This is a genomic window from Paenibacillus sp. NPDC056579, assembly GCF_042793215.1.
In the GTDB taxonomy this organism is placed as follows: domain Bacteria; phylum Bacillota; class Bacilli; order Paenibacillales; family NBRC-103111; genus Paenibacillus_S.
Map to the genome: position 1 here is coordinate 1 of NZ_JBHTVD010000007.1, position 55,921 is coordinate 55,921.

Annotated in this window: 48 protein-coding genes, 19 tRNA genes, 1 rRNA gene and 1 pseudogene (1 of these 69 cut by a window edge); 50 read left to right on the forward strand and 19 right to left on the reverse strand. The window is 53.1% G+C overall.

Annotated features, from left to right (window positions below):
• The 20 genes from rrf to ACFQ88_RS24935 form a co-directional block, all read left to right on the forward strand.
• Positions 1-91 (forward strand): 5S ribosomal RNA (gene rrf, locus ACFQ88_RS24840); the annotation flags it as partial.
• 47 nt (positions 92-138) lie between these two features.
• A tRNA-Ile gene (locus ACFQ88_RS24845) sits at positions 139-215 on the forward strand.
• A gap of 74 nt (positions 216-289) precedes the next feature.
• Positions 290-365: transfer RNA gene (locus ACFQ88_RS24850), tRNA-Ala, on the forward strand.
• A 5-nt stretch (positions 366-370) separates the two neighbouring features.
• Positions 371-446, forward strand: a tRNA-Asn gene (locus tag ACFQ88_RS24855).
• A 28-nt stretch (positions 447-474) separates the two neighbouring features.
• Positions 475-549, forward strand: a tRNA-Glu gene (locus tag ACFQ88_RS24860).
• Positions 550-568: 19 nt separating this feature from the next.
• Positions 569-644 (forward strand) — tRNA-Val (locus ACFQ88_RS24865).
• Between the two features lie 14 nt (positions 645-658).
• A tRNA-Met gene (locus ACFQ88_RS24870) sits at positions 659-735 on the forward strand.
• A 15-nt stretch (positions 736-750) separates the two neighbouring features.
• Positions 751-827 (forward strand) — tRNA-Asp (locus tag ACFQ88_RS24875).
• 18 nt (positions 828-845) lie between these two features.
• Positions 846-918: transfer RNA gene (locus tag ACFQ88_RS24880), tRNA-Phe, on the forward strand.
• Positions 919-923: 5 nt separating this feature from the next.
• Positions 924-999, forward strand: a tRNA-Thr gene (locus ACFQ88_RS24885).
• 4 nt (positions 1,000-1,003) lie between these two features.
• Positions 1,004-1,086, forward strand: a tRNA-Tyr gene (locus tag ACFQ88_RS24890).
• Positions 1,087-1,089: 3 nt separating this feature from the next.
• Positions 1,090-1,163: transfer RNA gene (locus ACFQ88_RS24895), tRNA-Trp, on the forward strand.
• 43 nt (positions 1,164-1,206) lie between these two features.
• Positions 1,207-1,279 (forward strand) — tRNA-Lys (locus ACFQ88_RS24900).
• Between the two features lie 7 nt (positions 1,280-1,286).
• Positions 1,287-1,371: transfer RNA gene (locus tag ACFQ88_RS24905), tRNA-Leu, on the forward strand.
• Between the two features lie 7 nt (positions 1,372-1,378).
• Positions 1,379-1,450, forward strand: a tRNA-Gly gene (locus ACFQ88_RS24910).
• Between the two features lie 15 nt (positions 1,451-1,465).
• Positions 1,466-1,539, forward strand: a tRNA-Cys gene (locus ACFQ88_RS24915).
• 27 nt (positions 1,540-1,566) lie between these two features.
• A tRNA-Arg gene (locus ACFQ88_RS24920) sits at positions 1,567-1,643 on the forward strand.
• Positions 1,644-1,657: 14 nt separating this feature from the next.
• Positions 1,658-1,740, forward strand: a tRNA-Leu gene (locus ACFQ88_RS24925).
• Between the two features lie 6 nt (positions 1,741-1,746).
• A tRNA-Pro gene (locus ACFQ88_RS24930) sits at positions 1,747-1,823 on the forward strand.
• A 50-nt stretch (positions 1,824-1,873) separates the two neighbouring features.
• Positions 1,874-1,944, forward strand: a tRNA-Gly gene (locus tag ACFQ88_RS24935).
• Positions 1,945-1,995: 51 nt separating this feature from the next.
• On the opposite strand, the gene ACFQ88_RS24940 is transcribed toward ACFQ88_RS24935, so the two are convergent.
• Entirely contained in the window at positions 1,996-2,832 is an 837-nt protein-coding gene (locus ACFQ88_RS24940; RefSeq protein WP_379458007.1) for an AraC family transcriptional regulator, read from the reverse strand.
• Positions 2,833-3,003: 171 nt separating this feature from the next.
• On the opposite strand from ACFQ88_RS24940, the gene ACFQ88_RS24945 reads away from it, so the two are divergent.
• Positions 3,004-4,149, forward strand: coding sequence for a Gfo/Idh/MocA family protein (locus tag ACFQ88_RS24945; RefSeq protein WP_379458009.1), 1,146 nt, complete (start codon positions 3,004-3,006; stop codon positions 4,147-4,149).
• Positions 4,150-4,297: 148 nt separating this feature from the next.
• Here ACFQ88_RS24945 and ACFQ88_RS24950 read toward each other — a convergent pair whose 3' ends face one another.
• Together ACFQ88_RS24950 and ACFQ88_RS24955 are read right to left on the reverse strand one after the other, a co-directional pair.
• Positions 4,298-4,717 (reverse strand): DUF6526 family protein, encoded by a 420-nt coding sequence (locus ACFQ88_RS24950; protein WP_239629270.1) that lies wholly within the window; start codon positions 4,715-4,717, stop codon positions 4,298-4,300.
• A gap of 110 nt (positions 4,718-4,827) precedes the next feature.
• Entirely contained in the window at positions 4,828-6,426 is a 1,599-nt protein-coding gene (locus ACFQ88_RS24955) for an AraC family transcriptional regulator (RefSeq protein WP_379458012.1), read from the reverse strand.
• A 168-nt stretch (positions 6,427-6,594) separates the two neighbouring features.
• Between ACFQ88_RS24955 and ACFQ88_RS24960 the strand changes: the two genes are divergently transcribed.
• The 5 genes and pseudogenes from ACFQ88_RS24960 to ACFQ88_RS24980 all read left to right on the forward strand — a co-directional run bounded on the left by ACFQ88_RS24960 (position 6,595) and on the right by ACFQ88_RS24980 (position 9,579).
• Positions 6,595-7,614, forward strand: coding sequence for an ABC transporter substrate-binding protein (locus ACFQ88_RS24960; RefSeq protein WP_379458014.1), 1,020 nt, complete (start codon positions 6,595-6,597; stop codon positions 7,612-7,614).
• Between the two features lie 209 nt (positions 7,615-7,823).
• Complete coding sequence (locus tag ACFQ88_RS24965; protein ID WP_239629263.1) at positions 7,824-8,534, forward strand: AAA family ATPase; 711 nt, start codon at positions 7,824-7,826, stop codon at positions 8,532-8,534.
• A 12-nt stretch (positions 8,535-8,546) separates the two neighbouring features.
• A pseudogene (locus ACFQ88_RS24970) lies at positions 8,547-8,657 on the forward strand (hypothetical protein); the annotation flags it as partial.
• Between the two features lie 6 nt (positions 8,658-8,663).
• On the forward strand, positions 8,664-9,185 hold the full coding sequence (locus ACFQ88_RS24975; RefSeq protein ID WP_379458017.1) for a helix-turn-helix domain-containing protein: 522 nt from the start codon (positions 8,664-8,666) through the stop codon (positions 9,183-9,185).
• Between the two features lie 58 nt (positions 9,186-9,243).
• The gene (locus tag ACFQ88_RS24980; RefSeq protein ID WP_379458019.1) at positions 9,244-9,579 is read left to right on the forward strand and encodes a hypothetical protein; all 336 of its coding nucleotides are present in this window, start codon (positions 9,244-9,246) and stop codon (positions 9,577-9,579) included.
• A 57-nt stretch (positions 9,580-9,636) separates the two neighbouring features.
• Here ACFQ88_RS24980 and ACFQ88_RS24985 read toward each other — a convergent pair whose 3' ends face one another.
• On the reverse strand, positions 9,637-10,002 hold the full coding sequence (locus ACFQ88_RS24985) for a VOC family protein (protein WP_239629260.1): 366 nt from the start codon (positions 10,000-10,002) through the stop codon (positions 9,637-9,639).
• A 382-nt stretch (positions 10,003-10,384) separates the two neighbouring features.
• On the opposite strand from ACFQ88_RS24985, the gene ACFQ88_RS24990 reads away from it, so the two are divergent.
• The 4 genes from ACFQ88_RS24990 (at position 10,385) to ACFQ88_RS25005 (ending at position 14,562) form a co-directional block, all read left to right on the forward strand.
• Entirely contained in the window at positions 10,385-11,845 is a 1,461-nt protein-coding gene (locus ACFQ88_RS24990; RefSeq protein ID WP_379458021.1) for a sulfatase family protein, read from the forward strand.
• Positions 11,846-11,908: 63 nt separating this feature from the next.
• Positions 11,909-12,670, forward strand: a complete 762-nt coding sequence (locus tag ACFQ88_RS24995; protein WP_239629258.1) for an ABC transporter permease — start codon at positions 11,909-11,911, stop codon at positions 12,668-12,670.
• Complete coding sequence (locus ACFQ88_RS25000) at positions 12,646-13,473, forward strand: ABC transporter ATP-binding protein (protein ID WP_379458024.1); 828 nt, start codon at positions 12,646-12,648, stop codon at positions 13,471-13,473. The genes ACFQ88_RS24995 and ACFQ88_RS25000 overlap by 25 nt, the downstream gene beginning before the upstream one ends.
• Before the next feature lie 27 nt (positions 13,474-13,500).
• Positions 13,501-14,562 (forward strand): ABC transporter substrate-binding protein, encoded by a 1,062-nt coding sequence (locus ACFQ88_RS25005; protein WP_379458026.1) that lies wholly within the window; start codon positions 13,501-13,503, stop codon positions 14,560-14,562.
• A gap of 94 nt (positions 14,563-14,656) precedes the next feature.
• Here ACFQ88_RS25005 and ACFQ88_RS25010 read toward each other — a convergent pair whose 3' ends face one another.
• Complete coding sequence (locus ACFQ88_RS25010) at positions 14,657-15,160, reverse strand: metal-dependent hydrolase (protein WP_239629255.1); 504 nt, start codon at positions 15,158-15,160, stop codon at positions 14,657-14,659.
• A gap of 141 nt (positions 15,161-15,301) precedes the next feature.
• Positions 15,302-17,347, reverse strand: coding sequence for a helix-turn-helix transcriptional regulator (locus ACFQ88_RS25015; protein ID WP_379458029.1), 2,046 nt, complete (start codon positions 17,345-17,347; stop codon positions 15,302-15,304).
• 196 nt (positions 17,348-17,543) lie between these two features.
• Here ACFQ88_RS25015 and ACFQ88_RS25020 point away from each other — a divergent pair, with 196 nt between their 5' ends.
• The 3 genes from ACFQ88_RS25020 to ACFQ88_RS25030 are packed head-to-tail and all read left to right on the forward strand — an operon-like array spanning position 17,544 to position 26,455.
• Positions 17,544-18,029, forward strand: a complete 486-nt coding sequence (locus tag ACFQ88_RS25020; RefSeq protein ID WP_379458031.1) for a VOC family protein — start codon at positions 17,544-17,546, stop codon at positions 18,027-18,029.
• 4 nt (positions 18,030-18,033) lie between these two features.
• The gene (locus ACFQ88_RS25025; protein WP_379458033.1) at positions 18,034-18,240 is read left to right on the forward strand and encodes a hypothetical protein; all 207 of its coding nucleotides are present in this window, start codon (positions 18,034-18,036) and stop codon (positions 18,238-18,240) included.
• Positions 18,241-18,298: 58 nt separating this feature from the next.
• A complete protein-coding gene (locus ACFQ88_RS25030; protein ID WP_379458035.1) occupies positions 18,299-26,455 on the forward strand; it encodes an S-layer homology domain-containing protein in 8,157 nt (2,718 codons plus the stop codon).
• A 347-nt stretch (positions 26,456-26,802) separates the two neighbouring features.
• Here ACFQ88_RS25030 and ACFQ88_RS25035 read toward each other — a convergent pair whose 3' ends face one another.
• Both ACFQ88_RS25035 and ACFQ88_RS25040 read right to left on the reverse strand, forming a co-directional pair.
• Positions 26,803-27,495 (reverse strand): response regulator, encoded by a 693-nt coding sequence (locus tag ACFQ88_RS25035; protein ID WP_379458037.1) that lies wholly within the window; start codon positions 27,493-27,495, stop codon positions 26,803-26,805.
• A complete protein-coding gene (locus tag ACFQ88_RS25040) occupies positions 27,492-29,015 on the reverse strand; it encodes a sensor histidine kinase (protein ID WP_379458039.1) in 1,524 nt (507 codons plus the stop codon). The genes ACFQ88_RS25035 and ACFQ88_RS25040 overlap by 4 nt, the downstream gene beginning before the upstream one ends.
• Positions 29,016-29,295: 280 nt before the next feature.
• Here ACFQ88_RS25040 and sdaAB point away from each other — a divergent pair, with 280 nt between their 5' ends.
• A complete protein-coding gene (gene sdaAB, locus ACFQ88_RS25045; RefSeq protein ID WP_379458041.1) occupies positions 29,296-30,036 on the forward strand; it encodes an L-serine ammonia-lyase, iron-sulfur-dependent subunit beta in 741 nt (246 codons plus the stop codon).
• 82 nt (positions 30,037-30,118) lie between these two features.
• On the forward strand, positions 30,119-30,994 hold the full coding sequence (sdaAA, locus tag ACFQ88_RS25050) for an L-serine ammonia-lyase, iron-sulfur-dependent, subunit alpha (RefSeq protein ID WP_379458043.1): 876 nt from the start codon (positions 30,119-30,121) through the stop codon (positions 30,992-30,994).
• 364 nt (positions 30,995-31,358) lie between these two features.
• On the opposite strand, the gene ACFQ88_RS25055 is transcribed toward sdaAA, so the two are convergent.
• Together ACFQ88_RS25055 and ACFQ88_RS25060 are read right to left on the reverse strand one after the other, a co-directional pair.
• A complete protein-coding gene (locus ACFQ88_RS25055) occupies positions 31,359-31,946 on the reverse strand; it encodes a GerMN domain-containing protein (protein WP_239629235.1) in 588 nt (195 codons plus the stop codon).
• 24 nt (positions 31,947-31,970) lie between these two features.
• A complete protein-coding gene (locus tag ACFQ88_RS25060) occupies positions 31,971-33,371 on the reverse strand; it encodes an N-acetylmuramoyl-L-alanine amidase family protein (RefSeq protein ID WP_379458046.1) in 1,401 nt (466 codons plus the stop codon).
• Between the two features lie 398 nt (positions 33,372-33,769).
• Here ACFQ88_RS25060 and ACFQ88_RS25065 point away from each other — a divergent pair, with 398 nt between their 5' ends.
• The 5 genes from ACFQ88_RS25065 to ACFQ88_RS25085 all read left to right on the forward strand — a co-directional run bounded on the left by ACFQ88_RS25065 (position 33,770) and on the right by ACFQ88_RS25085 (position 38,524).
• Entirely contained in the window at positions 33,770-34,702 is a 933-nt protein-coding gene (locus ACFQ88_RS25065; protein WP_379458048.1) for a hypothetical protein, read from the forward strand.
• Positions 34,703-34,825: 123 nt separating this feature from the next.
• Positions 34,826-35,566 (forward strand): ABC transporter ATP-binding protein, encoded by a 741-nt coding sequence (locus tag ACFQ88_RS25070; protein ID WP_379458116.1) that lies wholly within the window; start codon positions 34,826-34,828, stop codon positions 35,564-35,566.
• Complete coding sequence (locus tag ACFQ88_RS25075) at positions 35,559-36,311, forward strand: ABC transporter permease (RefSeq protein WP_379458118.1); 753 nt, start codon at positions 35,559-35,561, stop codon at positions 36,309-36,311. The genes ACFQ88_RS25070 and ACFQ88_RS25075 overlap by 8 nt, the downstream gene beginning before the upstream one ends.
• A gap of 12 nt (positions 36,312-36,323) precedes the next feature.
• Positions 36,324-37,838, forward strand: coding sequence for a sensor histidine kinase (locus ACFQ88_RS25080; protein WP_379458120.1), 1,515 nt, complete (start codon positions 36,324-36,326; stop codon positions 37,836-37,838).
• The gene (locus tag ACFQ88_RS25085) at positions 37,835-38,524 is read left to right on the forward strand and encodes a response regulator transcription factor (RefSeq protein ID WP_379458122.1); all 690 of its coding nucleotides are present in this window, start codon (positions 37,835-37,837) and stop codon (positions 38,522-38,524) included. The genes ACFQ88_RS25080 and ACFQ88_RS25085 overlap by 4 nt, the downstream gene beginning before the upstream one ends.
• A 93-nt stretch (positions 38,525-38,617) precedes the next feature.
• On the opposite strand, the gene ACFQ88_RS25090 is transcribed toward ACFQ88_RS25085, so the two are convergent.
• Positions 38,618-40,093 carry a discoidin domain-containing protein gene (locus ACFQ88_RS25090; RefSeq protein ID WP_239629220.1) on the reverse strand — a complete coding sequence of 492 codons (1,476 nt, stop codon included), beginning with the start codon at positions 40,091-40,093 and terminating at the stop codon, positions 38,618-38,620.
• 305 nt (positions 40,094-40,398) lie between these two features.
• Here ACFQ88_RS25090 and ACFQ88_RS25095 point away from each other — a divergent pair, with 305 nt between their 5' ends.
• A complete protein-coding gene (locus tag ACFQ88_RS25095) occupies positions 40,399-40,845 on the forward strand; it encodes a MarR family winged helix-turn-helix transcriptional regulator (protein WP_239629219.1) in 447 nt (148 codons plus the stop codon).
• Positions 40,846-40,930: 85 nt separating this feature from the next.
• Positions 40,931-42,175, forward strand: a complete 1,245-nt coding sequence (locus tag ACFQ88_RS25100) for a multidrug effflux MFS transporter (RefSeq protein WP_379458125.1) — start codon at positions 40,931-40,933, stop codon at positions 42,173-42,175.
• 207 nt (positions 42,176-42,382) lie between these two features.
• On the opposite strand, the gene ACFQ88_RS25105 is transcribed toward ACFQ88_RS25100, so the two are convergent.
• From ACFQ88_RS25105 to ACFQ88_RS25115, 3 genes are all read right to left on the reverse strand, one after another.
• Complete coding sequence (locus tag ACFQ88_RS25105; protein WP_239629217.1) at positions 42,383-42,571, reverse strand: YqaE/Pmp3 family membrane protein; 189 nt, start codon at positions 42,569-42,571, stop codon at positions 42,383-42,385.
• Positions 42,572-43,024: 453 nt separating this feature from the next.
• Positions 43,025-43,363: an ArsR/SmtB family transcription factor gene (locus ACFQ88_RS25110; RefSeq protein ID WP_239629214.1), complete on the reverse strand. Its 339-nt coding sequence runs from the start codon at positions 43,361-43,363 to the stop codon at positions 43,025-43,027.
• A 148-nt stretch (positions 43,364-43,511) separates the two neighbouring features.
• Positions 43,512-44,405: an NAD(P)-dependent oxidoreductase gene (locus tag ACFQ88_RS25115; RefSeq protein WP_379458127.1), complete on the reverse strand. Its 894-nt coding sequence runs from the start codon at positions 44,403-44,405 to the stop codon at positions 43,512-43,514.
• Positions 44,406-45,041: 636 nt separating this feature from the next.
• On the opposite strand from ACFQ88_RS25115, the gene ACFQ88_RS25120 reads away from it, so the two are divergent.
• From ACFQ88_RS25120 to ACFQ88_RS25135, 4 genes are all read left to right on the forward strand, one after another.
• Complete coding sequence (locus tag ACFQ88_RS25120) at positions 45,042-46,325, forward strand: histidine--tRNA ligase (protein ID WP_379458129.1); 1,284 nt, start codon at positions 45,042-45,044, stop codon at positions 46,323-46,325.
• 82 nt (positions 46,326-46,407) lie between these two features.
• Positions 46,408-46,863 carry a hypothetical protein gene (locus tag ACFQ88_RS25125; RefSeq protein WP_379458131.1) on the forward strand — a complete coding sequence of 152 codons (456 nt, stop codon included), beginning with the start codon at positions 46,408-46,410 and terminating at the stop codon, positions 46,861-46,863.
• Between the two features lie 640 nt (positions 46,864-47,503).
• A complete protein-coding gene (locus tag ACFQ88_RS25130; RefSeq protein WP_239629200.1) occupies positions 47,504-47,983 on the forward strand; it encodes a YbaK/EbsC family protein in 480 nt (159 codons plus the stop codon).
• Between the two features lie 111 nt (positions 47,984-48,094).
• Complete coding sequence (locus ACFQ88_RS25135; RefSeq protein ID WP_379458133.1) at positions 48,095-48,583, forward strand: GNAT family N-acetyltransferase; 489 nt, start codon at positions 48,095-48,097, stop codon at positions 48,581-48,583.
• Positions 48,584-48,655: 72 nt separating this feature from the next.
• Here the strand turns inward: ACFQ88_RS25135 and ACFQ88_RS25140 are convergent, their stop codons facing one another.
• The 3 genes from ACFQ88_RS25140 to ACFQ88_RS25150 form a co-directional block, all read right to left on the reverse strand.
• Positions 48,656-49,858, reverse strand: a complete 1,203-nt coding sequence (locus ACFQ88_RS25140) for an MFS transporter (protein WP_379458135.1) — start codon at positions 49,856-49,858, stop codon at positions 48,656-48,658.
• A 79-nt stretch (positions 49,859-49,937) separates the two neighbouring features.
• Entirely contained in the window at positions 49,938-50,219 is a 282-nt protein-coding gene (locus ACFQ88_RS25145; protein WP_379458137.1) for an ArsR/SmtB family transcription factor, read from the reverse strand.
• A 158-nt stretch (positions 50,220-50,377) separates the two neighbouring features.
• The gene (locus ACFQ88_RS25150; protein ID WP_379458139.1) at positions 50,378-51,553 is read right to left on the reverse strand and encodes a ParB/RepB/Spo0J family partition protein; all 1,176 of its coding nucleotides are present in this window, start codon (positions 51,551-51,553) and stop codon (positions 50,378-50,380) included.
• Between the two features lie 338 nt (positions 51,554-51,891).
• On the opposite strand from ACFQ88_RS25150, the gene ACFQ88_RS25155 reads away from it, so the two are divergent.
• The 4 genes from ACFQ88_RS25155 to ACFQ88_RS25170 all read left to right on the forward strand — a co-directional run bounded on the left by ACFQ88_RS25155 (position 51,892) and on the right by ACFQ88_RS25170 (position 55,056).
• Entirely contained in the window at positions 51,892-52,035 is a 144-nt protein-coding gene (locus tag ACFQ88_RS25155; RefSeq protein WP_239629187.1) for a hypothetical protein, read from the forward strand.
• A 214-nt stretch (positions 52,036-52,249) separates the two neighbouring features.
• On the forward strand, positions 52,250-52,828 hold the full coding sequence (locus ACFQ88_RS25160) for a non-canonical purine NTP pyrophosphatase (RefSeq protein ID WP_379458141.1): 579 nt from the start codon (positions 52,250-52,252) through the stop codon (positions 52,826-52,828).
• Positions 52,829-52,864: 36 nt separating this feature from the next.
• Entirely contained in the window at positions 52,865-54,049 is a 1,185-nt protein-coding gene (locus tag ACFQ88_RS25165; RefSeq protein ID WP_379458143.1) for an FAD-dependent monooxygenase, read from the forward strand.
• A gap of 131 nt (positions 54,050-54,180) precedes the next feature.
• The gene (locus tag ACFQ88_RS25170; RefSeq protein ID WP_379458145.1) at positions 54,181-55,056 is read left to right on the forward strand and encodes a metal-dependent hydrolase; all 876 of its coding nucleotides are present in this window, start codon (positions 54,181-54,183) and stop codon (positions 55,054-55,056) included.
• 59 nt (positions 55,057-55,115) lie between these two features.
• Here ACFQ88_RS25170 and ACFQ88_RS25175 read toward each other — a convergent pair whose 3' ends face one another.
• A complete protein-coding gene (locus tag ACFQ88_RS25175) occupies positions 55,116-55,328 on the reverse strand; it encodes a hypothetical protein (RefSeq protein WP_379458147.1) in 213 nt (70 codons plus the stop codon).
• On the reverse strand, positions 55,325-55,921 hold the 3' portion of the coding sequence (locus ACFQ88_RS25180) for a GerAB/ArcD/ProY family transporter (protein WP_379458149.1). Its footprint extends 507 nt past the window's final position; 597 of the gene's 1,104 nt are visible here — the last part of the coding sequence; its start codon lies off the right edge, out of view; its stop codon occupies positions 55,325-55,327. The genes ACFQ88_RS25175 and ACFQ88_RS25180 overlap by 4 nt, the downstream gene beginning before the upstream one ends.

Sequence of the window (55,921 nt, forward strand, 5' to 3'; positions counted from 1 at the left end):
ACGCGTACCCATACCGAACACGACCGTTAAGCCTTCCAGCGTCGATGGTACTTGGACCGAAGGGTCCTGGGAGAGTAGAACGTCGCCAAGCGGACCATTTCCACTTGATGTGGTTTTTTTGTCGCTATGAAAGCTCAAGGGCCTTTAGCTCAGCTGGTTAGAGCGCACCCCTGATAAGGGTGAGGTCGGTGGTTCGAGTCCACTAAGGCCCACCATGTTTCCTACAAGATGAAGTCGGTTGACTTAGACTTGATACATAGGGGCTTGAACGATTTTCACAGTAACGTCTGGGGCCATAGCTCAGCTGGGAGAGCGCCTGCCTTGCAAGCAGGAGGTCAGCGGTTCGATCCCGCTTGGCTCCACCATTCGTTCCCTGATAGCTCAGTTGGTAGAGCACTCGACTGTTAATCGAGTTGTCACAGGTTCGAGTCCTGTTCGGGGAGCCATCTTTCTTCTCGATAGTATATGCAGCACGGCCCGTTGGTCAAGGGGTTAAGACACCTCCCTTTCACGGAGGTAACAGGGGTTCGAATCCCCTACGGGTCACCACTATTTCCCATAATATTACGGAGGCTTAGCTCAGCTGGGAGAGCATCTGCCTTACAAGCAGAGGGTCGGCGGTTCGATCCCGTCAGCCTCCACCATATAAGTACAACGACGCGGGGTGGAGCAGCCCGGTAGCTCGTCGGGCTCATAACCCGAAGGCCGCAGGTTCAAATCCTGCCCCCGCAACCAATTTTCTTCTAGTGTGGAGCCGTGGTGTAGAGGCCTAACATGCCTGCCTGTCACGCAGGAGACCGCGGGTTCGAATCCCGTCGGCTCCGCCATTTTTTACAATTTCATAAGGCTCGGTAGCTCAGTCGGTAGAGCAGAGGACTGAAAATCCTCGTGTCGGCGGTTCGATTCCGTCCCGAGCCATGTTTGCCGCTGTAGCTCAATTGGTAGAGCAACTGACTTGTAATCAGTAGGTTGGGGGTTCAAGTCCTCTCGGCGGCACCATCATGGAGGCTTAGCGAAGTGGCCAAACGCAGCAGACTGTAAATCTGTTCTCTGACGAGTTCGGTGGTTCGAATCCATCAGCCTCCATATAGGGGCATAGTTTAAAGGTAGAACAAAGGTCTCCAAAACCTTTGGTGTGGGTTCGATTCCTGCTGCCCCTGCCAGATCATGGCGATCAAAATCAGATCGTCTTGAATATATTAGTGTGAGCCATTAGCTCAGTTGGTAGAGCACCTGACTTTTAATCAGGGTGTCGTAGGTTCGAGTCCTACATGGCTCAGATGCATGCGTTCGTGGCGGAATTGGCAGACGCGCACGGTTCAGGTCCGTGTGGGCTAACCCCCCGTGGAGGTTCGAGTCCTCTCGAGCGCATCAGTTTGCGGAAGTGGCTCAGCGGTAGAGCATCGCCTTGCCAAGGCGAGGGTCGCGGGTTCGATTCCCGTCTTCCGCTTTCATTACATGATTTGGCGCCATAGCCAAGTGGTAAGGCAGAGCTCTGCAAAAGCTTTACCCCCAGTTCGAGTCTGGGTGGCGCCTCCAATGTAATGCATTCAAGTTAATCCATATGTGCCCTTAGCTCAGCCGGATAGAGCGTTTGACTACGAATCAAAAGGTCGGGAGTTCGAATCTCTCAGGGCACGCCATTTTTTAAAAGCAAGCCGGTATGGCGGAATTGGCAGACGCGCGCGACTCAAAATCGTGAGGGAAACCGTGGGGGTTCAAGTCCCTCTACCGGCACCATATCTTCGGGACGTAGCTCAGCTTGGTAGAGCACCTGGTTTGGGACCAGGGGGTCGCATGTTCAAATCGTGTCGTCCCGACCATGTATTGCTTGTACGGCAACTGTTTTGCCGAGAAGCATTTTCGCATTTATGCGGGTGTAGTTCAATGGTAGAACTCCAGCCTTCCAAGCTGGTAGCGTGGGTTCGATTCCCATCACCCGCTTAGGATGTATTGCAAAAGAGGTTGCAGACTTTCAAAGTCCGCAGCCTCTTTTTAGTTTTTCTGTATGTTCAGCCGGTATTGATGCGGGGTAATGCCCATGGTCTCGCGGAACACTTTGCAGAAGTGTGACGGATTCGGAATGCCGACCCTTGCGCCAATCTCGGGTACCGTCAAAGCGGATTTGCTCTTGGTCAGCCAGACGCACGCATGCCGGATTCTCGTTGCCTGAACGTAGGCCAATATCGTCGTGCCTGTTGCTTCCTTGAACAAGTGGGCCAAGTGATAGCGGGAAAGGTGCAGCTCCGCGGCCATTTGCTCCAGCCGAAACGGCTCGTGGTAATGCAGCTCGATCCATTTCATAATTTCTTCGGCGTGATGATGGTATCTGGATGTGCCGGTGCTCTCGGCTTCAGGCTGTTGGTCCTGCCAAATTCTCCGCAGCTGACGTAAATAACCAAGAAGAAAGAAATGAAATTCTTCGCCGATTTCGTTCGGAGACATAGCTGCGCGGCTCTCATGGAAATGGCCCATTAAAGAAACGAGCGGGTCGGATTCGCTAATCGGCATGACGGGCTTCAATGCTTTTTGCTGCTTCAGAAGCTGAAAAAAACCTTTTAATCCGGGAAACGGATCCCAATACGGCTGCAAAGTGGCCGGATCGAACATCATCATGCTTCGGACGAACGGCTGCCCGGGTTTTACCTCCATTTGAACCCGATGAAGCTGGAACGGATGGAATACCATCAGCATGCCCGGGCCGATCGGATAGGTCGTACCCTCGATGATTAAGTTGCCGCAGCCTTCGTGAACGTAAGTAAATTCCATTTCCAGATGCGCATGAAAAACTTCTTTGAAAACCACTTCGGAAGTACGCCGGTAATGAAACAAAAAAGGCTCCATCCCAATCACCACGATTCAAAAGGTGTATGCAGTCCGGTGTCCGCATTTTCTCTTCATTATAGCAAGATTAGAACATATTAGCACAAGATCATTTTACAAAGTGGTAATGAAATCGCTTAATATGAGAGGAAATAAGAGGATGAAATGGAGGAGCTGTTCATGTTACGTGTTGCCGTTATTGGGGCAGGAGCTATTTCCGCAGCGCACATACAGGCTTATTTATCGTTTCCGGAGCGATGCCGCATTGTTGCGGTTGCCGACGTATTTCCAGAGAAGGCGGAGGAGAGCATTCGCCGGTTTGGATTGCAAGCGAAGGCTGTAGCCGACTATAAAGAGCTGCTCGACGAGGGAATCGACCTTGTATCGGTTTGTACGCCTCCATATACGCACGCTCCGATTACCATCGATTTTTTACTTGCAGGCACGAATGTGGTGGTAGAAAAGCCTATGGCTTCGTCGCTGCAGGAATGCGATGAAATGCTGGCGGCTGCGGCAAAAAGCGGGAAGAGGCTGTCGGTCATTGCCCAGAACCGGTTTCGTACGCCGATGATGAAGCTCAAACAAATCGTCGATGAGGGCGTAGCAGGCAAAATATTGCATGCCCAGGTCGATTCCTTCTGGTGGCGGGGACACTGCTATTACGATCTGTGGTGGCGCGGGACATGGGAGAAGGAAGGCGGAGGCTGCACGATCAATCACGCCGTACATCATATCGATGCGCTGCAATGGATGATGGGGATGCCTGAGGAAGTGCATGCTTTTATGAGCAATACGGCACACGATAATGCGGAGGTAGAGGATCTGTCGGTTGCGGTGCTGAGGTTCAAGGGCGGAGCGCTCGGGCAAGTAACCAGCTCTGTCGTCCATCACGGCGAGGAACAGCAGATCATCCTGCAAGGGGCCGACGCCCGAATCTCCATGCCTTGGAAAATCAAAGCATCGGTATCCAAAGAAAACGGCTTCCCTGCACCTAACCCTTCGCTGGAGCAGCAAATTCAAGCATTGTACGAGCAGCTCCCCGACGTCGAATATGAAGGACATAAAGGACAGATCGATAATGTGCTTCAGGCGATAGAGAACGGGTCGGACTTGTTGATCGACGGGACGAGCGGAAGAAATACGTTGGAGTTTATTACCGCAATCTATAAGTCGGCCAGCACCGGGCATTCCGTGAAGCTGCCGCTGTCTAGGAATGACGAGTTTTACACGAGGGAAGGCATTCAGGCGAAAGCCACTCATTTCTACGAAAAAACACGATCGGTCACGGCTTTTGCCAAAAACGATATTACGATTTCGGGGCAGTAAACGATTCGTAGAACGGTTTGCGAGCACTGATAATTTTGTTATCTAAAATCTAGGCATGGTGCAGTATTTGAAAAAAAGCTTGGTTGGAGGTCTTCGCGACCCCCGACCAAGCTTTTTTGTTGATACATTTGCCGTAAATAATGCCGAGCTAGACCCGATGCTCATCCGCGCGCCACTGTTTGATCGCCTTTTTGATGTCGGCGGGCTGCAGGTTCTCCTTGGCGGCTTTTTTGCATAAGGCAGGGAATTCCGCATCACCGGCAAATCGCAAGGCGACCACTTGAGAGGCCGTAAGCCGCGGGTCCAATGTATCTCCTGTGAGCATGTAATGGCGGAAATTTTCCTCGTTTCGTATGATGCGGTCCTGAAGCTTCGTTGCGTAGAGCCGTGTGAGAAAAAAAGTGATGATCAGGCTTGTCGCCGCGATGACGGCAAAGAAGGATACCCACGAGATCGTCATGATGAAATAGACAATAGATGCTATCCAAGTAATGAGAGCCAATGGAAAGCCGATGAAATGGAAAAGCGGATGAAGCCTTTTATGATTTCCATAGTTCTGTTCCTGCATGTTTAGGATCCTCCTCTTTGATAGCAGAAGCTGCTGCTCCCCGCATCGAATGTTATTTATGTATTCCATCCGAACGCTGAATTTTCCTTCTATTTATTGTATAGCTGTTGTTAATTTCTAGCCGGCTGAGGGGCTGCCAGCGCCTCCACAACCTGTTCAATAATGCGTCTGCGTCCCCCCGGGGTCCAGCTCATAATAAGCCAGTTCGGAACGAACAAGGGCTCCGGCTGCCGGGATGCAGGAGACAAAGGAGTCTCGGGGATCAGCTGAAGCTTGGATACCAACGCTTCCGCTTCATTGCGGTTCCCGAATGTGATAGTGAACAGCTGATCCGTTTCCACGGCGGTAAGCTCCTCCGGCTGCCATTCATCCCGCATTTTATTGCGCGGAACCGACCGGCCGGGCAGAAGCCCCAATTCCTTATAAATCAGCTCGTTCAGCGGATGATGGATCGTGCCTTGGATACGCAATAAGCCCGGTATGACCTGCATGATGGTGACGGTCTTCGTACCGTTAGCGCGATTCAATCGGTTGCGAGCTTCATCTATGCTCTCGTCGAGCTGATGAAACGTTTGTATCGCTTCGCGTTCACGCCCTACGAGCTCGGCAATTTTCAAGTGGGTGGCGCGCCAGTCGAGATTGTGCTCCAAAATGACGGTTGGAGCTATTTGCTTGAACTCATCGTAATACGCGAGATGAGCGTAATCGCCGATAATCAGATCCGGTGCGGCCAGCCTCAGCTGCTCGAGCTGGGCCAGTATTCGCAGACCGTGCTCGGCTTCGCCTGCACCGGGATATTTGTAGCAATCAACGGCGGAGACCGCCTCCTGGCCCATCGACGACAGGTTATCTTGCAAGCCCCAGCGTGAGGCAATCGCGACTTTCAATCGCTCTCTTTTGATAAACAGCGTTGGGGGGAGACCGACGAACTCCTTGAATATCCGGCTGAAATAATATTCGCTGCTGTAGCCGACAGCGGAAGCGACGTCCTTCACTGTGCTTCCGGGTGACAGCAGAAGCTTGGCATGATCAATGCGGATCCGGTTTAGAAAATCGGTCGGAGACAGCCCTGTTTTTCGCTTGAAGCTGCGGCAAAAAGCATTGGGAGTCAGCTTGGCGATGTCGGCCAGCGTGTTTCTCGTTATTTTCTCATGAAAATAATGCCTCATGTAGGCAATGCAACGATCGATTCCGGCATCATCGGCACGGCTTGCTTCCTGCTTGGCCGCCAGATCGCGGATTATGAAATCTATCAACGACTGGAGCTGTCTGTCCGGATCAGCGGGCCATGTACCAGACCGTAAGGTAAGCGAGTCGTAAAGCTCCTCGATTCTCCGGTGAGCTTGTTTGCCGTCGCCAATAGGCACGTGGCCTCGGGACAGTAACGGGGGAAGCTCTGAGGAACCGGCAAGCTGCCAATGCCCTTTTCGTTTAATGGCGGTCCGGGCGTCGATCACAATAAGATAATACTCCAGGCTGCCGCTTTTTGCCGCAGCTTCGACGAATGTGCCGGGCGGCAGGTAAAAGAGCTGCAATGGCCCAATGGAATGGACCGATTCATTTAGGGTAAGCACTCCGGTGCCTTGGACAACAAAACAAAGCATAGGAACGGGGATTCTCCGGCGTACGGTTACCGGTTTTCTGCTGCGGTATTTCCGAATGGATGACAGCAGATACAGGGTATGGGGGATGGTTCTTGTACGGTTCATAGCCACTTCCTTCAACTCCGCTCTTGGAATACCTCCGGATATAATGGGGTTCAGGTAGTATCGTTTAACAAAACGGATACTCCAGAGCATGGACGATCGATCTGCCATGCCATACACTATTTAAATGATAACAATTATCATTATCAAAAAAAAGGGGAGAGAAGCAAGATGTTTAGAAAAACAACATTTCCAGTGATGGCTATCCTGCTGTCGCTGGCATTGATTTTATCCGCATGCGGATCGGGAGGAGCATCGAACACAGCACCGGCGGCAGGCAATGAGAAAACGGGCGGAGCGGCCGCTGCCGGGGCTCAAAATCAGCAGGCGAAGCAGCCGGAAGCGAGCAAGCCGTACACGGTAAAGCATGCCATGGGAGAAACAACGGTTAAGGGCGACCCCAAGCGGGTTGTCGTTCTGGGCAACGATGCGGTTGAAGCCGCGCTGGCGCTTGGTATCAAACCGGTCGGTATGGTTAAAGCATGGGGTGTCCAGCCTATGTATGATCATTTGAAAGACAAACTGGACGGAGTGCAGATCGTCGGTGATGAGAACCAGCCGAACATGGAGGCAATCGTTGCTTTGAAGCCCGATTTGATCATCGGAATCAAGCTGCGTCAGGAGAAAATATATGACCAATTATCTGCTATTGCTCCGACGATTTTCTCGGAAAGAACGAACTCGGACTCATTAATCAATTTTAAACTGTATGCGGAAGCTTTGAACAAGAAGGAAGAAGGGGACAAGAAGCTTGCCGAGTTTGACAAGCATGTAAAAGAGCTGCAGCAAAAGCTGGGAGACAAGATCAATACGAAGGTTTCCCTCGTCCGGTTCTACGTGGCAGACAAGGTTCGCGTCTACTATCAAGATACGTTTGCCGGAGGCATTTTGAAGAAAGTCGGCTTGAAGCGACCTGCTGCACAGGATAAAGAGACGTTCGCCGATATCATCAGCAGGGAACGGATGCCGGAGCTGGATGGCGATATTATGTTCTATTTCACGCTGGAGGACGAAAAGGGAGAAACGACGAAGAACGAGAAGCTGTGGCAGGAAGATCCGTTGTGGAAAAACCTGGACGTCGTAAAAAGAGGCAAGACGATCAAGGTCAACGACGGCATTTGGAATTCATCCGGCGGTATTTTGTCGGCCCATTTGCTGCTTGACGATTTGGAAAAGTATTTGCTCAAATAGTCTAATCCTGCTGACCAGCGGCCCGTATCCCGAATCAATGATTCCGGATGCGGGCTTTTTGGTATAGAAGGCAGCAGCGCTTCGGGAAGGAGGGAGAAAGGTGCAGGCTTGGCTCTTACCCTCATTCAATGTATAATATAAGGAAACATATGTTCTTAAACCGTTGTTATTGAAGTCGATCTATGCTTACCTAAAGAGGTGAATGAACCATGTTTCTGCGCAGTGTTTCCATTCTAAGAGATCAATTCCCTGACGTTAGAAAATATCCTTTCTCGATACCAGCATTGCGCGATGCGGAGAAGATTGCGTTTAACGGCAACGTCACTTTTTTCGTTGGCGAGAACGGATCTGGAAAATCGACCATTTTGGAAGCGATCGCCTACCAATGCGGATTCAATACGGCGGGGGGAGGAAGGAACAATAGCTACGAGGTGGACGCTTCCCGATCCTCGTTAGGGGATTATATCAGGCTGTCGTGGATGCCAAAAATCACGAACGGATTTTTCCTGCGTGCCGAAACGTTTTATCATTTTGCCTCCCACCTGGACGAAATTCCGGATAGCTTGCAATATTACGGCGGTAAATCTCTGCATAAGCAGTCTCATGGAGAAGCATTTTTATCTTTATTTCAGCACCGGTTCGGCAAAAAGGCGATTTACTTGTTGGACGAGCCGGAGGCCGCGCTCTCTCCCGCACGCCAGTTGGCGCTTATGCGCATTATGAAGGATCTGGAGAAGGAAGCGCAATTTATTGTCGCGACGCATTCTCCCCTATTGCTTGGCTATCCGAATGCCCAAATCGTCAACTTCGATACCGCCCCGATCGGTGAAATTGCTTATGAAGATACACTGCATTATATTGTGACGCGTCGGTTTTTGGAGAACAGGAAAGCGGTTTTGGAGGAATTGTTCCGGGATTAATACGGCCCTTTATCCCGCTATTACAGGCTTGCCGCACATGGGAAGCTCCGATTATTCGGTATACGCTTACTGCCTTGGGGGCTTTCGGCTTTTACAGAGATTCCCGTCAAACCGCTCGTTGACCGGATCGTGCCGTTATCGCACTTGCTCGGGGCAGAGCAGGTACAGCTTCTGGAGGAGCGGCTGGCGCACGCAAATCTGGATGAAGCGGTGGACGTGCTCCAGACTTACTTTCATTCCATCCTTCGGCCTTCGGCTATCGGTAACCCCATGATCCCCATCTTATCGAAGCTGTATTACGAGCCTATGCAATATAGCATACATAAAGCGATTGAGGAAAGCGGTTATTCCCAAAGGCAATTCGAACGAATATGCTCTGAGCTCATCGGGATGTCCGGCAAAAGACTTCACAAAATTACCCGGTTCAATAAGGCGCGGCTGCGGATTTTGTTCCATCCGGACGTCGGCCTTCACGAATGCATGCTTGATTTAGGCTATTACGATTATGCTCATTTCTCCAAAGAGTTCAAGCTTTGCCTGGGAGTTACTCCTTCGGAATTCCAGAAATGGATGCTCAAGCAGCACGATGTGCTGAAGCATCGGGGCCGATTATCCTTTTGGACGACGGATACCATGTATAATCCTCGTTGAGATAGGGACAATAGTACAGGTTCACAAATTCCGCAGGATTTCAAGGAGGCACTTATCCATGCACCAGGTTATTCAACAGCTTCAGCATTGCCAGCAAACGATTGGGCAGCTGATTCAGCAAACACAGCAGGCAAGTCAGAATTATGAGCAAATGCTTCGCCAAGAGCAGCAAAATGCTCAACAGCTTGAGATTCTGGCTCAGCGTGAGCGTCAAGCGTCCCAGATGATCCAAATGACGCTCCAAGGCCATCAGACGGCCATTCAGCGCATGCAGGAATGTTTGCAAATGTGCGCGCAAATGGAGCAATCGGTCCGTCAGCAGCAAGCAAACATGGTATTCCAGAACCAGAACCAAGCCTACTCCGCATATAACCGCGGCACTATGTACCAGTAGAATGCGAAGCCCTCTTCTTGATGAAGAGGGCTTTTTGTCGAAAGGGCTGTTGGCGATTTATTTATGCTGACGGAGGCCGAATACATTGCCGTCGTTATCTTTGAATTGAGCGAAAATACCGAAGCCGAGTTCCTTAGGCTCCTCGATCTCTACACCTTTCGCTTTCAGCTTGGCGTAAGCCGCCTGAATGTCGTCGGTTTGAAAGACGATGCCCAAGGTTTGCGCTCCTGCTTCAGGCATCATGGATTTCGGATAAATCGTGATGCAGCTTTCCGCGCCCGGAGGAGACAGCTCCATCCAGAACGCATGGGGTCCCATTGGAATTTTCTTTTGGATTTCGAAGCCTACTTGCTCGACCCAGAATGCTTCGGCTTTTTCCTGGTCGTCTACATATACGGATACGGTCGCTATTTTGTTGAACATATCGATTCCTCCTTTTGTTTTGCTGCAGCAATCTATTTATAGCATAAGGCGATTCGGTCCTGCATGTAAAAAAACGACATCCTTAATAAGCATGTCACGAATTTAATGTTTCTATAAGGTTTCGTTCATGTCGCTTTAAGAAACGGGCGTTATTATAATACTCGACCCCCTTAATATAGATTGCGGTACGCGAACCGAATAGGCGCGCATCGCAGCGCTGCATGGCAGGCCGACTGGAGACCAAGCTCCGGTCGGCCTGTTCGCGTTGACAAGGGCGGTGCCAAAAGGTTTGAAAATAGTTCAACCTTTTGAGCGGCTCATTTCTCTCCTATAATAGCAATAAATCCAACAACGATAGAGTGAGCAGGAGGTCAACGACACTATGAGAATCATTTATTTGGATATCGATTCGCTTCGTCCCGATCATATGGGCTGCTACGGATATAACCGGAATACGACGCCCAACATTGATTCCATCGCAAGCAAAGGCGTGCGCTTCAACAGCTGCTACTGCGCATCGTCACCGTGCGTTCCGTCCCGGGCCAGCTTCGTATCCGGACGCTTCGGCATCAACCATGGAGCCTTGACCCATTGGGGACCCGGCGGCGAATTTCAATATCCCGAGGGAGACGGCCACAGCAGAGAGGTTCCTTTTTTCACAAGGTATTTACGTGAAGCCGGAATGAAGACGGTTACATTCTCGTCGTTCGGTGATAGGCATCATGCCTGGTGGTATTTTGCCGGCTGGAACGAAGTGCATACCCATTCGCTGAAGGAGGGCAACGAGAACGCCGACGAGGTGAACGATGCCGTCATCCCTTGGCTGAAGCAGCACGGCAAGGAAGACAATTACTTTTTGCATATTCAATACTGGGATCCTCACACGTTCTATACGTATCCGATCGAATATATGGAGCAGTGGAAGGACACTCCGGTCAAACCGTTCCCGGATGAAGCGGCGATTGCTTCGCAGCAGAAGGACAGCTTCCCGCGGTCGGCGACGTTCCTGCATTGGGGAGACAGCTATCCGGCCACGATGCCGGGACGCATTTCCAACAGGGATGATTTCAAGCACGCGGTGGACGGCTACGACGGCGGCATCAGCTATATGGACCGGCACGTCGGCCAGCTGCTCGACACGCTGCGCGAGCTGGGCATCGAAGACGAGGTAAGCTTCGTCATTAGCGCGGATCACGGGGAATCGATGGGCGAGCAGGGCATCTACATCGAGCATGCCAGCGCTACCGAAGCGGTCCATCATCTTCCGCTGATCATGACCGTACCCGGTATGACACAGCAGGGGCAAGCCATCGACGGATTCGTCTACAATGTCGACGTCATCGCAACGATCGCCGAGCTCGCAGGCCTTGAAGTACCGTCCGGCTGGGATGGCAAGTCGTTCCTGCCGGCGCTGAGAGGAGAGCATTGGGAAGGCCGCGACTACCTCGTCATGGATCATGCTTTGTACGTATGCCAGCGCGCGGTCCGGGATGCCCGGTGGTATTTTATCCGCACCTATCACCCGGGTCTATACCTGCACTTTGACGAAGTGACCTTGTACGACATGGAGAACGATCCGAATCAGACGGTCAATGTGGCGGACCAATACCCTGACATCGTGAAGGAAATGGACCACCGTCTCACCCAATGGCAGCATGAGCAAGCGCGCAAGCCGGGCTATAAGGTAGACCCGATGCAAAAGGTGATCGAAACGGGGCCTTGGAAATATTTGAGTGCCGAGGATTGGATTCGCCGATTGGACCGCAAAGGGTGGAGCGAAGCCGCCGATCAGCTGCGCCGTACTTATGTCAAAGAAGCTTTACAGCCCGCTTATGACGGATAAGATCGGCAGCAAGTAAGCAAACCCCATACAAGTCATAATCCGTAAAGAAGGAGGCTGTTCCCTTTGAAAAAAATTCCGAATGGATTACTAACTGTCATTTCCATCATCGTCGGGATTGCACTATGGTATGTGTTGTCGGCCATACCGGCCGTAGGAGCGATAATTACGAATCCGACCATCGTAGTCGGCACGCTGATCGAAGAAGTGTCCAGCGGCCGCATGTGGACGAATATCGGGGCCAGCTTGTTCCGCGTGCTCGGAGGCTTTTCGCTTGGCCTGATCGTAGCGATCCCCGTAGCCTTTCTTATGGGCTGGTACAGCGTCATCCGATCCGTGGTCGAGCCTTGGATCCAATTTTTCCGTACGATTCCTCCTATTGCGCTTATTCCGCTTGTTATCGTAGCGCAGGGCGTAGGGGAATCCGCCAAGGTGACGGTCATTTTCGTATCGACGTTTCTCGTTATGGTTATCTCGATTTTTCAGGGCGTACGCAATGTCGACCCGACGCTGATCCGCGCCTCCCGCGTTCTTGGAGCAAGAGACAGAGACATCTTCTTCGAGGTTATCGTACCGGCTTCGTTTCCGTACATTCTGGTCGGCGTTCGGCTCGGTTTGGCCGCGGCGTGGACGACATTGGTAGCTGCAGAGCTGACGGGAGCGAGCAAAGGACTCGGCAACATGATCATGGAGGCAAGTCTATATTTCCGGATGGAAGTCGTTATTCTTGGTATTATCGTGATCGGAATTATCGGTTTAGCGATGGATAAATTCGTTCTCTTCTTGGAAAGGAGGCTGACGGGATGGCAGGAAGTACGCAACGCCTAGAAGCAGCACAAGTCATGGAAGCCGTGAAACAGCCCAAAATCGAAATCGCCGGCTTGTCCAAAATTTATAAAGGCCGCAATGGGGACGTCACCGCGCTGCAAAACACGGATTTGACCATTAATCAAAACGAATTCGTCTGCGTCGTAGGCCCGAGCGGCTGCGGCAAAACGACACTGCTCAACATTATTGCGGGCCTGGAGGATAAGACCTCCGGATCGGTGAAGGTGGACGGCGTCGAGGTGAAGGGTCCGGGGAAGGAACGCGGAGTCGTATTCCAGCAGTATGCGCTGTTTCCATGGAAAACGGTATTGAAAAACGTCGAGTTCGGCTTGAAGCTGCGCGGCTTAAGCAAGCAGGAGCGCAAGGAGACGGCCGAGCGGTATTTGGAAATCGTCGGGCTTAAGGATTTCGCGAACGCTTACCCGAAGGAGCTGTCGGGCGGGATGAAGCAGCGCGTGGCGATTGCCCGTGCCTACGCGGTGCAGCCTGCGGTGCTTCTGATGGATGAGCCGTTCGGAGCGCTGGATGCCCAAACCCGCGCCCAGCTGCAGGAGGAGCTGCTCAAAACCTGGCAGACCGAGAAAAAGACCTGCTTTTTCATCACGCACGATGTGGAAGAAGCGGTGATCCTGGCGCAGAGGGTGATCATTATGAGCGCCCGGCCCGGCCGGATCAAGGAAATTATCGACGTCGACATTCCGTATCCGAGAGATCAGGCGACGAAGCTGGATGAGCGGTTCGTCCGTATCAAGAACGAAATCTGGTCGAAGGTGTATCGGGAATACCTGGAAGTGGCAAAATAATCGCACGTATAAAAGGAGAGGGTCTTTATGTTGTTGAAACGCAAATCAACATTCCGGTTGTCCGTTCTTGCCGCCGTACTTGGTACGGTCATGGCGGTTTCAGCGTGCTCCCCGGGAGGCGGAGGCAATGCTTCGTCCCCGGCTCAAGCTCCCGAGCCGAATAAGCCGGCGGGCAAGACGCCAACGATTAACGTCGCCTACATGCCTGATATGAACGGAGCGACGCCGATCGTTATCGGCGAGGAGAAGGGCTTCTTCAAGGAAGCCGGCATCAACGTCAATGCGGTCAAATTTTTGAGCGGCCCTCCGGAATTCCAGGCCATGGCTTCAGGCGACATCGATATTGCCTACATCGGTCCTGGCGCTACATTCCTCGCGGCGCAAGGCAAAGGGCACATCATTAACATTGTCAGCCTGGGCAAAAGCGACATGGTGTTCGCAACGAAAAAATCGGGAATCAAGACATGGGCCGACTTGAAAGGAAAAACCGTAGGCGTGCCTAAAGGGACGTCCGGGGAGATGGTGCTCAACCTAGGCTTGGAGAAAGGCGGCCTGAAGCCGAGCGATGTGAACATCGTCAACATGGACGTAGCCGGCGCGGTTTCCGCTTATGTAGCCAATAAAGTCGACGCGGTGGCGATCTGGTCTCCGTATACGCTCGAGATCGAGAAGCAGGTCGGCAAAGAAAATATGGTGAAGCTGGGCGATAACAGCGATTTTTTCCCGGAATATATATTCCCGGCGAGCTGGGTAGTCAATCCGAAGTTTTTGCAGGAGAAGCCGGATTTGGTGGAGAAATTTCTGAAAGCGATTGCCAAGACGACCGACTATAAGCTGCAAAATAAAGAGGAAGCGATTAAAATGACAGCTGCCTATACGCAGGTGCCGGAGGAATCGTTGAAGCTGCAGCTAGATTCGCTCGAATGGCTCGACAATAAAAAAATCGCCGATGCGTTCAAGGACGGCACGGCGAAGAAATGGTACGAGAATTTGGAAAAGCTGTTCGTACAAAACGGCAATCTGAAGGAAGTTATTCCGGCGGACAAATTTCTGATGACCGATCCTTTTATTAAAGCGACAGCGAATTAATTTTGGCCGAAGCCAGCCATGCACGGAAAATGAATAAGCCTAGCCAACAGGACCTCGGGCTCTTGTCGGTTAGGCTTATTTTTCGTTACAAGCTTCAAAACCAGTCCATCCACAAGCTGCGCACCGGAAGCCAGATGCAAACGCAGAGGAGCACGAAGCAGAACAAAGCTTCCGTCTTCGATCCGGTATCGATGGCTACAAATTTGGGGAGCAGGCGGACTTTTTTGCGAATGGGCCAGAAGAGCGCTACTCCTTGCTCGTTGAGCAGGTCGATGAGCGGATGGGAGGCGTATGCCAGCACAAAGGTCCAATAATACAGCTCTGGTATCGGCGAGGCTGCCATCGCGATCAATGCCATGAAAATAATGGAATGAGTCAGCGTGCGGTGATGAATTTTCAATAGTTTGAGCAAAGCGGACAGCGGGAAAAACAATTTGGCCATGACGGAGCCGGGCTTATCGATATCCGCAAGCGGTCCGGCAAAGCAGCCGAGCAGCAGCGCTCCCGCCGTCTCCCACGACCATAAAGGGACGTCGTAATACAGAAGGACGCATTCGGCCGCCAGTACGCCCGCAGTGCTGTGTGTTCGTTGAAGCATGATGAGAAACCTCCGGTTCTTCTAAGATGCCATTACGACATAAGTACATATGTTCGCGTAAGGAATAACTTTCTTAGAATACCACAAACCGGCTGCTTATGCATCCCTCTGAAGCCTTAAGTTTCGGCGGTGTCCCGGCTGTCAATCCAGCAGCTTCTTGAGCAGCTGGGTACGATTCGTCGCCTGCAGCTTGCCGAGCATCGATTTCATATGCTTTTTCACGGTCACTTCGCTAATGTAGAGAGAGGCCGCAATTTCCACATTCGTATATCCCTTTTCCAAAAGCTTGGCGACCTCCTTCTCGCGAACGGTCAGATCGTTCCGTTTCAGAATCGGATCTTCATCCGGCTCCGGGGCAGGCGGCACGTCGTGGAGCAGATCGCTCTGCCGTATAATGCTTTGCTGGCCGGTTAGCTTCAGCATTCTATGAATATAGCTGACGATCCGCTCGTCCTGCATATCGATTACGAACGTATTGGTTTCCGTCACGCCGTCATAATTTCGGTGGCTGCCGTGATGTGCCGTTTCAAAGCCAAGGCTTTTATGAGCTTCTATGAAATAAGGAAACGGAGCGGGAGATTCTACAATAAATTCGCCTGTAAAAATCAACGAGTGCAGCAAATGGCCGATGGCTGTCTGCTGAGCTGCATCCCCGAAATCGACGGTGTCTATCGTTTCGATAAACCAGCCAGCCCGTGTATACGCAGGAACGGACAGCCGCTTGTGCAGGTCCGGCGGCAAGCTGCCGAAATAGGCCGACGACCTGGGAGCCTGCTGCAAATAAGGCAAGGTCCTGCTGTTGATCGGAATGATGACAGCGAGCCCGATCATCTCGCCCGCCGCATCCCTCATCGTCCGTACAACGTCATATCCCAAGCCGAACAGCGCGTCAAAATCGAGTGATTGAACGGTAAAGCGCGATTCCGCTGCCGATATGAAAAATTCAAAAACCCGGCTCGTATAAGGATCGAATAGCTCGATCCGGGTATCCTTGGCTGTTTCTTGCCGCCTGCGGACATAAGCCTCCAGCTCCTCTTTATATCCAACGCCTGCCGTTTCAAAATGTCTCGGAGACAGCTCGAACCAGTTCATGAACGCCCGGATCAGAGCATCGCCGATGTAATACATCAATTCAACGGCTTCTCGCGCATTCGGAGACTGGCTGCCCGTGTCGACAAGCCTATCATAATAATATTGCAAGGCCTTGCTTTTAATTGCCTCATATACCGAAGGGGTTCTGGAAAGAAGCTCTCTTTGGATCGCATCCCTCATTAATGCATGCACGGTCCATCCCCGGTCTGCTTTGCGGATAAAGGAGAATCGGATTAATTGATAAAACTCCGAAGCAGTGATCTCCCGTCCCATGACGAACGACAAGCTTTCCTGATTAAAATGCCGGAGAACGGAAGCGGCCTCGACAAAAGGGCGCATATAGTCTCCCGGTACCTCCCGGAGCCATTGATTCACAAGATAAGGCAGCGTACTCTCGTCACCCGGAATCGCTTCCTTGGAACCGGACTGGCTCAGAATGAAGGTAACCAGCGACATGGTCAAAGGATGGCCGCTCGAGTAGCGCCAAATGCGCTCGACGCTATCGCGGTCACTCACGTGGCTGTATTCCGCATAACGCTCCACCGACGGGTAGTCGAGATCGGTCAACGGCATGCGCAGGATGAGCTGCCTCCAGGCAGGGGACAAATACCATGGTTCGGTAAGCGGGTATCTGCCGGCTATGACGATCAGAATATGGGGATCCAGCTGCTTGAGAAAAAAGTCGCGCAGCCATTGGTCCATACTTTCCATCCGCTCGTATACATCGATCTGCAAAAGAATCCGCTGCGACGAAGCCAGCTTGTTAAGAAACTGTACGCATGCGTTGGGGAGCTGCGATTCGTCCGTACGGTCGCTGCCGTCATACCTTAGCGCATCGAGAATATGCCCGCAAAACGCTTGCGGAGTTTTGACGAAGCCGTCGCTGTCTATCGTTACACATTGGCCTTCCCTTGCGCGAGCCTGTCTTTGAAATTCGTCAAGAAGAAAGCTTTTGCCGATCCCTGCCGTTCCGTATAGGTTCACTATTTTTGTAGAGCGGGCGGAATCGTTCCATACCTCAAGAAAGGCCGTCAGCTCCTGCTTACGCCCCACCAGCAATCGGCTCTCCAGCTCATCGAGCCTTGTGTCTTCCATAGTTATCACCCGCCTGGATTATTTTCGATGGAAAAATCCGTTATTTTCCTATTTTAACTTGTTTCCGTGCGGGATGATATACCGATTATTGGCCGAGGGGTATCCCTTCGTATACCACATTTGTATCTGTTGGGATACTTATACGCCAATTGGCGAAATGGTACTCTTAGATGGAAATTAAAGGAGGCAGGAACGGATGAACGATGACCGACATTTTCGCTTGGGCAGCGCTGCACTATACGCCCGAGACAGAGAGAGGCTGATAACTTTTTATCAAACGATGTTCGATATGAAGCTCGTAGGGGCGGATGAGTCTTGGGAAATATCGCTGCTGGCATTCGAACGGAACGCGGTACATTATGACTTAAGCGTTGTCGGCGATCCCCGTTCTGTCCAAATGGGGGTCTACGCGAGCTCGCTTGCTGTGCTGAAGGAGCTCTGGCACAAGGTGAATGAGCGGGGCATTCCGATACGCGGTCCTTATAGGGGCTCCCACGGAGTATCGATTCAGTTCAACGACCCGGAAGGAAACCGGATCGAGGTTACCTGGCCGGATGAATTCCCGGACCAGGCGGTTGGCCCGTACGCGCCGGAACCTGCTGTGGAATGGTCATGGCTAGGAGAAGGAAGACCGAATAACAGCTATGAATTGCAGCAGCGGCGTTTTGAAGGAGGACGTTAAATCCATGAAGGAGCTCATCGAGGTCAGTAAGAGCATCAAGCTTTCGATTGCATGTTTCTTGGCGGTTTGCGTGATCGCAGTCTTACCATCCGTTTTTGCAGCATATCATAGAGACGGCGATCAAGCCCATCATTGCCGTTGTGTGGATAAAGAGCTCGACCGTGCGCCATGGTTCGTGCTTATCCGTTCGCATCGGCTGTATTCATCGTAAGAGCCGGATAAGAGCAGCGAAGCGGAAATCAATTTTTGGTAGAAAGAGTGATATCGTCGTGAAACGAGCAACCCTTTTTGTAGTCATTATGAGTTTATTATGGGGATTGATTACACCGGCCTTGGCTGCGAACGGAACGGCAGCTTCTGCAGATACGATGCCGAGGTCTATTCAAGACGGCATGGAAGGAGTTGGACGAACGGTTACAAGACAAGTGGCGCAGCTGAGCACGGACGGTGCTGCGGTCAGCCAATCGGTATACAATCCGAAGCAGCTAGCAGCACCTGTCTTATCACTGGACCCTCCTGTATTGGAGCCGCTGCCGGAGCTGACCAAGCAGCCTTTTGTTGAAGTGAAGGGCTCGGCCAAGCTGAATGCTGCGGTGACCGTACAGCTTAGCTTCAACGGAGGACCTTATTTCGATGCCGGCTCCACGGTCGTTACCGGTGTATATGGGGCGGCAACAGGTCCGTTCACTGTACCGGTCTCGCTTGCCTCGGAAGGAACCTATTCGATTGCTGCGACAGCCAAGCTGGACGGTGTGAGCAGCGACAAATCCAATATAATGCGGGTAGAGGTAGACCGTACCGCTCCGGCTTACCCATACGAGCTCTCTTGGACGAATCCGTCGTACGATCGAATCGAGCTGGAATGGAAGCCGCCTACCGTATTGAATCCGGACGGATCAGGCACCTATATCCCGGACCCGGATCTGGATCATTACCTGGTGGTCAAGGACGGTAAATCCGTTAAAGAAACAAAGCTTCCTTATCATTTGGAGACGGATGTTCCGGAAATGACTTATGTCGACTACGAAATATATTCCGTCGATAAAGCGGGAAACCAGTCGGAAGGCTACTATCATCAGCTTACGGCGAGCTTTCAAAAAAATACATCCTTAATCGCAAGCTCAACGGACACAGCGGAAGGCAGAGAATGGTTCTGGGATTCGGTCATCAGCCGTGACGGCCTATCCGCAGCGTTCAGATCGGCTAAGCGGGATTTGGAAACGCCGGGCTCGCCGCCGCCGGATGCAGCCGATTACAGTCTTTACTTCCACCGGATGGATACCGGCAAGACGATCCGGATCGGTGATGCCCCGGACATGTATGATGCATACGGAGTCATTAACCTGAGTGCGGACGGCCGTTATGCTGTTTATTCATCTCGCAGGGACGACAGCGGGAACAGCGAGCTGGTCTTGTACGATACGGCCTCGCGAATCCGCGTGCCGCTGGTTCACATGAACGGCTCAGCCAATGAGATAGCGTTGAGCGACGATGCGAATTGGGTCGCCTTTTCCTCTGATTCGGCAGACATTGTGAGCGGTGACACCAACGGGCAGTCGGATGTGTTCGTATACAACCGGGCGACGAAAGAGACGAAGCGGATCAGCGCCGGACCGGGAGAGCAGCAGGCGAATGCCGCCAGCGGTCAGCCTGCCTTGAGCGGGGACGGGAAGTACGTCGCCTTCACGTCGGATGCGACGAATTTGATTCCGGGCGGACACGACCGGACGCTTAGCCGCTTATTCCTGTACAACATAGAGACCGGCGTATTGGAGCACATTCCGGTAGTGGACGGAGACAATACGGAGAGACGGGCGTGGCTGCCGAATTTGTCTCGAGACGGAAGCTTACTGGCTTATACCGCCAACTATGAGTCCGAAGAAAGCCGCGTGACCGTCTTGGACCGCCGCTCCGGGACTCACCGCATTGCAGCCGACTTTCCTTCCAGCTTGAGCATATCGCTGGAGAAGCCTAGACTAAGCGCGGACGGACGGTACGTCGTTGTAGATTACAACAATTACGATCCGTTCGGAAGCTCCTCTTCACCGCCGTTTAACTCTCATGCCGGGGTTGTGCGCATCGATCTGAAAACAGGCGAGTTCAAGCCGATAGGCAACAGAGCCCGAAAGTCGGCCTCCTCGGATATTGGTGCGAACGGCAACCAGGCTTTATACATTCAGGACGGCGCGGCTGTGTATTCCGTATGCTTCGAGTCGTGCGGTCAGACGGCGCCTGGAGGCGACATCCAGAAAGCGGCTTGGCATACGGAGCAGACCGTTCACGGCCAGCCGTTTCCAGGCAGCGACATCATGCTGTATGCCTACGGAACCGCCGGTCAGCAATTAAGGGCCGTTGTCGGCTACAAGGACCGGTCCGGTGGCGCACAAACGGCGACGGTCGATTTAACCGCAGATACCGGGTCGGGTACGGTATATAGCGGCTCCTTCGTCATACCGGCTGAGGCGACGGAACTCACATCGGTCAGAGCCGTCAGCAAGACGGATCCTTCGGTGTATAAAGATGCCGCCTCATTGCCTGTGCCCGTGGCAGGAAAGCTGAACGTGAAGGTTCAGGCTCGGCCGGAATACGAACCGTTTCTTCGCGGCGCCAACATCGTCTTATGGAGCGAAGCCGCCCGGCAAGGCAACAGCGTCAAGCTCAAGGACGGAATGGACGTCGGCATTGGGCTCGGAGCGGCCTCCGATTATACGCTCCGCGTCATTGATACGAAAGGAAATCTGCTGCTTCAGCAAAACGGAATTGTCATAGAAAGAGGGAAGGAAAGCGCCCTTACGGTGGATGCCCTGCCTTCGGCTGAGCTGGCTGTAACCGTGAAGAGCGAAGACGACGGTGCAGTCATCGGCCAGGCGAAGGTACAATTGCTTGACCGCAACGGCTCCATACTGAGCGCGGTCCAGACGAATTTTAATGGCGAAGCCAAGTTTACGGGAAGCTTTCTGACCGGTGACGAGGTTAAGCTTCGCGTAACCGCCTATTCGCCGTACTTGAATCCTCCGGAAGCTGCGCTGCAGCTGCAGCCCGGCCTTAATACGAAGCCTTTTTCCCTGGAAAAAGAAACATTCGGCAATGTGGAAGGAACCGTGACCGATCCGGATGGAAAGCCGGTTGCAGGAGTACGTGTTGCGCTCACGGAGCCTATGGGCGGACGCAGGGTGAAAGATACGGTAACCGACGGTCAGGGACGGTACAGCTTGCGAACGAATGCAAGCACGTATTGGCTCCAAGCCGAGAAGATACTTCCACCTCTGCTATCGACAGAAAAGCCGGTTACTGTCAAAATGCTGCCGGGACAGACGGTTACGGCGGATTTGCAGGTAATCCCCCAAGGGCCCGGCAGGATCGAGCTGGTCACTTTAATGAAGCCCGTGGACGGGGATTGGCAAAAGATCGAAATGCCGGACTGGAGATCGGCTGTTCATTATGGGCTTACTGTCAAGGGGGGCTCACCAAGCTTTCGCTATAATACAAACGGAGTGACGGATAATCTGCTTCCTGTTGTCGGTGCTCCAGGTGAGCAAGTGACCGTATGCATGGACGGTACGGAGGCAGGCCTCCAATCCGCATGCACGGAGGTTACGCTGGACGAATACCGCAGCGGCACTGCCGAGCTTAGGCTGGAGGAGAAAGGAAGAATTACAGGGAGAATCGCAGGCGAAACGAATTACTCCGGATTCTACGCCTATGCCAATACCATTAACGGGCAGCGGGTCGGTTACTTCCGCGGGTCCACAGTCGATAGCAGCGGCCGCTTCTCCATCTCCCTTCCGCAAAGCGGGAAGGTGGAGCTGCTGATCAACTTGGAAACTTGGCCGACCAATAGAGGCCGCAGCAGCTACTCGAAATTCGTAGACGTGGCGGAAGGCCAGTTGCTGGATCTCGGCGATATCCTGATGCCTTCAGGTGAGCTGTTCTACGGCAAGCCGGATAACGGGCTGAACGTGCTGGAAATGACGGCGGTGCCGGGGAGCACCGTAACATTAAGGGGCAGCTACAAGCTTCCTTATACGAATCGCGTGTCTTTGGCAGGAGGATACCTCGGCATTGAAGTGCCGGCGGGAACGGAGCTGGTGCCGGGCAGCGTGATGCTGAAAGGCGTTCCGGTGGAGCCGGTACCCGGGAGTGAAGGCTCCGGTACGTGGAAGGTGCCAATCGGCACAATCACCGCCAGAGAATTGGTGGCGTTCAGCTACAGGCTGAAGCTGGATCCGAATGCTTCTAACGATGTGATGGCTCGTGTCCATATCGGCTATGACGACGCTCAAGGAACGAAGGAGGAGCTTCTAGGCATCTCGTGGATTCGGCTGGAGCAGCTTACCCTCGAGGCGCCCAAGCGGACTACGGAGCATACGATCAAAGTAAGCGGCCGCGCTCCCGCAGGGCAGACGGTGTCTGTATACGCCGATGACCAGCTGGTCGGCCAAACGCAATCGACGCCGGGCGGTCTCTGGTATTCGAGCGTTACGCTGCCACCCAAGCCGGAAAAGGGCGTATGGAGCAAAGGATCGTCGACCTATGTGCTTAGAGCTCAGGCTCAAGCTGAAGCGGGTACCGCAGGAAACACTGCACCTTCGAAGACGGCTGCTGTGACGGTGGACTCCGGTTATACAGCGATCAAAAACATCGTCATGCGCCAGCCGGAAGGCAGCCGGGTATCTATCAATCCTGCGGAAGGCGTAGCCCGCTTTCCATTCGTTATCGTACCTTCCATGCCGATCTTTTTCGAACTGGAGTCTAACGCTCCCGAGCTCATAACAAACGTAAAAGTTCGATTGGGCGATGTGGAGATACCGGCCTTCTACAATAAAGAGGACGGCAAATTCCATGCCATGATGCAGCCTGTTTCTTATATGGGCTCGGGGCTTTACGTAACGTATGACGAGAAGCCGAAAGCGTTTGAGAAAGGACCCGTTCCTACGGAAGAGGATTGGAAGGCCGAGCAAGCCAGAATGACGGATGTTTGGCGGAATGCCACGTATGAGCTGCTGGATGAGCAATCGGGTGAACAGCCGTTCACGGATGAAGTGACGCCGGCAGACGACGGTTTCGTTCATTCTCCGACCCTGAAAATCAAATATAATATGGATGGAAAAGAAGAGCTTGGGTATTTCCGTTTGTCGGCCAAGGCGGCATCAGGCAACTTCGGCGGCGGGAAAAAGTACCGGGATGTGAAAACGCGGGTTAATGAAGAAGCAGGCATTATCGAGATGGAAGCTACGATAGACGCATCCCTGCTGATGGGAGACGCAGCGGCTCCCATCCGGGCGCTTCTTGGACCGGCGGCTGCCGCGGAAGCCGGAGGCATTACGGTCAAAAGCACGTTTAGGGTCGGCGGCGCCTTATTCAATTTGAGCAAGTATGTGACGGACGGCTTGGATTTTGCCGAATATGCCGATCAGCTGATCGAATTTCAGGATTATGTTATTGCTACGGAATGCCATTCGCCGACCGTCAATCATTATCTTCGCCAAACCGAAAGACTGTTTAACCAGGCTAAACGCAATCTTATCGTCAAAAACGCAACGACCGGTCTGGCTCTGGTGGCGGGTACATTAACGTTGGTTATTCCGCCCGTAGGCGGAGTGATTATTGGCGGAGTGTTAGGCGTGATGGGCTATATAGCGAAAAGCAGCTGGCAGGATGAGCTGGATAAGCTGAAGGCCGATTTCGAGAAGGAGAAGCAATGGCGTGACGATATGGCCGAAGCGGGCGCGATCGATCGCTGCGACAAGAAGGATGACGATGATGACGATGATAACGACGATCATGACGATAACCGTCCCGACGACGATGATAAAGTCGCAGATCCTGCGTGGATCTATGATCCGAGCGGCTACGTGTATGAGACCTTGCCCGAGAACCGGTTGGAGGGCGTAACGGCCACCATTCTGAAGAAGAACGAAGAGAACGGCGCGTGGGAGCTGTGGGATTCCGATTGGTACGGCCAATCGAACCCGCTCGTTACCGACGGGCAAGGGAAGTACGGCTGGGATGTGCCCGAAGGCAAATGGCAGGTGCTGTATGAAAAAGACGGCTACCTTCCGGCTCGAAGTCCCGAATTGACTGTGCTGCCCCCTCATCTGGATGTGAATATTCCGATGAAGTCGCTGGAGCCGCCGCGCGTGACTGTCGCCGATGCCGTATATGGCACCGGGGTTCGAGTAAGGTTCAGCAAATATATGCTGGCCGACTCTCTGACCATCATCGTAGAAACAACGGATGGAGAACGTATCGAAGGAACCGTCGAGCCTGCAGGGGCCGTCAAGGATGCGGAAAATCAGCTTGTTTCCCGGCAATTCCGGTGGATCCCTTCCGGTGTGGTTACCGCAGGCAAGGAATATAAAGTGACGGTAGCCGGATGGGTAAACAGCTACGCCAAAGTATCCATGGAGCAGGATTACTCCGCTACGGTGACTATGAAGCCGAGCGGTACTCCTCCGGCTGAAGCAGCCGAGCAGCTTAAGACGACGGCGGGCCGCAAGCAGCTCGGTGTTCATTGGAAAGGCATGGAGAGTCTCGATGCCGGCAAACTGAAGCTGTATTGGCGTGTGAAAGGCAGCAGCGCTGCCTACGCCGGACCGGTAGAGCTGGACAGCGGACAAAACGAATACTTGCTAGGCGGGCTGCTGCCCGGCACCACGTATGAATTGAAGCTGGCTGCTGCGTCAGCAGACGGTACAGCGGAATCGGCTGGTATTACTGCCGAGGGTACAACGATTCAGGAGGACCCGCTCATCGTGGATACGACCCCGGCGGCCGAGGTTGCCCAAGCGGCGATTCAGCCGGGAACATCCGCACTTACTGTGAGCTGGACCGACCCGGGAGACGCCGATTTGCGCAATGTCCTCGTCTCGTGGAAAAAGCGGACGGATGCGCGCTTCGGCAAGCCTGTCGATGTAGATCCGGGCGTCGGCACGCTGCGCATCGATGGACTGGAGTCATCGACAGAGTATCAAGTGCGCATCATGACGTCGGACCGAATCTCGAACCTGTCGCAAGGAATTACGCTGGATGCGAGAACCAAGGGGACGGAACCCGAGCCCGATCGAACGCCGCCGCAAGAGGTGAGCTCACTTTCTGTGAATTATGCGACTAGCGAAGGCTTTACCGTAAAATGGACCGATCCGGCGGACGCCGATTTGAAGGAAATTCGTATCTCCGTGAAAAAACAGGGAGAGGGAGAAGCGTTCGGAACGGACATCGCGATACCGAAAGGAACGTCTCAGTATAGCTTTACAGGACTTCAAGCCGATACAGGCTACCAGGTTCGATTGGTGACCGCGGACTTGAGCGGCAACGTTTCGGCTGGCGTTACGGTAGACGCTCGTACTGCCGCCAAGAGCAGGGGCCGTGGCGGTGGCGGCGGAGGAGGAACGACAGTCCCTCCAGTGGAACAACCGGCTGCAAACGTGGTGGAGCTTAGTCCGAAGGCCGGGGAATGGAGCGGATACGAGCAGCGGATCCGTTTCCGGTACGAAGAGGGAACATTCCCGGCAGGCAGCCGGATGAATGTGCACAAGGTCGAGACCGGCCCAGTGCCGGCCGGCTATGAAGCTTACAGCGAAGCGTTCCGACTTCAGCTTGAGTCGGGAACAATGGGCAAACCGCTGCAGCTTTCCTTGCACTATGATCCGGTGAAGCATGCGGATTTCGATGTACGCAAGCTGGGTATCTACCGGAAGGATGAGTCAGGTATCTCCGGCGGCTGGACGTACATCGGCGGCATAGCCAATTCCGCTGAAGGCATGATCACAGCAAGAGTGGCGCAGCCCGGAACGTACGCTGTCATGGCCTACGGGCGGCCCTTCGCGGACCTGAGAGAGCACTGGTCCCGCAGGGACGTGCAGGTGCTGATCTCAAGGCATCTGATCGACGGCATGACGGAGCAAACGTTCGAACCGGAGCAGCCTATGACGAGAGCGCAGTTTACGAAGCTGCTGGTGGAGATGACGGCGAGCCGTGAAGCCGTTGCCGGAAATGGAACGGGCGTCAAGCTCGCGCCATTGACGGAAGCGCCGTTTAGCGATGTCGATGCGCAGGCTTGGTATGCGCCGTACATCGCATGGGCGAAGCAGAAGGGACTGGTGGAAGGCTCGGACGGCTTGTTCCGTCCCGACGATGTGCTGACGCGGCAGGAGCTCGCAGCGCTTATCGTCAGGGCGCTCGGACTAGAAGCGCAAGCCCAGTCCGAAGCAAAGGAGCTTGCCGAGGCCGGCGCCGTCCCGGGCTTTGCGGACGGTGCAGCCATCGCCACATGGGCTGCAGGCTATGTAGAGACCGCCCGCAAACAGGGGCTGATGGACGGCGTGGATGAAGGAAGGTTCGCACCGGAGCTTACCGCAAGCAGAGCTCAGGGAGCTGTATTGATTCTCCGCGCCATGGAACGGCTTGGGTTAGTAGGCAAGTAGAAGTAGTGAAACCGTCGGGGATATGATGTCCCTGACGGTTTTTTTATTTGGAGAGGAGCAGGGGAGGGTAGCCACTAACCGGGCGGATAGGCTGCATAGTACACAGTTCTAGGGAGCGGGTTAGCTTTTGATGGGACTAGGCCCTTAACTTTGATCGACTAGCCAACCGGTTAGGAGCAGAAATAAGTGGCAGGGGCGCGCAGAGTTGAACCGGAAGAGGAGATGGGTAATGGGTTGGAAAAGCGGAGCGCCCGCCTTTAAAATCGCGTCTTCCCCTCTAGATATAATAAAGTGAGACGCGATATTAACAACGGTTGGACCCCTACACCCATCCCTCTAGTGTCAGCTCAGTCCCCGCCTCTTACCTTATGAATCAGCTGGTGAATATTCAGATCCCGCAGCATCTGTGTAACTTCCTTCGATCTTTTTTTGTTGAACTTTTTCAAAATCAGGTTGATTTGCGATTTGATCGTCGACTGCTCGACCTGCCGGAACCGGGCGATTTCCGCCACCTTCATGTCTTTGAGCAGCAGCTCCATAATTTCCAGCTCCGTCGGCGTCATCTGCGACAAAATAATCGTTGCCTTAAGCAGGCTCTCCTCGTTGCGGCGGATCCGGGAAAACTCGTTTTTGATTTTATACGAAAACTCGGGGCGAATTTGCACAATCCCGTCATAAGAGCTGCGGATGCTGCGGATTATTTCCTCCGGAGGGCTCGTCTTCAGAACATAGTCGACGGCTCCGGTTTCGAAGGCATTGAACACCGTTTCGTCGTCCTCGTGCACCGTCAGGAAAATAATTTTCAAATGCGGGTAGCTGAGCAGCACCTTCTGCGCCGTTATGATGCCATCGTGCTTCATATCCATCTCGATGTCCATAACAATGATGTCGGCCTCATGCTCCTTGAGCAGCTGCAGCACCTGCTTGCCGCTTGCGGCTTGCCCTACGACGTTCATATCCTCCTCGCGGCCGATCAACTGGCAGAAATGGTTTCTCAGCACATCCAAATCCTCCGCAACGATAATACGGATCGGTCTCATGGCTCTCGACTCTCCTTAAGCTCGGATTTTACTACATACACCGGCATGATGATCTGAAACGTGCTTCCCTCCTGCGGGCTGCTCTCGACATGAATGCGTCCGTAATGGCCCATCACGACATGCTTGCTGAACGATAAACCGACGCCCCAGTTTCTCGTCGTGTTCTTGCTTGTAAAGAAAGGATCGAAAATCGTCTCCAGCTGACCTGCTTCAATGCCGGAGCCGTTGTCGATGATTTGCACGATGACCCAGTTTTCCTCTACATAACAGTTCATGACGATGAGTCCTTTACGATCCTCATCTATCGCTTCAACGGCATTGACAAGCAAGTTATAAAGCGCTTCCGTCAAAGGCTCCAAATCGGCCAGCACCATCAAGGATTCATCGGGCAGCTGGCAATCGATATGAATATGATCGGGGACAACCGTTACCCGTTCCACCGTCAGGCGCATGAGCTCCCGGATCGAAACCGCTCTCAAATGAAGCTGGTTCGTTTTAAACGAATTGTACAGCTGATCCAGCCGGCTGAGCGTGTGAGAGACGATATCCTCCGCCTTGGAAAGCGTTTGCATCGATTCCATAGCTGCTGCCTGCTGCTGCGCCCCGGACTGATCTTTGGCTTGCCGGATGAGCAATTGAATCATGATGAGCTGATTTTTGATCGCATGGGTGAATACCCTCGCTCCCATATTGGCCGTGTTCAGCTTGCGCTGCAGCTGGAGGTCGCGTTTGCCCATCGTTTTCTCCACTTCCGTATACCGCCAAATGGACAAAATGCTGATCAGTGATAAAATGCCGGTAAATCCGATGCTTGCATACCAGCCGAACAGCGTTAAAGGCGGATTGAAATTGGAAAAATCCGAATAGAGCACATAATAAGTACGAACGTCGAATACTTGCAGCGGGCCCATAAAACCTAGGTAAAAGTAAAACAGCACCAGCGAAAAGACGCCGTACAAAATATGCTTGCTTTGCGTTTTGACCCAAGGCACGGTCATTTTCCGGTATTTCTGGATCATGAGCAGCAGCGAGAGCAGCAAGGATACGACGAGCCAGCCCCGTGTCACCCAGCCGATCACATAGGTGAAATTTCGGTCCAATACCGTCAGAGCCCATTTGTAGATGACCGGATCGTAAAAAATGATATTGGCGATCGGGAATAGCGTATTGACCGCGTAGATTTTCCACAGCTGCTGGAACGGCCTGTAGTAGAAGAGAGAGACGGAGAGCCCGATCAAGCTGAACACAAACAGCGATCTTCCTATGGTGATCATCCGGCTGATGCCCTCGATCTTGATTGGCAGCTCAAGCAGGAAGTTGCGGATGCTGTCGTTGAAAAACAGCACGATATTCACCTTATAGTAGAATCCGCCGTATTTAGCTATGAATAAGATCAGTCCGGCCATGCTGAGAAACCAGCCTACGAGTACGAAGCCCATCCAATAAGCGGACGGATTGCGCGATTTGGTAATGAACAGGACGATGGCGGCCAGCATTAGAAAAATAAGCAGTAATGTCATAGGGATTCTCCTGCGCGCATGTCATCTATGAATCTATTTTAACATAAAACCGCAGGGCATTCGCCTTTTTTCGACAAAGCCGTTTTTTCACCGTGCAGATTGACTAATCAACAGCCTGTTCTCCGATTGAAAAGCTGCCCTCTTCACAGTAGATAGCTGATGTACTCCGCAAATAGAAAAGTTTAAGTTCGGGGCAAGGCGGCATGAGTATCAAATTCATAAAATCAGACAAAATCGGGCATATCTATGAAATTGAAACCAATGCCCGGGGAGTGTCGGAATGAGGTTCAAAGATGTGTTTTCCATTATAGGTCCGGCGATGGTCGGACCTTCCAGCTCGCATACCGCCGGCGCTGCGAGAATAGGCAGGGCGGCGAGGCAGCTGTTCGGGGAGCAGCCCGAGCAGGCGCTTATTCTATTCTACGGCTCGTTCGCCGCAACGTATCGGGGGCATGGAACCGACCGTGCCATAGTCGGAGGACTGCTCGACCTGCAGACGGACGATCCGCACATTCCGGATGCTCTGGAGATTGCGGAGCAGAGCGGGCTGCACGTTACGTTCGATGAAGGCAAAGGCTTGTTCCCGCATCCGAATACGGCCAAAATCGTGCTGGCCTCGTCCTCCAAGCCGAAGCAGCTGTCCATGGTCGGAACTTCAATCGGCGGAGGCAATATCGAGATCGTCGAGATTAACGGCTTCAGCGTGAAAATGAGCGGCGTATACCCGACCCTGGTCTTATGGCATCATGATTGGCCGGGTGCCGTCGCCGATATGACACAGCTGCTCAAGCAGCGCAGCGTTAACATCGGTTACATGTCCGTGGACCGAAAAAGCCGCAGCGGCGATGCGCTGACGGTTCTGGAGCTGGATGCCGCTCCAACGCCGGAGCTCGTTGCGGATCTGAACGGCGTGCAGGCGATTCAATCCGTGCATATAGTCGATCTGAACCTGGAGAGCGACATAGTCGGGGACAGTACGGCAGCCAAACAGAAGCTAAGCAGAGAAGACGATCGGACATAAAGGCAGGAAAGCACACGGAGGGGGAGCCTTCCCTTATATAAAGGAACGCCATTAAGAAAAAAGAAGGAAGGTCGGCAAAAGGATGAAATTCAGAACGCTGCAGCAGCTGGCGGCATTGTGCGAAGCGAACAACATGACGATCGGCAGGCTGATGCTGGAGGAGCAGTCCGCCGAGTCGGGACGAAGCGCGGAGCAGGAATTCGCGAAGATGACGGAGTACTACTCCGTCATGAAGGAAGCGGTCGAGCGCGGCCTGCGCGACAACACAACCTCACGCAGCGGCCTGACCGGGCTCGACGCGCAGCGGGTCATGGCTTACCGCGAGCGCGAGGAACCAAGCCTCGGCGACGCGGCGAGCGAGGCAATGGCCTACGCGCTCGCGGTGTCCGAGGTGAACGCCTCGATGGGCCGCGTCATCGCCACGCCGACCGCAGGCTCGTGCGGCATCATCCCCGGCGTGTTCGTCAGCTGCCAGCGGCGGTTCGGCTGGGACGACGAGCGCATGACGTACGGCTTGTTCGCGGCGGGGGCCATAGGCTACGTCATCGCGAACAATTCGTTCGTCTCCGGCGCCGAGGGCGGCTGCCAAGCCGAAGTCGGGTCCGCCATCGGCATGGCGGCGGGCGCGCTCGCGGAGCTTCGCGACGGAACGGCGGCGCAGGCCGTCCATGCAGTCGGCCTCGCGCTGAAAAACACGCTCGGCCTCATCTGCGATCCCGTCGGCGGCCTCGTGGAAGTGCCCTGCATCGTGCGCAACGGCTTCGGTGCAGTGACGGCTCTGGCGGCGGCGGATATGGCGCTCGCCGGCGTCAGAAGCGTCATCCCCTCGGACGAGGTCATCCAGGTGATGCTGGAGGTCGGCTCCGCGATGCCTGCGAAGCACCGCGAAACGGCGGGCGGCGGGCTCGCCCAGACGCCGACGGGACGCAAATTAATGGAGGAGCTGAGAAAGAAATAATGCTTTTCAAACAGGGGGAAATTGGTTTATAATGATTTCCTTCGCTCTTGGAAGAGAATACGGTTATACACAGTGTTATCAACAATATCAACAGTCTATAAACCTAGACTGTGCATAAATCGGCATGAGGTTATAAACATATCCACAGAACGAGTTATCCCCAAGATATTCATCCACAGATTTCCATCCTGTGAGAAGGATGTTACTCCGCTGTCCACAGCACAGCCAGCGCAGCCGTCTATGAACAACACAAAAAAGCAGCTTGCCGAAGCAAGCCGCTTTTTTGTGGCGACACGTAAGAAATTAGGCTGCGCCAAATTTCTTATGAAAGCTGACGCTCCCAAGTAAGGAGCTGTCCGTCAACTCATTCGCCTCTTTTGATCGGATGAGGCAGGTCCATGTGACCCATCAGCGATTCCGCCGCTTTGCCGTCCACCAGAATATCGATCGAGTCGATTTCCTTAAACTGGAACAGCGTCTTCTTAATCGCTTCCAGAAGCATCGCTTCGCCCGGAGCCCCGAGACGGCCCTCGCCTGAGACGGTCAAGTCGAGCGTCAGCTTCTTCTCCTTCAGCACGGCCGATTTGAAGCCAAGCGCTTCCGCCAGCGGCACCAGATTGCTGTTTTGCGGAGCTTTTTTCAACGTCCAGAGCGCGGCCGTATATTTGTCCTTGTCTTCCTTGAAATTGATCGTAACTTCCTTCTCCACGAGCTTGGTAGCAAGCTCATCTCCATAATAAGACTTGATGTGAAGCTGGTTCTGCTCCTTCTTCGTGTCCTGCGGAACCTCCTTCTGTGCGGGAGGCGGAGTCGTCTGGGGGCTATTTGCCGTATTCCCGGACGGCTCGGAGCCTTGTGCTCCATTGCTGCCGAGCGGCTTTTGACCGCACCCCGACAAGGCTAATGCGAGCGCTCCGATCAGGAGCACACTGCGAACTGTAAATTTTTGCATCGAAACCACCACCTTATTTTCTGCCTATCGAAGGTTAAGCTGCTCTTTGATGCCTGCAACGATTGCTTCAGCCACCTTGTTCTGGAAAGCTTCGTCGAACATCAGTGAGGTATCGCGCTCATTGGACAGATAGCCTACTTCCAGCAGCACAGCGGGCATATCAGTAGTTTTTACCACGCGAAACGGTTGTTGACGCACTCCGCGATCAGGCAGTCCGGTTGCCGCTGCCAGATGTTTATGCATAATGTCGGCAAATGCAACACTATCGGCTTTATAGTAATACGTTTCGGTGCCAGTCGACGTTTTCAGGTAGCTGTTGCCGTGAATGGACACAAATACGTTGGCGTTGCGGTCATTGGCGAACTTGGAACGGTTATCCAATGGAATGAACGTATCGTCGCTTCGCGTAAGAAACGGCTGTATTTGCGGTACCTCCTGCAGCAGCTTGTACACTTTGAGGCCCATCGTCAGATTGAATTCTTTCTCCGTCCGGCCGTTGACTGCTTTGGCGCCGGGATCCTGATCTCCGTGGCCCGGGTCGATAACCACCTTATATTGAGCTTGGCGGAAAGCGCCGGTCAAGGCGGCCGTGCCCACACCCGAATCCCAGGATAAATCCACCGATTGCTTCATGTCAAGCACCACGCGGACGGAATGCGGGCTGACGTTGTATTGCGAGTAGCGGACTTTGGACACGTATACGCTGTCGGATACGGTTTCTCCGCTTTTTGATGCCTTATTTGTATATAACGACGGGTCCAATACGGCATTGGGAATGTCAATGACAATCCGTGAAGGATCGTTCAAAGAGAACGTAACCGGCTTCAGCTCGCCCGTATCCGCCTTAATAAGCAGTTGGGAAGAGGACAGGTCGATCTTCTGGATGACAGGCAACGGTTTGCCGTTCGCGTCCACAGCCGGCTTGTCCGCTGGAGCATCAGGTTGTCCGGCAGGAGGCTGTACGGTCCCCGGGTTCGCAGCCGGCTTCTCCGTTAAATAAACGGCGCGGCTCACAGCATTCCAGTTCACTTCAATCCCCATATTCTCGGCTACAAACCGGACAGGCAGCAGCGTATTGCCGGCAATCAGCAAAGGCGCAGCGTCCAGCGGAGTCTTGACTCCATTCACCACAGCCGAAGGCCGATCGATAACCATTTCGATTTTGGTTTCATTTTTTACAATCGTAACCATTTGGGCGTCCTGGTCCCATTGCACCTTGGAGCCCAGCTCCTCCGCAATGATACGAACGGGAACCATTGTTACGTCCTTAATTATTCGCGGCGCGACCTCCGGCTTCAACTGTTTCCCGTTAAAAAACAACGGAACGCCGGAAATGGAATCGTTAGCCGCAGCCGAAGCGAAAGCCGGGATCAGAAGTGCGATAAGCAGCAGCGATAACAGTGTAGTAATAAATCTTACCTTCATCATTCACCTCTAAACAATATTCGTAAGTCATTGGATGTTGCGAACCGCAATGGACGGTTGTCAAAAAACAGCTTCAGTCTCCTTTTTTTCTTATGTATTTGCGACAGCATGACCTCCTTTTCGACAGGTTACAGATTATTAGACTCCGCGAAGCCCCATTTGTTGCATTTTTCCAAGGCCTATTTTCCCTGCTTGGGTCTTATGGAGCAATTTTCAACCCATTGGATGGAAGGAAAGGAAGCGATTATGCGGAATGGGGCATCTGCGCCCAGTTTAGAAATATTTAAGAATGTTTTAATCTCCGGTTTAGAGCCTGTTTAACGGGAGTTTATAACGGCGGGGTAAGCTGGTAATCAGAAAGCGGAGATGCTTTCAAACCAATCAAAGGAGGAATCACATTGAATAAGAAATGGGTAGTAGTGGGAACGGGATTGACTTTGGGAAGCGCGTTGTTCGTCACATCCGCCTTTGCGGGGATAGGGGATGCGGCAGGATATGACGCCTATAAAGCGGCGATCAAGCAAACGGCTTCGATTTCCAATGTAACGAAAAATGTCCATGTGTCCGTTCAGGATAATGGAACGAAGCTGCTGGACGTGACTTCCACAATCAAATCCGATTCGTCGTTCAAGAACGTTAGTGCCGATGTAGCCGTTAAAGCCGGCGATGCCAGCAATACGGCTGCTTTCTACAAGCAGGACAGCAAAGGCGTAGTCAAGCCGGGAGATAGCGACGTGTACGGCGTCATCGATATGTCGGGACACGATTGGCATCACGGCAAGGACGGTGGCAACAATGGCAATGAGACATGGGATGACAGCACCTTTGCCAAAGAGCGGGAGAACGTCATTGACGCGCTGGTAGGCGGGCTGAAGGACCAGGTGACATTGACGCCGCAAGCCGACGGCACGAAGCAGATCGATCTGCAGCTGAACGGCAGCCAAATTCCGGCCGTAGCGAATGCCATCAGCTCCTTGGTCATTAAGGGTGCGGTGAATGGCCATCATCCGGGCAAAGCCGGGGATATGCAGCAAAATCCGTTTGCCGACGAGCTGAAGCAATTTACGGGAAGTCTGCCTAAGCTGTCCCAAGACATTCAAATTAAGCAAGTCAGCCTTCACGCGGCGGTTGACGCCCAGAACCGGATTACCGGGCAGACGTTGAAGGTTACGGTAACCGGCAAAGACGACAAAGGCGCAGCTCATGAAGTTGTCATCGATGCGGCGGCTGACTTGTCCGGCTTCGACGCGACGACACCGGAGCAGGTGGATTTAACCGGCAAGCAAGTACAAAACATAGAGAAAACATTCGGCCCGCACAAAGGCCGCTAAGGAATGAACCAAGGGCGAAGGCGGACGCAGGACCGCTTTTCGCCTCCTTCATAGAGGAATTGCAATTGCAAGCACAACCCCTTGAGAGAGTCAGGGGCGTTGTCAGTAGAGGGGGCATGGAAAATGGACGTAGTTTTGGAGGCGGAGGGCCTGACGAAAAAGTACGCTAACGGACGGGGCGTAACCGATATTCATCTGCAGGTTCGCCGCGGCGATATATACGGATTTTTCGGGCCGAACGGAGCGGGAAAGACGACCGTAATGAAAATGATGGTGAATTTGTGCAGGGCCGATCGCGGCACGGTCCGCATGTTCGGTCTCGATACGGCGTCCCATTACGTACAGGCAATGAAACGGGTCGGCGTGCTGATCGAGCGTCCGGAGGCTTACGATTATTTCAGCGGATACACGAACTTGCGGATGAGCTTGCGCTATTATCCGGAGCTGAAAGCATCCCGGATCGACGAGGTGCTGGAGCTGGTCGGACTCGCACCCTACAAGAACGAGAAGGTCGGAGGCTACTCGCTTGGCATGAAGCAGCGTCTCGGTATCGCCTCGGCGATATTATCCAAGCCGGAGCTGCTCATTCTCGACGAGCCGACGAACGGGCTCGATATCGAAGGGATGGTCGACATTCGCGAGCTGATGGTGAAGCTGGCGAAGGAGGAGAATATCACCTTGTTCGTATCGAGCCACTTGATCCACGAAATGGAGCTGATGTGCAACCGGGTGGGCATCTTATACGACGGCAAGCTGATAAGGGAAGGGTATATGGAGGATTTGCTGGCAGGTCCGCACAGGACGCTTGAAGATTATTTTGTTGCTCAAGTAAGGGAGGAAAGGGGAGCTGCGCTGCATGAATAGCATTCAAGCCAGTATGACGAACGAAATCACGAAGCTGCTGTTCCGGAGGAAAACGGTCTTTTTCCTGAGTCTGACGGCCATTCTTCCGTTTGCCGGAATCTGGATGGTATCGCGGCTGCAAACCGGCTTCGGTATCACAGCCGTGTCCGTAGCGGATTTTCCCGTGCTCATGTTAAACTTGTTCAGTGCGCTCTTGCTCCCGCTGCTGATTTTTATGGCTGCAGCCGATATGTTTGCAGGCGAACAGCAGGACGGAACGGCCAAGATTACGCTGACCCGTCCGATTTCACGGTTCGATATTTATGTATCCAAGCATCTGGCTTTGCTGCTGTATATCGGTGTCTACGCGGCGGTGGGCCTCGTCTGCTCCGTCATTGCCTCATGGTTCCTTCCTTTTGAAGGAAGCAGCCTGACGCGGCTTCTGCAATCCGTATTGGCTTACGTCGCAGCGGTAGTTCCTATGGCGGCCATTGGCTTCCTGGCGGTCTTTGTGGGACAATGGTTTAAAAACGGAAGCGGCGCGCTCACGGTGACCATTCTTTTATACGGTCTGGCCAAACTGGCATCGTTCCTGTTTCCGCAGCAGATGACCTATTCTCCGACGGCTTATACCGACTGGCATATGCTGTGGATCGGAGACATCGTATCGTGGGGGAAAATCGGAGGCATCTTTTCGTTGCTGCTGAGCTTCTGCGTGTTGAGCTTTACGGCGGGCTTTTATTTATTCGACAAAAAACAATGGTAGGGGTAATGACGTATGTCCATCCGGATTCGTTTGCTGCTGTCTTATATCGCCATGCTGCTTGTGCCGGTCATCTTGTTCGGCATTGCCGTTATGATCATCAGCGTGGCCCTGCTGGGCGATGTAAAATCGATCTACAAGCCCGACGGCAGCGAGCGGAATACGATAGCCGCCGTTATAGAGCAGGAAGCCGACGTATCCGCGGAAATCCGCGTGCGCAGTCTCAATTCGCCGGATTCGCTGCTTGAATCCAAAGTACAGGAGCTGCTGGATACTCAGCTGACGGCGATCCGTATGGCGCTGATCGTGCGCAAGGAAGGGCAGATCGTGTATGCGTCACCGTCTATTGATGAGCCGGAGCTGTTAGAGGCTCTGCCTGCTTTTGGCTCGGGTGGAGATTTTCATGAGGAGAAGATGAAAAATCGCGGACCATGGAACGACAGGCAGGCGCATTGGTTCATTACGAAGCAGAACGATATGCTGTTTACGGACGGCAGCAAGGGAAGCGCCTTTATCGCGATGGACATGAATCCGCTCGGCCGGTTCGCCCACCGGTATTTCAGCGTATTCCTGATCACGCTGCTCGCTATTCTTGTACTGACGAACGGGCTGCTGACGTACTTCGTATCACGCAGCATCATCCGTCCGCTTCGCTCCTTGCAAAAGGCGGCGGATCAGATTAAGGAAGGAAATCTCGATTTCGTCGTAAAGCCGGAGTCCAAGGATGAGATCGGGGAGCTGGCTTCGTCGTTCGAGCAAATGCGGAGCCGGTTGAAGCAATCGGTTCAGCTGCAGCTGCAGTATGAAGAAAACCGCAAGGAGCTCATTTCGAACATATCGCACGATTTGAAAACTCCGGTTACCGCGATCAAAGGATATGTAGAGGGGATAATAGACGGAGTGACGAATACTCCGGAGAAGCTGGATAAATATGTAAAGACGATCTACAATAAGTCGGTGCAAATGGACCGTTTGATCGACGAGCTGTTCTTATTTTCCAAGCTTGACCTGAACAGCCAGCCGTTTCATTTTGAACAAGTGGACCTGATAGCGTTTCTGCAGGATTGTACGGATGAGCTTCATATGGATATCGAAAAACAGGGCGTTTCCTTTCAATTCGAGCCGCAGCCGGGAGTGACCGAGGCTTGGGTCGCCGCCGATCGCGACAAGCTGAAGCGGGTGCTGGTCAATATTATGGAAAACGCCATGAAATATATGGATAAGGAGCAAGGCTTCATCCGGATGAGGATGAAGGATGAAGGAGCGGCATACGCCATCGAAATTGAAGACAACGGTCAAGGGATCGATGCGGAGGCGCTGCCGCATATATTCGACCGCTTTTACCGGGCCGACCGTTCGCGCAACCGGAACACCGGGGGCAGCGGTCTCGGGCTTGCCATAGCCAAGCAAATCATCGAAGAGCATGAAGGCGGGATCACGGCCGCAAGCGAGCCGGGTGGGGGGACGGTCATCACGATCCGTCTCAAGAAGCTTACGCAAGGATCGCAGGGAGGGGGAGTTCAGGCATGACCAGCATATTGATTATTGAAGACGAAGCGAGCATTGCCGAGCTGGAGAGAGACTATTTGGAGATCAACGGCTATACCGTTCATATGGAGCACAGCGGTGACACGGGACTCCGGGAAGCGTTGAGCGGCGCTTATGACCTGATTATTCTCGATCTCATGCTGCCTAAGGTGGACGGCTTCGAAATATGCCGCAAAATCCGCGACGAGCACAACATCCCTATCCTGATGGTTTCCGCAAAAAAGGAAGACATCGATAAAATACGCGGACTCGGGCTCGGAGCGGACGATTATATCATTAAGCCGTTCAGTCCCGGCGAGCTTGTCGCCAGAGTGAAGGCCCATTTATCCCGATACGAGAGGCTGCTCGGCCAGCGGGAAGCCAAAAGCGAGGAGGTCCGGGTCCGCGGTCTGCTGATCGACAAAGCTTCACGGCGTGTCTATGTAAACGGGAACGAGGTCGTCTTTACGACGAAGGAGTTCGATCTGCTCACCTTTTTGGCTACGAACCCGAACCGGGTGTTCAGCAAGGAGCAGCTGTTCGAGCATATATGGGGGCTGGATTCGATGGGAGACAACGCAACGGTAACCGTTCATATCCGCAAAATCCGGGAAAAGATCGAGCTGCATCCCTCCAAGCCGCAATATATCGATACGGTATGGGGAGCGGGCTACCGGTTCATTTTATAGCACGAAGCAGCGGGATATGGAAAAAAGGGTCCGCCCCGGCAGGTTCGAAAGCCTTACGGAGCGGGCCCTTTCATGCGCTTTATTTATATGTGATTAATTTGCGTATACCTCGAATTCATTCACGTTCGCTTCGTCCGTTGCGGTAACGACCAGCAGCCGGATATAACGGGACGTTACAGGAGTGAATGTGATCGTTTTGGAGGCTCCGATGGTCGTGCCGGTCGTAATATCGGTAAAGTTAGTGCCGTCAGAGGACGATTGCAGCTTGAAAGAAGTTATATTGGCGTAGTTCGTTTCCTTGATGACCACTTTGCCGTACGTTTGGCTGGAGCCGAAATCGACCCGCAGCCATTGGCCGTTGTTCGTACCGCTTGCCGATGCCCAGCGCGTGCTTGTTGAGCCGTCGACCGCCTTGGCAGCGGAGTAAGTGGCGCTCCATTCCGTAGATGCGGTTGCGGTTTTGTTCAAAGCGAGATTCGTAGCGGTGCCGGTGCTGTAGGTGTCTCCACCTTCGCCGGTCCATGTCATTTCCGTGAAGGAAGACGGGGCAAGGGAGGTAGCGGTTGCCGAGCCGGAAGCGTACAGCCCGCCCGTAACGCCGGTCATCGTATAGTCGGTATACAGTTTGTTCGAGGTGAAGTTAGTATGAATGAGAGCACCGGCAAGGTTCACGCCGGATACGGCTTTCAGCTCCAGGTTGCTGCCGTAGGAAATGCCGTCGGAGGCGGTTGTTTTATTAGCGCGGTAGGCTTGCCCTGTGCCTGCGTTATTTTTCACCGTCGTATCGATGACCTGCACGTTATTCGCGCGAATATACATTCCGTTATTGCCTACAGTCGATTCGGGAACGGTGTTCTGGAAATCGATATCGGCGCCGATGACTTTAATATGGTGTGTGCCTTCTTTAAAATCGAAGCCGTCGTTTTTGGTCTCCACCGTGCTGCAGTTCAGGAACGTAATATAGCCGCTTTGGTCGGCGTTCGGAGCCGTTGTCCAGTTCTGGTCGGCGTCTCCGACATAGAAGCCTTCCCCGAATTTGCCGCTCTGCCCCGTATACTGCGCGGAGCTGCTGCTGATCAGCCAGTATTGGCTGTTTTTGCGGATTTTGAACCCTTCGGCCAGCGTGTTTTTCACCGTCACATTCGTAACGAAGCCGTGGGAGGCTTCAATCAAAAGCCCCTTGTTGGAGTTCGAGTTGGAGTTGATCGTCACATTCTCAAGCTTGTAATAGCCATGCTTAATATGAAATGCTGCGTTGCCTGCGGAAGCTGTATAATTGAGCGTAGCTCCGCTGCCGGTGCCGCGGATCGTAATATAATTGTTACTGGAACCGCTTACAGAAGTGGCGATAGTGCCGTCTGAAATGTTGTAGGTCCCGGATAATTCAATGATATCGCCGGGCTGGGCGCTGGCCAAATAGCTGCGCAGTGCGGCTACATCCCCCGCAGGAACGGTCTTGGTCGCGGCGAAAGCGGTGGATACGGTAAAGACGGGTACAAGCGTGAAGCATAATAAAAACAGCAAGGACATCGATAAAGACTTTTTGTTCAGCCAGCGCAGGCTCCTCATTAATGCATCCTCCTCGAATATGGAATTTCAGGAACAAAAAAAGAGCTGTGATTCTGGTACGCGATAACGCTGGAACCATTCACCTCCCTTACGATCTCCGTCAGACGCTTCGGCCTCCTTAATCCACGGCCTGATTGCACGTCCTCCCTTTCAGCTTATAAGGATTTCCAGCTTCGGAATATAGCTAAAATTCACAATTCTTTTACTTAAATTAACATTTCTCAAGATAAAATATATTGACTCCAGCTAGGCAATCCTTTACACTTGCATTTGATTAGTTAGCTAACTAAATAGGGGGGCGGACGATGGAATACAACCATTCGAATGCTTTAACGCATCTAATGAAGCATGTTTTGAAGCTTTACCGGCATAATGTCGATCGGCTTATTCAGGAGTACGATGTATTTCCGGGCCAGCCTCCGCTGCTGTTAAGACTCTCCGATAAGGATGGTCAAATGCAGAAGGAGCTCGCCAACAGCATGCATATTCAGCCTGCAACCTTGACGGTCATGATCACCCGGATGGAGAAAGCCGGACTTGTCGAGCGCAAGCCTGATGCGGAAGATCAGCGAGTATCCCGGGTGTATTTGACGGAGAAGGGCCGCTTTGCAGCAGGAAAGGTGAAGGAGGCGCTCCGTACTATTGAGGAGCAATGCTTCCGGAATTTCAGTCCGGAGGAGAAGCTGCTGTTCCGGAGGCTCTTGCTGCAGATGCATCAGGATCTTGAAGCAGGACAGCGCGATAATAATTAGTTGTCTAAATAGATTAGCGAATAATAAGCGCAATATCTCGAAATTCGAGACTCAGAGCGCGAATCTCGAATCTCTAAAGGAAGGAATGATCTCTAACTCTATGAGTCTCCCCAATGAAGCAACCCCCCGTACCCGAAGGCTGTGGATGGCGCTGATTCTCGGAGCACTGGCTTCGTTCGGACCTTTGTCGATCGATATGTATTTGCCGGCGCTGCCAACGCTTGCCGATGATTTGCAAACGACGCCGTCATTGGCCCAGCTGAGCTTGACCTTCTGCTTGCTCGGACTGTCGCTCGGGCAATTGCTCGCCGGTCCTCTCAGCGACGTGCGAGGACGCAGAAAGCCGCTGATGGTCGGGCTGTTCGTCTATATGATCGCGTCGCTCTTATGCGCGTTCAGCCCGTCGATCTGGGCCCTTATTGCCCTGCGGTTCATTCAAGGCGTCGCCGGAGCCGCAGGGATCGTGATTTCTCGGGCGATCGTCCGAGATATGTATTCGGGCACGGAGCTGACGAAGTTTTTTACGCTGCTCATGCTCGTCAACGGAGTCGCTCCGATCTTCGCTCCGATCGCCGGTGGGCAGCTCCTGCGGATAACGGCCTGGCCGGGCGTGTTCGTCGTGCTGTGCCTGTTCGGCGTCCTTATGCTGGCGGCGGTATGGCTCGCCCTGCCTGAAACGCTGCCGTTGGAGCGCCGCTCCAAGGGCGGCATCGGCAACACGCTGTCGACGTTTCGCAATCTGCTCGGCGACCGGACTTTTATGGGCTACGCGCTGTCGCAAGGCTTCGTCATTGCCGCGATGTTCGCGTATATATCCGGCTCCCCGTTCGTCATTCAAAATATTTTCGGAGCTTCGCCGCAAATGTACAGCGTATTTTTTGCCATTAACGGTCTCGGCATCATTATTGCCGGCCAAATTACAGGCCGACTGGCAGGCAAAGTAGGCGAGGCCCGGCTGCTCGTCAGCGGACTCGTAATCGCTGCTGTCGGCGGCGTGACGCTGCTCGCGATGATTTTGGCCGGCGCGGGGCTGTACGCGATATTGCTGCCGCTGTTCTTCGTCGTCTCCAGCGTCGGCATCGTCAGCTCGACCTCGTTCGCCTTGGCCATGCAAAACCAGGCTCAAGCCGCAGGAAGCGCCTCGGCGCTGCTCGGGCTTCTGTCGTTCATCTCGGGCGGCGTTGTCGCTCCGCTCGTTGGTCTCGGCGGCGGCGAGACGGCCGTGCCGATGGGCATTGTTATAGCCGCGGCGGATGTTGCAGCCGTGCTGTGCTACGTTGTCATGATCCGGCAGAAGAAACCTGCGGCTTCGTACACGATGAACGCATAAATTTGGTTCCATGCGCGTTTTATGACACAAAACTCCTTCTCGATTGTCATCACGATCAACGCATAGGACCGGATCGCTACCACAATCCGATTAATGCCATAATAAAATCAAACCGCCCTTTTGTGACGACGTTATCGTCATAAAAAGGGCGGTTTTTGGGCTTCGCGGACATGTTTTCTGCTACGCATAGTCACGGTGGTCACCGGGTTAACGATGCATGTAGCGGGCCATTTTTTCCATACGCTTATCCTGCTTTCTCTCGTGAACGACCATACAAGCGTGAATGGCTCCCGGAAGCCAGAAGCACAGTGTCAGTATCAGATTGAGAAAAGCCTGGAACGGCTTGCCGCTAAACAGAACCGCTACGGGAGGAAGCAATATCGCGAGCAAATACATATGCAGTCACCTCTTTTTCTTTTACATACCATACGCTTCAGCTTCGGCAACGTTTCAGACGGATATACCTTGGTGGAGCCCGTTTATAAAGAATGGGCGGAGTCGCCTGCATAATTTATCCCGGTTTTAGTCGAGAGTGAGTCCGGACGGAGAAGCCATGCAGACGAAATAAGACCGCCGTTGCAGCAGCGGCAGCCTAGTTCACTCGGCGAACGTCCGATGTTCAGCAGGGCTTTGCTGTACTTGCTACAAGTACGCGGCCGGACATCCCGAATTGCGGTAATGTTGGAAGCAATCCCGAGTCGATGCTGATTGATCGGTTTCCCTGATCTGCGCTAAAGCGCGCTGTTCATTCACTTCGTCTTGCCATGTGCCCCCGAATCCATTGGCGTGCCGCATTGTGCAGAAGACAGCCGATCATCTTCAAGCTCGCAAGCTTAGGCTTGCTGCAGGTTATTCCTTCTTCTTGTCATTATCAGCCTGAAGCTGCTGCAAATAAGCGTCCAAACGATCGAATCTGTCTTCCCAGATGGACCGATAGGACTCGATCCACTCGTCAAGCTCTTTGAAGGGCTCCGGTCGAAGCTTGTAAATACGCCGGTTGGCGCTTGGCTGCACCTCGACGATGCCCGAGTCGCTTAGCACCCGAAGGTGCTTGGAGACCTGCGGCTGGCGAACCTCAAGCTGTTCGGCGATTTCACCAACGGTTAGAGGACCGTCACGCAATAGCTCGACAATGTGATACCGGTTGGGCTCGGCAAGCGCAAGCAAAGTTGTCATATTCATGCCCATATCATGTATCCCCTTTATGAACAATATATACCAAATGGAATATTCCAGTAAAGGAATGCTTAGGGGGTTTTCGTTTATTTTATGCAGAAAATAAAAAAAGAGGCTCCCGCCCGGCATAAAGGGAGCCCCTCTTACGGCATCGTGCTGCTTATTTTAAATTGGCGCTTTGCTCGTAATATTTAAAAATCGCGCTCATATCCTCTTCGCCCAATCCGTTGTTGCATGCCGTTTGATACAGCTGCTTGACGACGGCGGCGACGGGAACCGGCAGGCTGAGCGAATCCGAAAGCTTGGCGGCCAATCCCAGGTCCTTATGCATCAAAGCCGTCATAAATTGCGGCGAGTAGTCGTTTTCCAGTATTTTGGGCCCTTTCATTTCGGCCATTCCGCTGCGCGCTCCGCCTCCGGCTACGACATCCAGGAAGGCAGCGGGATCCAGACCGGCTTTGCGCAGCATGGCAAGGCTCTCGGACAGCGCAACCAGATGCGTAGCGACCATCATGTTATTGGCCAGCTTCGCAATGGAGCCTGCACCATGGCCTCCCATATAGACGGCTTTTTTGCCCATCAGCAGCAGGATCGGCTCGGTTCGCTCGAATACTTCGCGTTTACCGCCGACGATAAACGTGAGAATGCCTTGCTCCGCTTGCGGCTTGCTGCCGGTGACCGGAGCGTCCAGCTTGTCGATGCCGAGCTTCTCCAGCGCTTCGGCCGTGCGTATGCTGACGTTCGGGTCAATCGTGCTGCAGTCGACGACGAGGCGGAGCGGCAGCTCGCCGCTAGTTTGGCAGCCGGACAAGATGCCGTTGTCTCCGAAGTAGACCTGCTCCACCGCGCGGTCGTCCGACAGCATGGTGAACAGCAGTTCCGATTTGGCGGCTGCTTCAGCCGGCGAGGAGACAACGACGACGGAGGATGGGTCATTCCAGTCGTTCGTTTTGCCAGGCGTCCGATTGTAAATATACAAGGTGTGCCCTGCTTTGGCGAGATGGCCCGCCATAGGTTTACCCATCGTTCCGAGTCCGATAAATCCGATGTTCACGATCGTATCCCTCCAATACCTATGTAAGAAAAATAAATTGCCTTGGAAAAAGACGGTTCGATCCGTCTTGTCTATTTTACCACATTGGATAGTTTAAGTCCGGTAAAGCGGTTAAGCGTATCGAAGATCTTAACAATTGGCGGGCGATAAAAACTATCATGCTTACGAAGCGAGTTTTGCTAAAAGCAAAACTTTAAGGCCGCTCATCCCTGAAGTAATCCGATGGTTTGCTCACCACGAGGCTTGTAGCCATTTACCGAAAAAAATTGCGGACGCCGTTCTTATGAAAACAGCTTGCAAGTTTCGGGCCGATTTGTTACTATGATGAAACCAAAATGATTGAAGGAGCCCGAGACCCATGAATACGGCGAATACATTCAGGTTCAAACAACTTCATCATTACAAGCAGCGTTAGCACACACCTGTATCGATTAACAGGGTGGGCTAACGCTTCTCGCGTTGGCCTCCCTGCGGCATAGTAAAACGCGCAGGACCAAGAGGTCCGGCGCGTTTTTTATTTTCCTGGAAGTTCACAAAAAGCATTCAAGCAAAGCGATGAGGCTGGAGAGGTCCAGTCGGAGGTAGCAATGGCCTTGCTTCGATTATCACACCGAACTAAAGAAAGGGATGCTGACGATGCAAAATGTGAAAGGAACGTACGATTTTTTCGGAAAAGAACAGGCGCTTAGAAAAAAAGTGCAGTCCACACTTCAAGAAGTATTTGAGCTGTATGATTTTGACGGGATGGAGTCTACGGTGTTGAACGAGCTGGAGCTGCTGACATCCAAATATGCAGGCGGCGATGAAATATTGAAGGAAATGTACCAGCTAAGCGATCAAGGAAAACGCAGCCTGGGTCTGCGGTACGACCTTACGATTCCTTTTGCCAAGGTCATCGCTTTGAATCCGGGCATCGAGTTTCCTTACAAACGGTATGAAATAGGAAAAGTGTTCCGGGACGGGCCGGTGAAGCGCGGCAGGCTGAGGGAATTTCTGCAGTGCGATGCGGATATTGTCGGCACCAAAGGCCCGGAAGCGGAAGCCGAGCTGATGCAGCTGGCGGTTCAGGTATTCCGCAGGCTCGGTATTTCTGTATTGATCCGGTGGAATAACCGGCGTTTTTTGGGAGAGGTGCTCGAAGCCGTCGGGGTACGGCCGGAAGATACGCAGTCCGTCATGCTGACGCTTGATAAGATAGCGAAAATAGGCAAGGAGGAGGTCGTCAAGGAACTCAGCGGCAAAGGGCTGCAAGATGAAGCCATCAGAGGAATCGGCGAGCTGATCACGATGGCTGACCCGACCTTCGAGCAAATAGCCGACCGATATGGCATCGGGGATTCTCAAGGCGCGTTGGAGGTTTCGGATCTCCAGAAGCTGATGGAAAGGCTGGGGCTGGATGCTGTATGCCGGTTTGACCCGTATTTGTCGCGGGGACTGTCTTTCTACACTGGAACCGTGTACGAAATCTTCGATGCAAGCGGGTCCTTCGGCTCCAGCTTGGGCGCAGGCGGGCGGTATGACGCAATCATTGGGCAGTTGGTTGGCAGGGAGGACGTCGACTATCCGACGGTTGGCATCTCCTTCGGTATGGAATCGATAATGGAAATGCTGCAGACTCGACCCATTGAAGCTTCAGGCGCTTGCGTCACGGTCATTCCTATCGGAGATACGATCCCGGATGCCCTGAAAGCCGCCGCCGAGCTGCGTGCCAGCGGTATCCGTACAAGCTTGGATACGAGTAAGCGGAAGCTGAAAAAATCGCTCGCCGCCGCGGCGTCCAACCGCATTCGTTACGTCGTTCTGATTGGCGAAGACGAAGCAGCGGCAGGCAAGGTTCGGCTGAAAGATATGGACGAAATGACGGAAGCGGTCGTCGCTCTGGAGGAAGCTATTCATCAAGTGTTCCGCAGGCTTTGCTAGGCTGTGAAGTTGCTTCACATTAATGTAAAATGATGGGATGCTGTATGGGGTGGAGTAGTACCGTATACAGGAGGGATTGTATATGAAGCAGCTGAGCATAATCGTAGGCATTGCTGGAGGATTGTGGCTTGCACTTGTTTTAGTCTATCAAGCTGTTGCGATAGGGGACGTAGTATCCGCAAGGCAAAAGACGGAGGCGTTCTTCAAGGCGATACAGGCGCAAAAGTATGACGAAGCCGAAAAGCTGTTTGCAGGCGCTGTGGATGTGTCACAGAAAATATCGTTGGAGGAGAGCTTCAAGCTGCTCTCCTACGATAATGTGAGGGCAGACTTTGACGACGGCTGCGTCTGCACAGGGAACGCAGCGCTTACCTTCGAGGTGGACGAGAAGCCGCTGGAGGTACACGCGATTGTCACCTTTAGCTCTGAAGGGATGCCCCAGCAGGTATGCGCTGTTCACCCTCCCGGAGCGGAACGAGGGTTCATTGCGGAATTAAGAGCATGGAACCGGATGTTTTGCGGAGGCGGTTCTTTTTGAGAAGGGGAGGAGCGGCTACGCCTGCAGCTGTAAGGCGGAAAAACCGTCTTACAGCACGCGAAGGAGCGAAATCATCAGCTGTAAGTCTGAAAAACCGAGTCACACCGCGGGGAAATAGGATAAAGCGGCCACGCCGGCAGCTGTAGCGCGGAAAAACCGTCTTACAGCGCGTGAAGGAGCGGAAGCGCCAGCTGTAAGGCGTAAAAACCGCGTTACAGCGCGGGCATAGCGGGATAAAGCGGCCACGCCGGTGCCTGTAGCGCGGAAAAACCGTCTTACAGCGCGCGAAGGAACGAAATCATCAGCTGTAAGCCTGAAAAACCGCGTTACAGCGTGGGGAAAGGAGATAAAGTGGCCACGCCGGTACCTGTAACGCGGAAAAACCGTCTTACAGCACGCGAAGGAACGAAATCATCAGCTGTAGGGCGTAAAAACCGCGTTACAGCAGGGCAAAACGGGATGAAGCCGTCACAGCGGTATCTGTAAGCCTGAAAAACCGCATTACAGCCCGAGCGGTGGAGTTTTTTTATGTAAGCAATTTATCCCTTGAGACCACAGGGGACTTCGATTAAACTACACAGATAGACGCAGAAGCAGCTTAGATAATGCAGCATGCGAAGCTTGAAGGAGCTAAAAGAACATGACAAACCAATTCAACGAGGGTACTTTACGGGTACAAACGATACTGCAGCAAAAAGGCTACGACAATCAAATCGTGCAGCTGCCGGACAGCGCGCGCACGGCTCAGGAAGCGGCGGACGCGATCGGGTGTGAGGTCGCCCAGATTGCCAAGTCGATTATTTTCCGGCTGGAGCAAGCGGATCAACCTTTGCTGGTGGTTGCGAGCGGGGTCAATCGCGTAAATGAGAAGCGCATTTCCGAACTGCTCCAGGACAAGCTGGGAAAAGCAGACGCCGATTTTGTACGGGATCGGAGTGGATTTGTTATTGGCGGCGTGGCTCCGATCGGGCACCGGCAGAAGCCGGTCACATTGATCGACGAAGATTTGTTTCGCTACAAGACATTGTGGGCGGCGGCGGGACATCCGAAAACGGTATTTCAGCTGACGCCAGACGAGCTGAGGGAAATGACGGACGGTCAAGTGGTATGTGTCCGCTAGCGGAACGATAGGTCAGCACGGACTTGAGACTAATCTCATCAGTTACGGGGGCAATGATGTGAATATTAGGTCACTTTAACTAGGGAAGATGAAGCTTACATCATCAAAAATTTGTACCCGCTCTATTTGTACGACCTCTCCGAGCATTACGGGCTCGTTCCCGGCCATACACCGAATGGGCATGGCATTTATGAGAGCAGTGACGAATATCGAACGCTGCAGGATCAGTATGAGGTTCAAAGCATATGGTGGGAGAAGCCGAACTGCTTATATCCGTTCCTTATAAGGGTTGACGGCATTCCTGCCGGATTTGCTTTGATTGCGACTCCGCCGTATTGCAGTAAAGGAATCGATTATTTTGTGAATGAGTTTTTTCTGCTTCGGCCTTTTAGAGGAAAGGGGATCGCGGAGAAGGCGGCTGCACAAATATTCACGCAATTCAAGGGCTCCTGGGAGCTGTTTACCAATCCTGCGGGGGCTAACGGGAGAGGGCAAGCTTTTTGGCGCAAAGCCTTATCCAGCTATACGAATGGAAAATACGAGGAAACCCGTGGATCGACATTCAACGGAGACATGGTAATCTTTCGATTTCGTAACTAAGCTAAAAAAGAAAAAACGTTCCATGCTCAATCCTAACCTGGGCTGAAAACATGGAACGTTGACGTTCAAGGCTCAGGATACTCCGGCTTTCGCCTGCTGCTGTAATCTGCGCTCTTCCGCTAACCGGCGGGTGCGGGATAATCCTAGGGAGGCGGCTGCAGTGGCCGCGGCAACGGTGACGCCTGCTGCGCCGATCCAGGTTATCGAGGTGAGCGAAGCGTGTTCCACCACAACGCCCCCGATACCCGCTCCAGCCGCCATGGCAAGCTGAAGCACGGAGCTGTTCAGGCTAAGCATAATGCCGGAAGCTTCCGGTGCAAGCGTGAGCAGGTGATATTGCTGCGTCGGGCCGGAGGACCAGGCGGAGAACGACCACAGCATAAGAACCGGGAAGACAATGGCCGGGAACGGGGCAACCAGCGACAGAAGAATCAGGGAGATGGCATGAAAAAGCATGCCTCCGATGAGCGTCCGCGGGACCCCCCATTTGTCCGTGCTGTAGCCTCCGAATTTCGAGCCGATCAGGCTGGCGATGCCGAAAGCGAATAGGCCTGCGCTGACGCCTTCGCCGCTCATCGCGGATACGTTAAGAAGAAAAGGCGAGATGTACGTATAAGCGATCGAATATCCGGCGATCCAGAAGAAAGTGATCGACAGGGCGACGGCGATTCGCGGTTCTTTGAGCAAAGCGATTTGTTTGCGAAGCGGTACGGGTGCTTCTCCTTCAGTATGCGGGATCGTGTAATATATGACGAGGATCGCCAGCAGTCCGAGCAGTCCAATGCCGCCGAAGATCAGCTTCCAATCGTAAAACGAAGCGATAACTCTCCCTATCGGCACTCCGATAATCAGTGCGGTGCTGAAGCCCATCACCAGAGTAGCAATGGCGCTGCCTTGTTTGTCGGCAGGAGCCAGCTTGGATGCGACGGTTAGCGCCGTGACGACGAATACTCCGGTGCTCAGAGCCAGAATAATTCTCGAGCCGATAAGGGCCTCGAACCCCGGTAAAGCGACAGCCATTCCGTTGCCGATGACAAAAAGGCCGAGAGAATAAAGAAGCAGCTTGCGCCGCTCTATCCGCGCTGTCACGGCCATCAGGATAGGAGTGCCGAAAGCGTAGGCAAGCGAAAAGACGGTAATAAGCTGGCCGGCGGCGGATACGGAGACTCCGATATCCTTAGCGACTTGATCGAGAATACCTGCAATGATGAACTCCGACGTTCCAACCAAAAAACTGACGATGGCCAGCATGTAAATTTTCCAAGCGTTTGACATAAGATGGTAAAGCTCCTCTCTCCACTGTATATATTATTTTTATATTTCTAAAAATATAGAAATATGTTGCAAAAAAAAATTACTGCAGCAAATAAGGCGCATATTTCAGCGCAATATCCCGATTCACACTATAGTAAATATAAGTGCCGTCTTTCCGCGTATTCAGCAGGCCGCAATCCGTCAGCTGCTTCAAATGATGCGAGAGCGTCGAGCCCGCAATCGATTCGAGCTTGCTTCCGATATCGGAGCAGCACAAATTTTTCTCCTCGGTAAGCAGCATAGCGATTTTCAGCCGGGTAGGTTCTCCAAGTGCTTTGTATACTTTGACGGCCTGTCGTACGTCTTCGTTGTCTAGAACCATGATTATCTCACCCTCGGCAAAGTTTGTTATTTCTAAAAGTATCGAAATAAACTTACCACACCTTTTTTCGAATGTAAATAGGGCTCTAATGAAAATCCCTCGCGATGGAGCAAAAAAAAAGGAGGCTTCCATGACGGGAACCTCCTCATGATCTTGTACTAATTGGAAGAAACGGGCTGGGAAGCAAGCTCCCTGATTCGTTTCCATTCGTTCAAATGCAGCTCCAGCTGTTGAATTGCCGTATCGACATCCTGGGCAAAACGGCCCGGATCGTTCAAGCCGCCGGCTAATTGCTCCTGTGTCAGTTCGCTGAAAGCCGGCAGCGAGGCGAGCAGCCGTTGAAGTTTGCTTTCAACGGAAGAGGCGGCCGATGCCGCGGCAGGCGCGTCGAGCAATGTTGCAGGAGCTGGTGCTGCAGCAGGCGTGTCGAGCAGCGTCGCAGCGGCAGCCGCCGGCTCCATTGCCGGAGAGGCAGACTGCGGCTGAAGCGGGCTGCCCGTGACCGAAGGGGCGGATGAAGCCGCTCCGGTAGGTTCAGGCGCCTGTGCCGGTGCTGGTGGAGCGCTTGCTTCCGCCTTGTCACTTTTGGCCGCCGCTTTCGGCTGGGCGGACTTGGCCCGCTCCGCCTTGTTTTGCTCGAACACGGACCATGTCTCCAGCAGCTCGTTGCCTGATTTGTAGAGCAGCTTGTCCTTGGTCGATGCGGAGATGGTTTTGTCCTTGAACAGCTTGGCGATTTTCTTCACGTCGCTGACGGGCATTTCGTCTCTGGCCATGATCAAAGCAAGCGGATCCCGGTGCTCCAGCGGCAAATCCTTCAGAGGAAGCAGCTGGTCTTCCGTCAGCTTGTCTTTTCTAATTTCGGTGCCGCCTACAATCAGTTTTTTCACCGCGTTACCGAACTTCAGCAGTTCGATTTTGTTCTTGATGTAGGACTCCGGCTTGCCGAGGCGGCTGGACAAATATTTGGTCGAGCTGCTGAACTTCGGATCGTTCAACAGCTTATTGAACGCTTCCGCTTCTTCAATCGGCGAGAAGCCCTCCCGCGTCAAATTTTCCGCGATTTGCTCCAAATAAATTTCCGTTTCGTCCGTTACGTTGGAGACGATGCACGGGATCGTTGCGCGGTTCAGCATTTTGCAGGCTTTGTATCTGCGGTTTCCGTAAATGATCATATACCGGCCGCCGGCGGTCGTTCTCACCTTGATCGGCGACAGCAACCCGAGTTCCTCGATGCTTTGCATCAATTCCTGCAAGGCTTCGTCATCAAACTGGTATCTCGGCTGGTCTTTATCTTCATCAATTAAATCGATAGCAATTTCAATAATGTCCATCATGCATTCTCCCATCCTTTATGTAAATTTCGTCCAAGACCTGCAGGGACTTTCCGGCAACAGGAGCAGCTCCTATCCGCAATATCCCCAGCTTGCTCGCAAAATAGTTCGTGAGAAATTTTAAGCGATAAGGCCGATTATCGTCGAAAGGCCTCGCTAACCCATTATATAATACCGGACAAGCTGTGGAAATGTTTGCATCGTACTTTTGCAGCGAAAAGGGCTTGCGGAGTCGCGTCCCGCCCACCATATTCATGCATGATTCGGACGGTCATGTATCATTCTAAACGAAGGGACACGGATCCCGTCCCATGATCGTTAGACGGATGGAGGTGAGCATGATGCCCAAAGGAATGAAAAGCAACGAAGGAAACAAGTATAACACGAATCCAAATTACGCAGACCAGGTGTTAAAGAATCACGAGAAGCAGCCGGCACAAAATAATCCTCGAGAGAGCGACGATACGCTTCGGCATAAATAATACAAATGTAGGCAATGAAGCAGTCAACCAGGTGTTGGCTGCTTTATTGTTTTGCCGACAGACGGGCATAGCGGTACCGGTTCGCGATGTAGATTCACAGAACGTTTGTTGGAAAATGATGGTCGGCGGAATTATACTTTGGGGAGGGCTGCACAAAAAGTAAGAGCAGCTTATAGTGGGGCAAAATTCATAGGGGAAGCGGGGAGTAACAAGGATGGAGCTGGTTTATGCAACCTCCAACGATGCCAAGTTTCAAATTGCTTTGTCTGCGCTTGCAGGCACCGGCGTTCAGCTGACCCGCAGCGGTATCGATTTGCCCGAGATCCAAAGCTTGGACGTCGAACAGATCGCTGTATTCTCGAGCAAATGGGCTAGCCGTGAACTAGACTGTCCTGTGATTGTAACCGATGTCGGATTTTATATCGAGGGACTGAGAGGCTTCCCCGGTCCTTTCATGAAATATACTAACCACTGGTTTGCAGCTGAGGACATTGTAAAGCTGATGGGGGCTACAGAAAACCGAAACGCTTGCGTAAAAGAATGTCTTGCGCTGTGCCAGCCTAACCATCCCCCGTTGGTGTTTCATAAGGAAATCAAGGGTGTCATAGTCCATGAGCTTGCTGAAAGCCTCGACGGCGGCTCCGTCATGGATCGGTTATTTAAACCGGAGCATTACAGCACCGTTCTGGCCGATCTATGCAAAACGGATGCAGTTCCGTTTTGGAGCAGGCACAGCGCATTCCATCTGTTAAAAGATTACCTTCATGCCCATGGTTGCTTGGCATCCCGCTAACAGCCTATCTTCAACCATCGGAAGGAGAATCGTCCAATGAACATACGAGAAGCGGCAGATAAAAAGGCGCTGATTATTGGAGCCGGAATCGGAGGCTTATGTGCAGGATTGGCGCTGCAAAACATAGGTTGGCACGTTGCCATCTTCGAAAAGGAGCCCGGTCTCGCCGAAAGCGGAGCCGGGATCGTGCTGGCGGCGAACGCGATGAAGGTGCTTGAGAAGCTGGGCGCAGCCGATAAAGTTCGGGAGCGGGGAAAGGCTGTAGGCAAAGCCGAGATCCGCAGATGGGACGGTGCGATGCTCACGGAGCTGCCGGTGCGGGAGCAGGCCGAGCGGTACGGGACGCCGAGCTACTTGATTCACCGTGCGCTTCTCCAAGAGCTGCTATATGAGCTGGTGAAGTCCCGCGGTGCAGACTTGCAGTTCGACAGGAAGCTGGAACGGTGGGAGCAGCACGGTGACAAGGTGACGGCTGCTTTCGCCGATGGATCTAGCCATTCCGGGAAGGTGCTGATCGGTGCGGACGGGCTCCGTTCCACGGTGAGGGAACGGCTCTTCGGTACCGAACCGCTTCGTTATTCCGGCTTCACAGCTCTAAGAGGCATAGCGGACTACAGGGACGAGCGGTACCCGATGGTGGACGGGGGCGGCTTCGAGGCTTGGGGACCGGGAAAACGATTCGGGTTTTCCCACCTGGGGCAAGGACGCGTATTTTGGTTTGCCGCTGTGAACGCTCCTGCAGGCATAGCGGCTCCTCCGGGAGAGCGCAAGCGCCAAGCGCTGGAGGCGTTTCGCGGATGGTATGAGCCGATCGGGGACGTCATCGCCGCGACGAAGGAAGACGTTATCCTGGCTCACGACATCTATGACCGGAAGCCGCTCACGACTTGGCATCAAGGCCTCGCTGCGCTGCTCGGGGACGCGGCGCACCCGATGCTGCCGAATCTCGGCCAAGGCGGCGCTCAGGCGATGGAGGATGCGTGGACGCTGGCGCAGTGCTTGGAGCAAGCCGGTGACGGTGATGTCTCCGACGGACTGCTTGCCTACGAGCGGCTGCGGATTCCGCGTACGACGAGAGTCATCAGGCAGTCGCGGCAGATGGGGCGAATGGTCCAGCTTGAGAACCCGCTGCTGATCGCCATGCGTAACGGGATGCTGCGCACGCTTCCCGCGGACGTACAATTAAGACGGCTGCATTGGCTAATTGGGTTCGAGGTGTAGGCTTGCTGCTTGCCGCAGCCTTCGTGCTGGCGGCCGCAGAGCTGCCATAGCCGGCAAACGGGATAGCTTTCCCGCAGCAGCCTGTATAGGCTATACTGGATGCATATAGACGGATGGGGTGACTTCTTTAAGTGGATACGATTACACATACCTTGTTCGGCCTCACGCTGTATGGAGCCGTCGACAAGACGAAGATGACGCGCCGTGAAAAGCAAGCGCTGCTGTTCACCACCGTCGCCGGATCGCAAATACCGGATATCGACGTCATCTCCTCCTGGTGGGATACGGCCGGACGTTACCAGATGTGGCACCGGGGGGTTACGCATTCCGTGTTTCTTGTTCCCGTCTGGGCGGTGATTATAGCCGGACTGAGCCGATTCATCGGGCGAATCCGCTTCTGGCGATTGTTTCTAATCGCATGCATAGCCGTGTTTATTCACGATACAAGCGATTTATTCAATGCATGGGGTACAGGCTATTTCGAGCCGTTCTCGCCTATGCGGATTACCTTCGGAACGGTTCCTATCGTGGATCTGGTGTTTTGGGCGATCATGCTGATCGGATGGCTTATCGTCCGATTCGGCAAGGACCGGATCCAGGTTCCTTCCCACCGCATATACCGGGTCGTTTGGCTGCTGATGGCGCTGCATGTAGGCCTGCAGTCCGCCCAAGGCCACAGTCTCTATAAGCAGGCGGCCGCGGAATATGAGCAGGTAGCTTTGTCCGCCGATTTCGTCCCAGGCATGTTCACGGTCGTAGGGAAGAAGGGCGACACCGTCGATCTGAAAAAAGGCACGATGTGGAGCGGCGTCACGCTCCAGACACAGCTGCAATCGGCCGAGAGCGCGAATCTCGACCAGCTGTTCGCGGACAATCCGAAAGCCCGGACGCTGAAGGAATGGTCGCCGTTTGTCGTAGTCGTTGACGACGAGAAGCGGCTTGGGCTGTATGATCCGCGATTTTACCGGAACGGCCAGTCATTTTTGTTCGAATTTATAGAGAAATAAACGCAAGATGGGAGCGCTTCGGCATGATGCCGGCAGCGGCTCCTTTTTTTCAAGCAAGATCAGGAGAACACCTCGTATAATTGGGATAACATCCGGCCGATAGCTTCATTGAGGTCAAACGGATGATGGAGGAGTATGCTCCCCCAAAGTACCGCTCCCAATGTGGTAATGCTGAAATAAACAACGGCTGCGTTCTTATTGGACTTGCAAGCCCGCAGCCTGATGCCTCCGACTATGCACGACAGAATGAAGAAAAGCACCAAAAGCGTCATGTCATCGTCTCCTTTCCTTGAAATTGACCTTTTTTCCTCATCCGAGCAAACACGATGAGTATTGCCGGGATCAGGATAGCGTAAAGGGTATAGTATTCGAACAAATACTTTTTCGTCCATTCGACATTTTCGATAATGTTGGTGAAAAGCAAAGCGTAGGCAGAGATAATCCAAATCAGCGGATAAGCGACGAAAGCGCGCTGTTTAATTTCGAATAGCTGACATATAGCCAATACCGCGCAATAGAACAGCAAGCTTAATTTCATGCATACGATAAGAAGGATGTTGATAGAAAGAAGCGATTCCAAATGCTCGATAAAGTTCGTAAACTCCATTTCCCGGAAAATGATGAATACCGGATAGACGAGATGAGAAGCGCGGTCTACGCCCAATATGCCGATTGTAAAATAGATGCCTAAAGTCAGGTTCATACCTCCAAATGCAATCCCTGACAGAAATGAAAATTTTAACCGTCTCTCGGCAAAGGGGAATATCATCATGAAGCATACAACCTCCATAAAAGGGAAAGCGAGCACATACCGGGTATTCAGGAAGGTCTCCAGAGGGTGAAAAACTCCGGGAACCATAAAATT

What these genes read in the sequence shown, in the direction of transcription:
- ACFQ88_RS24945 (WP_379458009.1), top strand. Translation starts at nt 3,004, where the DNA reads ATGTTACGTGTTGCCGTTATTGGGGCAGGAGCTATTTCCGCAGCGCAC.
- ACFQ88_RS24950 (WP_239629270.1), bottom strand. Translation starts at nt 4,717, where the DNA reads ATGCAGGAACAGAACTATGGAAATCATAAAAGGCTTCATCCGCTTTTC.
- ACFQ88_RS24955 (WP_379458012.1), bottom strand. Translation starts at nt 6,426, where the DNA reads ATGAACCGTACAAGAACCATCCCCCATACCCTGTATCTGCTGTCATCC.
- ACFQ88_RS24960 (WP_379458014.1), top strand. Translation starts at nt 6,595, where the DNA reads ATGTTTAGAAAAACAACATTTCCAGTGATGGCTATCCTGCTGTCGCTG.
- ACFQ88_RS24965 (WP_239629263.1), top strand. Translation starts at nt 7,824, where the DNA reads ATGTTTCTGCGCAGTGTTTCCATTCTAAGAGATCAATTCCCTGACGTT.
- ACFQ88_RS24980 (WP_379458019.1), top strand. Translation starts at nt 9,244, where the DNA reads ATGCACCAGGTTATTCAACAGCTTCAGCATTGCCAGCAAACGATTGGG.
- ACFQ88_RS24985 (WP_239629260.1), bottom strand. Translation starts at nt 10,002, where the DNA reads ATGTTCAACAAAATAGCGACCGTATCCGTATATGTAGACGACCAGGAA.
- ACFQ88_RS24990 (WP_379458021.1), top strand. Translation starts at nt 10,385, where the DNA reads ATGAGAATCATTTATTTGGATATCGATTCGCTTCGTCCCGATCATATG.
- ACFQ88_RS25000 (WP_379458024.1), top strand. Translation starts at nt 12,646, where the DNA reads ATGGCAGGAAGTACGCAACGCCTAGAAGCAGCACAAGTCATGGAAGCC.
- ACFQ88_RS25005 (WP_379458026.1), top strand. Translation starts at nt 13,501, where the DNA reads ATGTTGTTGAAACGCAAATCAACATTCCGGTTGTCCGTTCTTGCCGCC.
- ACFQ88_RS25010 (WP_239629255.1), bottom strand. Translation starts at nt 15,160, where the DNA reads ATGCTTCAACGAACACACAGCACTGCGGGCGTACTGGCGGCCGAATGC.
- ACFQ88_RS25015 (WP_379458029.1), bottom strand. Translation starts at nt 17,347, where the DNA reads ATGGAAGACACAAGGCTCGATGAGCTGGAGAGCCGATTGCTGGTGGGG.
- ACFQ88_RS25020 (WP_379458031.1), top strand. Translation starts at nt 17,544, where the DNA reads ATGAACGATGACCGACATTTTCGCTTGGGCAGCGCTGCACTATACGCC.
- ACFQ88_RS25025 (WP_379458033.1), top strand. Translation starts at nt 18,034, where the DNA reads ATGAAGGAGCTCATCGAGGTCAGTAAGAGCATCAAGCTTTCGATTGCA.
- ACFQ88_RS25035 (WP_379458037.1), bottom strand. Translation starts at nt 27,495, where the DNA reads ATGAGACCGATCCGTATTATCGTTGCGGAGGATTTGGATGTGCTGAGA.
- ACFQ88_RS25040 (WP_379458039.1), bottom strand. Translation starts at nt 29,015, where the DNA reads ATGACATTACTGCTTATTTTTCTAATGCTGGCCGCCATCGTCCTGTTC.
- sdaAB (WP_379458041.1), top strand. Translation starts at nt 29,296, where the DNA reads ATGAGGTTCAAAGATGTGTTTTCCATTATAGGTCCGGCGATGGTCGGA.
- sdaAA (WP_379458043.1), top strand. Translation starts at nt 30,119, where the DNA reads ATGAAATTCAGAACGCTGCAGCAGCTGGCGGCATTGTGCGAAGCGAAC.
- ACFQ88_RS25055 (WP_239629235.1), bottom strand. Translation starts at nt 31,946, where the DNA reads ATGCAAAAATTTACAGTTCGCAGTGTGCTCCTGATCGGAGCGCTCGCA.
- ACFQ88_RS25060 (WP_379458046.1), bottom strand. Translation starts at nt 33,371, where the DNA reads ATGAAGGTAAGATTTATTACTACACTGTTATCGCTGCTGCTTATCGCA.
- ACFQ88_RS25070 (WP_379458116.1), top strand. Translation starts at nt 34,826, where the DNA reads ATGGACGTAGTTTTGGAGGCGGAGGGCCTGACGAAAAAGTACGCTAAC.
- ACFQ88_RS25075 (WP_379458118.1), top strand. Translation starts at nt 35,559, where the DNA reads ATGAATAGCATTCAAGCCAGTATGACGAACGAAATCACGAAGCTGCTG.
- ACFQ88_RS25080 (WP_379458120.1), top strand. Translation starts at nt 36,324, where the DNA reads ATGTCCATCCGGATTCGTTTGCTGCTGTCTTATATCGCCATGCTGCTT.
- ACFQ88_RS25085 (WP_379458122.1), top strand. Translation starts at nt 37,835, where the DNA reads ATGACCAGCATATTGATTATTGAAGACGAAGCGAGCATTGCCGAGCTG.
- ACFQ88_RS25090 (WP_239629220.1), bottom strand. Translation starts at nt 40,093, where the DNA reads ATGAGGAGCCTGCGCTGGCTGAACAAAAAGTCTTTATCGATGTCCTTG.
- ACFQ88_RS25095 (WP_239629219.1), top strand. Translation starts at nt 40,399, where the DNA reads ATGGAATACAACCATTCGAATGCTTTAACGCATCTAATGAAGCATGTT.
- ACFQ88_RS25100 (WP_379458125.1), top strand. Translation starts at nt 40,931, where the DNA reads ATGATCTCTAACTCTATGAGTCTCCCCAATGAAGCAACCCCCCGTACC.
- ACFQ88_RS25105 (WP_239629217.1), bottom strand. Translation starts at nt 42,571, where the DNA reads ATGTATTTGCTCGCGATATTGCTTCCTCCCGTAGCGGTTCTGTTTAGC.
- ACFQ88_RS25110 (WP_239629214.1), bottom strand. Translation starts at nt 43,363, where the DNA reads ATGGGCATGAATATGACAACTTTGCTTGCGCTTGCCGAGCCCAACCGG.
- ACFQ88_RS25120 (WP_379458129.1), top strand. Translation starts at nt 45,042, where the DNA reads ATGCAAAATGTGAAAGGAACGTACGATTTTTTCGGAAAAGAACAGGCG.
- ACFQ88_RS25125 (WP_379458131.1), top strand. Translation starts at nt 46,408, where the DNA reads ATGAAGCAGCTGAGCATAATCGTAGGCATTGCTGGAGGATTGTGGCTT.
- ACFQ88_RS25130 (WP_239629200.1), top strand. Translation starts at nt 47,504, where the DNA reads ATGACAAACCAATTCAACGAGGGTACTTTACGGGTACAAACGATACTG.
- ACFQ88_RS25140 (WP_379458135.1), bottom strand. Translation starts at nt 49,858, where the DNA reads ATGTCAAACGCTTGGAAAATTTACATGCTGGCCATCGTCAGTTTTTTG.
- ACFQ88_RS25145 (WP_379458137.1), bottom strand. Translation starts at nt 50,219, where the DNA reads ATGGTTCTAGACAACGAAGACGTACGACAGGCCGTCAAAGTATACAAA.
- ACFQ88_RS25150 (WP_379458139.1), bottom strand. Translation starts at nt 51,553, where the DNA reads ATGGACATTATTGAAATTGCTATCGATTTAATTGATGAAGATAAAGAC.
- ACFQ88_RS25155 (WP_239629187.1), top strand. Translation starts at nt 51,892, where the DNA reads ATGATGCCCAAAGGAATGAAAAGCAACGAAGGAAACAAGTATAACACG.
- ACFQ88_RS25160 (WP_379458141.1), top strand. Translation starts at nt 52,250, where the DNA reads ATGGAGCTGGTTTATGCAACCTCCAACGATGCCAAGTTTCAAATTGCT.
- ACFQ88_RS25165 (WP_379458143.1), top strand. Translation starts at nt 52,865, where the DNA reads ATGAACATACGAGAAGCGGCAGATAAAAAGGCGCTGATTATTGGAGCC.
- ACFQ88_RS25175 (WP_379458147.1), bottom strand. Translation starts at nt 55,328, where the DNA reads ATGACGCTTTTGGTGCTTTTCTTCATTCTGTCGTGCATAGTCGGAGGC.